The organism is Burkholderia sp. DN3021, assembly GCF_049805555.1.
Taxonomy (GTDB): Bacteria; Pseudomonadota; Gammaproteobacteria; order Burkholderiales; family Burkholderiaceae; genus Burkholderia; species Burkholderia pyrrocinia_C.
Genome location: NZ_JBNCAB010000047.1, coordinates 1 through 56,680 on the forward strand (window position 1 = coordinate 1; position 56,680 = coordinate 56,680).

Genomic DNA, 56,680 nt, shown 5'->3' on the forward strand with positions numbered 1-56,680 from the left:
CCCGCCGCCCAGGCCGCGCCCGACGCGCGCGCGGCGATCCGGCCCGCGCAGGCCGGCGCGCACAGCGAACGCCTGCTCGCCATCGACCGCGTGAATCTCGAATACCGGAGCGGCGCGCGGATCGTTCGCGCGACGCACCAGGTGAGCTTCGACGTGTACGGCAGCGACCGCTTCGTGCTGCTCGGCCCGTCGGGTTGCGGGAAGTCGACGCTGCTGAAGGCGATTGCCGGCTTCATCGAGCCCGTGTCGGGTTCGATCGCGCTCGACGGCCAGCCCGTGCGCGGGCCGGGGCCCGACCGCATCGTGGTGTTCCAGGAGTTCGACCAGTTGCCGCCGTGGAAGACGGTCGTCGAGAACGTCGCGTTTCCGTTGCGCGCCGCCGCGAAGCTGTCGCGTGTCGAAGCACGCGAACGCGCGCTGCACTATCTCGACAAGGTCGGGCTGGGCGCATTCGCCGAAGCGTATCCGCACACGCTGTCGGGCGGCATGAAGCAGCGCGTCGCGATCGCGCGCGCACTGGCGATGCAGCCGCGCGTGCTGCTGATGGACGAACCGTTCGCCGCGCTCGACGCGCTCACGCGCCGCAAGATGCAGCAGGAACTGCTGCGGCTGTGGGACGAGTTTCGCTTCACGCTGCTGTTCGTCACGCATTCGATCGAGGAAGCGCTCGTCGTCGGCAACCGGATCCTGCTGCTGTCGCCGCATCCGGGCCGCGTGCGCGCGGAACTCAACAGTCACGAGCATTCGCTCGACAGCGTCGACAGCGTCGACACCGGCGACTTCCGCGATAACGTCGCGCGGATCCATCGCCTGCTGTTCGATACCGATGCAACGAACGCGCCGACGACCGAGGAAGCCGCATCATGAGCACGATCGATCCGGTCCTGCCGCCGCTGCCGCCCGTTCGCGCCGAATACGAACGCACGCTCGACACGCTGCCCGACGCCGAACGCGCGGCGCCGGCCCCGCTGTTGCGCCGCATCGCCGGCGCGGGCTGGTTTCGCCGCAGCGTCATCGCGCTCGTGCTGATCGCCGCATGGGAGATCGTCGCGCGCATCGTCGCGAACGATCTGCTCGTGCCGACCTTCGGCGCGACGCTGGCCGCGTTCGTGCAGGGCATCGAGTCGGGCGAACTGCTCGTGAAGACGGGCATCTCGATGTCGGTGCTGCTGCGCGGCTACGCGCTGGGCGTGTTCTTCGCGTTCGCGCTGACGTCGCTCGCGGTATCGACGCGCATCGGCCGCGACCTGCTGACGATGCTCACGTCGATGTTCAATCCGCTGCCGTCGATCGCGTTGCTGCCGATCGCGCTGCTGTGGTTCGGGCTCGGCACCGGCAGCCTGCTGTTCGTGCTCGTGCACGCGGTGCTGTGGCCGCTCGCGCTCAGCATGTACACGGGTTTTGCCGGCGTGCCGGCCACACTGAGGATGGCCGGGCGCAACTACGGCCTCACGGGCCTGCGCCAGATCGCGCTGATCCTCGTGCCGGCCGCGCTGCCGTCGATCCTGTCGGGCCTGCGCGTCGGCTGGGCGTTCGCGTGGCGCACGCTGATCGCGGCCGAGCTCGTGTTCGGCGCGAGCGCGGGGCAGGGCGGGCTCGGCTGGTACATCTTCCAGAACCGCAACGAGCTGTATACCGACCGCGTGTTCGCGGGTCTCGCGGCCGTCATCGTGATCGGCCTGCTCGTCGAGAACCTCGTGTTCGACACGCTCGAACGCGCGACCGTGCGGCGCTGGGGCATCCAGCACTGACGCGATGGTGCGCCGCCATTCCCGGCGCGCGCATAACAAAAGCTGAAATCGGTTTTTCGCGCGCGTCGGGTGCGTCCCTATACTTTGCGGTGCCGCGCGTGCGCCGTGTCGCGAATGCCTCGACCACGCGACGCAGCGACGCTCCCGATCTTCTCGCATAAGGAACCGCCGAATGACTGCCCGTGATGCCGTCGACCCGCGCGACGCGTTGCGCGACGCGCTTGCCGCGCTGCCCGATCTCGCGAACGCGATCGGGCAGGATGCCGCGCAACGCGAGGCGCGTCGCGAACTGCCGTTCGAAGGCTTCGCGATCTTCCGGCGCTCGGCGCTGGGCGTGCTGCGGATTCCTGTGGCGCGCGGCGGCCTCGGCGGCACGCTGGTCGATCTGTTCGACACGATCGCGACGCTGGCCGCGGCCGATTCGAATCTCGCGCACGCGCTGCGCATCCACTACGACATGACCGAGACGCTGCGGCTGTCGCCGCGCACGCCGTTCAACGACGTGCAGCTCGAACGCGCGCTGGCCGGCGCGATCTTCGGCGGTGCGTCGACCGAGCGCGGCACGTCGCGGCCCGGCGAGAACACGACCGTACTGCGCCGGGACGGTGCTCACCATCGCGTGACGGGGCGCAAATATTATTCGACGGGCACCGCGTTTGCCGATTTCGCGCGCATCAACGTGGAGAACGAGCAGAGCGACGCGCTTGCCGTGATCATTCCGGTCGCGCGCGACGGCGTGCAGGTGCTCGACGACTGGGACGGGATGGGGCAGCGCATGACCGCGAGCGGCAGCCTGCTGCTCGACGACGTGCAGGTGTTCGCGGACGAAGTGGCCGCGCGCGACGGTGCGTCGCTCGTCGGCCGCCATTGCGGCGCGCTGCGGCAGCTTCATCTCGTCGCGACGGGTGCGGGCATCGTGCGCAACGTGGTCGCCGATGCGCGCCGCTACGTGCTCGCGCACGGCCGCCCGGCGCTGCACAGCCCGGCGCCGACCGCGCGCGACGATCATTTCATCCAGCAGATCGTCGGCGAACTGTCCGCGCACAGTCACGCGATCGATGGGCTCGTGCGCGAAAACGCGCGGGCGCTCGACCGCTCCGCCGACGCGATCGAGGCCGGCGACGCCGATGCGCATGCGCTCGTGCTCGACAGTGCGCTCGCGACCGCGCGCACGCAGTTGATCGTCAGCAAGCTCGCGCTGCATGCGGCCGAGCGGTTGTTCGAAGTCGGCGGCGCGTCGGCGACGGCGCGCGAACACAACCTCGACCGGCACTGGCGCAACCTGCGCACGATCTTCAGCCACAACCCGCTGCTGCACAAGGCGCGCGTGATCGGCGACTACGAACTGAACGGCGTGACGACGCACCTGACCGAAGGGCGCGTGTTCTGATCCTGCCGCGCGCGCGACGTTTCCGCCGCCTGACTTCAGCGCCGCAACCCGGCGTCGCGCAGCAGCGGCAGCACGCGCTCGCCGAAGAAGTCGAGATCGGGCTTGAAGTCGTAGAAGCTCAACTGGATCCCGTCGATGCCCGCGCGGTGCAGTCGCACGATGGTGTCGGCAACTTCCGCGGGCGAGCCCGTGATCGAGATATTGCCGCCGATCGCGCGTGCCGCTGCCTGCGAGCGCTGTTCGAAGCCGCCGCGCCACGCATGCGCGTCGCTGTCGAAGCGGTGGAAGCTGCCTTCGTCCGCATGCGCGACGATCGCGTCGCGGTACGCGCGCGCTTCGGCCGCCGTCTCGCGGCAGATCACGAGCGGATTGAGCAGCGTGCGGATCGTCCGGCCGCGTGCCGCGGCGGCCGCCTTCACGCGTGCGGTATGCGCAGGCAGCGCGTCGAGCGCGAGGGCAACGTCGGGGCCGGCCGGGCTCGTGACGAACACGATGTCCGAATAGCGCGCCGCGAAATCGATGCCGGAGTCGGAGCCGGTCGCGTTGATCAGCAGCGGGCGACCGTAGCGCGGCTTCGGCGTCACGAATGCGCCGCCCAGGCGCCAGCTCGACAGTGCGGGCGCGTAGCTGAAATTGTCCGGTTGCGCCCACAACTGCTGGACCGCGTCGAGGAATTCGGCGGCCATCTCGTAGCGCCGGTCGTGCTCGATCCGGTTCCAGCCGAACATCTCGTGCTCGATCGCGCGATGGCCGGTCACGACGTTGATGCCCCAGCGCCCGCGCGAGATGTGATCGAGCGTCGCGGTGAATTTCGCGAAATGCAGCGGATGCCACGGCCCGTAGAGCACATGGCTCGTCGCGACGAGGATGATCCGCTCGGTGCGTGCGGTCAGCGCGGCCAGCGTCATGAACGAGTCGAGTGCCTGGCCGTCGAACACGCCGCCGTAGCCGCCTTTCGGCAGCCACTGCGACAGCGCGAACACGAGATCGAAACCGAGCGCTTCGGCGCGTGCGACCAGGTCGGCGTTGTAGTCGAAGGTCCAGTCGGTCGAGCGCGGCAGCGTCGATGCGCTCCATCCGCCGGCCTGGATCGGCAGGAACAGCCCGAGCATCAGCGGCTGCGCGAGCGCGCGCGACACGGGGCTGTCGGGGAAGTCCGCCGGCGAGCGGACGTCGACGAACGGCGACGGTGCGACGGGCGCGGCGAGGGTGGTTTCGCTCATGACGGGTTCCTTGCGGGGTGTGTGCGCGCTGAAGCCGAACGAAGGCGATGCGCACGCGCTGCGGCGGTTCGCGCAGGAGCGATTGCGGATTGCACGGCGAGCGGATCGCGCCGCGTCATAACCGGCCCGGCCTCGGGTCGGGCACGAAGCCGTCGCGGTTCGGCATCTTCACGCGCGGCAGCGTGCGCGCATCGAGCCGCGCGTCATCGGGCACGATGCCGTTCAGGTGCAGCACGTATGCGGTGACCGCGTAGACGTCGTCCGCGCTCAGCGATTGCGGCGCGTTGTACGGCATCGCACGGCGGATGTAGTCGAACAGCGTGGTCGCATACGGCCAGTAGCTGCCGACGGTCTTTTTCGGTTTTGCACCCGCGAGCGAGCCGAGGCCGCCGACGAGCGGATCGCCGACGCCGCCTTCGCCGCCGGCGCCGTGGCACATCGCGCACTTGTCCGCGAACACATGGCCGCCGCGCGCAACCGTGCCCGAGCCGGGCGGCAGGCCGCTGCCGTCGGGCGCGACGTCGATGTCCCACGCGGCGAGCGCCGCGCGGTCGACCGGCTGCCCGAGGCCGAAGCCTGCGCCGAAGGCGTTCGACACGACCACGGACGCAGCGAGCAGGCAGGCGAGCGGCTTACGCATTGCGCACCTCGCCGTCCGTGCCGACGCGCCAGTTCTGGATGCCGTTGTAGTGATACTGCGAATTGAGCCCGCGCGCGGCGACGAGCGCGTCGCGGGTCGGCTGCACGTAGCCCGTGTCGTCGGTCGCGCGGCTTTGCAGGTCGGCCGGCTCGCCGTTCCAGACCCAGTCCGCCTCGAAGCGCGTCAATGCACGATCGCGCACGTCGCCGGCGAGCCGCGCGGGTCGCCATGTGCGGCCGCCGTCGGTCGATACGTCGACCGCGCGAATCCGGCCGCGGCCCGACCACGCATAGCCGCCGATCGGGTGATAGCCGTGCGCAGCGAGCCGATGGCCGGCCGACGGCCGCGTGATCACCGACTTCGCGTCCATCTCGAACACGAACTGGCGCGCGCAGCCGCCGGGCAGCAGGTTCGTGTATTTCGACGTTTCCTCGCGCGTCATCTCCGGTGCGCGAACCAGCTTCAGCCGCCGCAGCCACTTGATGTTCGTGTTGCCTTCGAAGCCCGGCACGATCAGCCGCACCGGGTAGCCGTTCTCGGGGCGCAGCCGCTCGCCGTTCTGCGCATAGACGACGAGCGCGCGCTCGAGGATCCGGTCGAGCGGCAGGCTGCGCGTCATCGCCGCGCCGTCGGCGCCTTCGGCGAGCAGCCAGCGCGCGGACGGGTCGATGCCGGTTTCGTCGAGCAGCGTCGACAGCCGGACGCCCGTCCATTCGCAACACGACAGCAGCCCGTGCGTGAACTGGACGGGCAGCCCGCTCGGGCCGTTCCATTCGCTGCCGGTGTTGCCCGAGCATTCGAGGAAGTGGATTCGTGATTCGGACGGGAAGCGCAGCAGGTCGTCGAGCGTGAACACGCGCGGCTCGCGCACGAGGCCGTGCACGACGACGCGATGGCGCTGCGCATCGATCTCGGGCACCCCGGCGTGATGACGTTCGTACACGAGGCCGTTCGGCGTGAGGTCGCCGAACAGGTCGGCGAGCGGCGTCATCGACGAGCCGGAGCCGGGCAGCACAGGCGTGCGGGCGCTGCGGCGGATCACGTCGCGTTCGTGCGGGCCCGGCACGCCGTACGGCGGCGACAGCAGCGGCGCGCCCGGCGAACGGGTCCACGGCGGCACGTCCAGCGGGGAGAGCGGCTGGCTTGCGAGCGCGCCGCCGGCAGGCAGCAGCGCGGCGGCCCATCCGCCGGCGAGCTGGCGCAGCGCCGCGCGCCGGCCGGGGCGCGGCGGGCGGGAAGGAACACGGGAATCGGTCATGGTCGAACGCGTATCGCGTGCGGCGGCCGCACGCGGGGAAACGGACATTCTCGGCAACCGGGCGCAACGCGGCAAACAACGATTCCCGCTTTGCTTATCGTGCTGATTGCGCCGCGCCCGATGCGCGTGCCGTCAGAACTTCACGCGCAGCCCGCTGACGATCGCGACCTGGCGGTTCGTCGACGACGCGCTGCCGATGTTCGAGATCACCGCGACCTTGCGATAGCCGCCCGACGTTGCCGTGCTCGGATCGCCGGCCGCGAGCTGGTAGATGCCGGACAGGTAGAGATCGGTGCGCTTCGACAACGCGTAGTCGAACCCGAGCGTGAACTGGTGCCAGCGCGGCTTCAGCGTCTGGCCGCCGGTGCCCGGCAAGCCGCTCGCGCGCCCGTCGGTGAACGTATAGACGCCGATCAGCGTGGCCGCCGGCGTGATCTGGTAACGCGCGTTCACGTCGTAGTTGTTGAACTTGCGCGACGAGCCGTCGACATAGTCGAGCTGCGTGTGGCTCCATGCGAAGCCGAGCGTCGCGCGGCCGAGCGCGTAGTTCGCGCCGACGGCGCCGATCTGCTGCCTGAGCACGCCGCCGTTCAGCCCGTAGAAGAACGCGCCGCTGTAGTCGTTGCCGGTGGCCGAGGTCGCGCCGCCCACCGCGCCGCTGGTATTCGACGTCGCGTTCGGATGATTGAGCCGCACGTAGCCGCCGCCGACCGACAGCGGGCCGTTCACGTAGTTCGCCGACACGCCCCACGCGTTGTTGTTCGAGAAACCGGTGCCCGCGCCGCCGTTCGCCTGGTTGCTGAACGCATAGAGCAGGTCGGCCGTGAAGCCGGCGATCGTGTCGCTGCGGAACTTCACCGCGTTGTTCAGCCGGAAGCTCTGGTTCAGGTTGTCGTTGTCGCCTACGTGCGTGGCCGGCGACCAGAAGCCGGACCCCGAGTACTGCGCGACGAGATCGGTGATCGGCTCGTACTGGCGGCCGAACGTCAGCGTGCCGAGCCCCTTCTTCGCGAGGCCCACGTACGCGGAGCGGCCGAACAGGCGGCCGCCCTGGCCGAGCCCGCCGTCGCTCGGCCGGAACCCGCTTTCGAGCGTGAAGACCGCCTGCAGGCCGCCGCCGAGATCCTCCGCGCCTTTCAGGCCCCAGCGGCTGCCGCTCAGCTTGCCGCTCGTCTGCTGGATGTTGCTCGCGCCGCCCTGGTTGTTCGTATAGGCGATACCGGCATCGACGACGCCGTACAACGTGACGGAACTCTGCGCATGCGCGCCGACCGAACCGATCGAAACCAAACCCAGGACTACCGATTTTTTGATCATGACCATCCTCTGTTTTTATGACTACATCTACGAGGATCACGATGCTATTGACGACGGGCGCCGCGCTGAACGGTCGATCCGTGGTTTGCAAATCGCTGCGCGGCGGATTTGCAATGTGCGTCGCCGCACGCTCGACACGTGCGTCGCGATCGCGTCCGGCGCACATGCTGCGGCGAACGCATCGCACCGACGGCGAACGTCGAGCGCTGCAAACGTGCGGCTGCCGTCATATCGATCGATGAAATCGTTCGATGTCCGCAATGCATGCGGTTCGGCTCGCGATGCTTTTATGCAACGCCGCCCTGTGCGGCGAATGGCCGATGCGCTATGCGCGGCCGCATATCGATTTCGCAAAACGTTGGTAGGGCAGTGCGATGCGTGACGGTAGAGTCGGGCATCCGGTCGCGGGCCGGCATGCTCCGGGAACACGAGGGCGCCGACGCGCGCGTTCATCCCGGTCGTACAACGAACACGGGAGCCGTTTGACATGAGTCGCGATGTGCTGTTTTTGCTGGAACCGGGCTTTAGCGATCCGAAGCATCCGGGCCGACGCTTCGTCTGTCCGCATGGACTGTCGATCGAAGGGCTGCTGGCGAGCGCGCCCGACCGCGCCGGCCGCATCGACGTGAAGCGAATCGGTTTCGAGCGGCCGCGGCACGCGGTGATCGACGCGCTCGACGACGCGCACCAGGGCCTGCCGGTGCTCGTGCTCGGCCGCGACCAGCCGGCGCCCGACGATGCGCAGACGCTCGGCGACGTGCGCTTCGTCACCGACGCACGGCGCATCCTCGAACTGCTGGCCGAACGCCACGGGTTTCCGGTGCTTCATTGATGCGGTGGTTTTCACTTCTTGTCCGATTCTGATCCGACTGACAGGAGCATCCGATGTCGTCAATTTCGGCGGCGCGCCGCCGCCTGCTGCTCGCCGGTGCCGCGGTCGTGTCGGCCCCGTGGGCCCCGTTTTCCGCAAGGGCCGTGTTCGCCGCGCCGGCCGTCAATGCCGATCTCGCCGGCACGACGCTGCGCGTCGCGACCTACAAGGGCGGCTGGCGCGCGCTGCTGCAGGCGGCCGGCCTCGGCGACACGCCGTACCGGATCGAATGGCGCGAGCTGAACAACGGCGTGCTGCACATCGAGGCGCTCAATGCGGATGCGCTCGATATCGGTTCGGGTAGCGAAATTCCGGCGGTGTTCGCCGCGCGCCAGAAGGCCAATGTGCGGTTCATCTCCCGCGCACGCGAAGACCTGAACAACCAGGTCACGCTCGCACGCAAGGACACGCCGATCCGCAGCATCGCGGAACTGAAGGGCAAGCGCGTCGGCTACGTGCGCGCGACGACGTCGCACTATTTCCTGTATCGCCAGCTGGCGGAGGCCGGCCTGAGCTTCGACGACATCCAGCCGATCAACCTGTCGCCGACGGATGGTCTGTCCGCATACGATCGCGGCGACATCGACGCGTGGGCGATCTACGGCTACAACGGCCAGCTCGCGCGCAATCGCTACGGCGCGCGCGTGCTGAAGACGGGGAAGGGTTATCTGTCGGGCAATTTTCCGGTCTACGCGAACCCGCGCACGCTCGACGATGCGCGCCGTCGTGCCGCGACGGGCGATCTGCTGCTGCGGTTCCGGCACGCGTATGCGTGGGCGAACGGGCATTTCCGCGACTATGCGCTCGTGCAGAACCGCGAGACGCGCGTGCCGGTTGCCGATCTCGTCGCGATGTTCGAGCAGCGCAGCGACGACTATGCGCTGCTGCCGGTGACGCCCGACGTGGTGGCGCGGCATCAGCAGGTCGCGGATGTGTTCGCGCGTATCGGCGTGCTGGACGGACCGGCGAATGTCGCGCCGTTCTGGGATACGTCGTTCAATTCGTTGGTTGCGGCGGGTTGACGCGGTGCAGCGGTAAGACGCCCATGTGACTTCATGGTTTCAAGCCCGACGTGGGCCTCGCCGGGCGACCCGGCGCGACCGGATCAGGAGAACGTCGTCGCGTTCGAATGAAATCGGCGCCCGGTTCGAGCATCTGAAACATAAAAGGTTCGTCACCGCGTTGCCGGTCGACGGCGGTATGTCGGAGACCATCGCATGATCGAACGATGCACCGCGCATCCGATGGCCGGTCACGCGCGCCCCATGATCCGGGTGCCGAGCGAGATGCCGAGTTCGGACAGCGACGCATTGGCGGCAAGCTGACGGGCTTCCCAGCGCGACAGCGCGGCGTCGAACGCAGGGCCGTGCACGACGCCGCGCAGCGCGTCGGCGAGACCGACCGCATTCTCCGCCGCTTTCGCGACGCCGGCGGCCGTATGCGGCCGGACGAGGCAGGCTGCGTCGCCGAGCAACACCGCGCGGCCGAAAGCCATGCGGTCGACCGCGAGATCCAGGATCGCCTGCGCGAACGGTGCTTGCGTTGCATCGACGAGCGCGGCGAGCGTCGGCGCAAGCATCCGGCGGCCGGCATCAACGAGTTCGAGCCGGTTGTCGTCCCGCATCGCGCCGGGCGGCAGCGATCCGTCGCGCTGCGTGCCGTCCTGCGCGAGGAACAGCGACGGCAGACGATCCGCGGCGAGCCGCCGGTACCAGACCCAGTTCACGCGCCGCTTGCCCGGTTCGATCGCGCCGTCGCGGCCGGGCACCAGATAGGTCAGGAACAGATGCGCGTCGCCTTGCTGAAACGTGAAGCGGTCGCGCAGCACCCGCAGCACCGTGTCGGGAAGCAGATGCTCGTCGACGAGCCCGCGCCACGCGACATAACCCGCGTATGCGGGCCGCACATCGGGAAGCAGTTGCGCGCGCACGTTCGAGCGGCCGCCGTCGGCGCCGACCAGCAGGTCGGCCTGCTCGACGCGGCCGTCCGCGAAATGCGCGATCACGCGGTCGCCTTCCTGCGCGAACCGCTCGAACGATACGCCGGCGTGCACGACGCCGGCCGGCAGCGCGCGCTTCAGGGCCGTGTAGATCACGTTCCACGCGGTCTGCGTTTGCGGCATGTGCAGGCGTTGCACGATCCGGTCGTGCTCGTCGAGATAGATCCGGTCGACCGAATCGACGCCCGCATCGCGCGGCACGGGCACGCCGCCGAACGTGAATGCGCGTTCGATCGGCGCTTGCAGCACGATGCCGCCGCCGCGGCTGTCGAGGTCGTTCGGCGATTGCTCGAAGACCTTGACGCGCCATCCGGCCGCGCGCAGCGCGGTAGCCGTGAAAAGCCCGCCCACCGATCCGCCGATGACGACCGCCAGCGGGCCCGAAACGTCGCTCATGGTTCCTTCCTCCCGATGATCCGTCGCGCGCGGCGGTTCAGCCTTCCCAGTGCTTCAGGAAGTCGAGCAGCAGCGCGTTCACGCGCTCCGGCTGCTCCTCCTGCGGCAGGTGGCCGCACTGCGCGATCGGCTCGGCACGCAGGTTCGTCGCCATGCTTTCCCACACGGATTTCATGTCGAACATCTTGCCGACCGCATAGAAATCCTCGCCCCAGATGGCCATGGTCGGGCATGCGATCCTGACGTTCGCATCGACGAGATCCTGCTTCACGTCTTCCGCGTTCGCGCGATAGTCGGCCAGTGCGCCGCGCACGGCGCCCGGACGCCGATACGCACGCACGTACGTGTCGAACGCGTCGCCGGAGATCGCGTGCGGGTTGTAGCACCAGTCGGAGAAGAAATAGCTCAGCCATTCGGCCTCTTTGCCGGCGATCAACGCTTCGGGCAAATCCGGCACCTGGTGGAACAGGAAGAACCAGTACGCGCGCGCCGTTTGCGCGGTCATGTTCTGCGCGACGATGCGCGTCGGCACGTTGTCCATCACGACGAGCCGCTCGACGCGCTCGGGGAAGTCTTTCGAGAAACGCGTCGCGACGCGCGCGCCGCGATCGTGCCCGACGAGCGCGATGCGGCCGATGCCGAGCGTGTCGAGCAGTTCGGCGAGGTCGCGCGCCATGTTGCGTTTGTCGTAACCGGCGGCCGGCTTGTCGGTTTCGCCGTAGCCGCGCAGGTCGGGCGCGATCACGCGGTAGCGCTGCGCCAGCGCGGGGATCTGGAAGCGCCACGCGAAGCTGGTTTCCGGGAAGCCGTGCAGCAGGACGACGACGGGCCCGCTACCGGCATCGATGTAGTGCTGGCGGATGCCGTTCGCGGTGACGGTGTGGTGGGTGATCGAAGGCGTGGCGATGGTCATGTGGCGGTCCCTGTTCGGTTCGTCCCGCGCGCAGCAGGCGTGGGCGCGAATGCCTGTCGAGGATAGGCGAAGCGCGCGATGCGCCGGATAAATTGTTCTGAATTCGTCTGGTGGCGCGCACGGCCGGCATCGACCGCTTCATCACGATCACGTCCTGGCCGGATGGCCGGTGTCCGCTGACCCTCGCGTGAATCGCGCCGCAAACGGCGGTCCGACGATCGGCACGACCCACGAAGGCGCCAGCGCGTAAAAATGCCGGATGCCAATTCGACCGTCGTCGAGCGTCGCGCCGCGATTGCACGCGATCCGAGCGCGATCCGAGCGCGATCGCCGGCCGCCGCCGCGTCACGCGCGCCGGCGGCGCCGGCCGGTCGCGCCCGACGCGAGCTGCTTCAGCGCGGCGGGCGTGCCGTGCAGGAATGCGTCGATCAGCCGTTCGATTTCGGTGTCGAGATCGTCGGGCACCGGCAGGCCGTAGACCCACTTGCGGACGCCGAAATAGAAGATGCTCGCGTGCAGGCTCCAGACCAGTTCGATTTCCGCATTGCGCTGGGCTTCCGTCGCCGGCGTGGCGATGTCGTATTCGTACCGCAGCTCGCGCAGCACCGGCAGGAATACGCGTTCGCGCAGCCGCGACAGGTAGCGCGTGTTGAACCCCTCGCGGCTGAGCCCCGCGAAGATGAAGGTGCGGATCCATTCGCGCCGCAGGATGGTTTGCGCGTACGCGCGGTAGAACGCGACGAGCCGCTCCTGCAGCGGGACCGCGCGATCGGAGATCAGCTTTTCCCAGTCGGGATCCCACGTGTAGATCTCGTCGTAGACACGATCGATCAGCGCTTCCTTGCTCGGAAAGTACCGGTACAGCAGCGGCTGGGTGACGCCGATCTGCCGCGCGAGCTCGCGCGTGCTGCCGGAAAAGCCGTGCGTCGCGAAGTGCTCGATCGCCTTCTCGACGATCTGACGCTCGCGCGCTTCCGGCGCGAGCCGGCGGCCCGGCGTGACGGCGTTGCCGTCGGTGTCGGTCCCGGGCTCGCGGGCCGGCGTGCTGCGTTTTCTTTCGGTCATTCCTCGGCTCCTGATGGCGCGCATGCCTAAACTATCGATCGAAAAATAGCACGATCGGGGCCGCGAATACGGTTTGCGGCGCGGCTTTTGTTGCGGCGCTGAATTCCTTGCGGGATCTCCCTGCGTCGAACCGGACCGGCGCCCCGTCCTGCGCTCGAGCCGGCGGATTCAGAAAATTTCAGGCCGCCGCCAAGACATTTAGGCCGGCCTTCACTACTCTAGCTTCCGAACCGCCGCATGGGCCGGATGCCAGTCGGCAAGCCGGACCAGTCGGCGAAACCGGAGCGGAACATGCTTTATCTGATCTCGTCGGGCGCCGGCATTGCGGGCGCCGGCGCAGTCGACACATTCCAGGAAACCGGCTCATGCCTTCGCAGCAAGTAACCGCGGGCGCCGCCGCCGCGCCCGATCACGTGCGCGGCGAGGACGTGTTTCTCGCGTCGATCGCCGGTTATGTCGACACGCTCGGCTTCGTCGCGCTGTTCGGCCTGTTCACCGCGCACGTCACCGGCAACTTCATCCTGATCGGTTCGGGGCTGGCGGGCGTCGGGCAAGGGCTCGTGATCAAGTGGCTCGCGTTTCCGGCCTTCATCGCCGGCATCGTCGGCGCGCGCGTGCTCGACCATCGGATGCGCGTGCTGGGCCATGGCGTGCGCGCACGTTCGCTGTATGCGCTGCAGGCCGTGCTGCTGGCCGGGTTCATGCTGGCCGGCGTGATGGCATCGCCGATCGCCGACGCCGACGCGCCGCGGACGATCCTGTGCGGCCTGCTCGGCGCCGCGGCGATGGGCGTCCAGAACGCGCACGGCCGGCTGACGGCCCGCTCGGTCGTCGCCAACACGGTGATGACGGGCAATGTCACGCAGGCGGTGATCGATGCGTTCGACTGGCTCGTGCCGCTCGCAGCTCCTGCCGAACGGGACGCCGCGCGGGCGCGGCTGCGGCGCACGCTGCCGCCGGTCGCGGGCTTTGCGCTCGGGGCCGGCGCGGGGGCGGCGGCTTATGTGTTCGCGGCCTTCTGGGCGCTGGCGCTGCCGCTCGCGGCGCTGTGCTTCCTCGCCTATCAATCCGGTCGGCCCGACGCGGGGCCGACGTCACGCTGAATGCGCGCGCAGCATACGGCTGCGCGTGCCACTTTCAAGGAGAATTCGATGATTGCACTGAAGTTGCGACAAGTATTGCGGATGACGGCCGCGTCGACGGCCGTGCTCGGCGCTTTGCTGGCGACCGCGCCGGCTCATGCCGACGAGACGCGTCTGCTCCAGTCCTCGTCCGCGCGTGTGCCGGCCGTCGCGGTCGGCCCGCAATACGACACGACGCACGTGTGCGTCGCGCCGGAAGATTTCGACCGCTTCACCGACAGCTTCGTCGCGACGTTCGGCGGCAAGAAGTCGCAGCAGGGCGTGTTCCAGGTCACGCCGACGCCGAGCCAGACGATGTCGCAGCTCGTGCTGACGCCGGTCGGCACGATCTCGGTGTTCGGCTTCAAGACGCCGATCCCGTATCCGTTCTGCGAGGAGCGCACCGGCTATCTCGTCACCGACATGGACGTCGCGGTGAAGTCGGCGCGCGCGCACGGCGCGGACGTGATCGTCGACACGTTCCCCGACCCGATCGGCCGCGACGCGATCGTCCGCTGGCCGGGCGGCGTGAACATGCAGCTTTACTGGCACACCCAGGCGCCGCACTACGACGCGCTGCAGACGGTGCCGGAAAACCGCGTGTACGTGTCGCCGGAAAGCGCGAGCAAGCTGGTGCACGACTTCGTCGCGTTCTCGCGCGGCAAGGTCGTGTCCGACGTGCGCAAGGCGCCGGGCATCGAGATCGGCCGGCCGAACGACACGTATCGCCGTATCCGCATCGAGTCGGGCTTCGGCAAGATGACCGTGCTGGCCACGGACGGCCATCTGCCTTACCCGTTCGGCCGCGAGATGACCGGCTACGAAGTGCAGGATCTGGCCGCGACGCTGAAGCAGGCGCAGGCAGCGGGCGTGACCGTGCTGGTGCCGACCTTCACGTCGGACGGGCGCGATGCGGCGCTCGTGCAGTTCCCGGGCGGCTACGTCGCCGAGATCCACGCGCGGTCGAAATGATGGACCGCCGGCCGATGAGACGGGCGTGGCGGGGCGTGCTGCCGGCCGCCGTGCTGGCGGGCGGCGTCGCGACGTACGCCGGGACGGCGGCCGGCGCCGAGGAAGCCGCGGCGGCCGATGCCGCGGCGCCGGCCTCGACCGCCGGCGCGACGTGCACCGCAAAGCGCCCCACGTTGCTGTTCAATCGCTGGCAGGAAGACTGGTCGGTACTCGCGGATCCGTGCGTGCCGCGCAAGCCGCTCGATGCGCTGAAGTACATCCCGCTGGGCGCCGACCCGTCGACCTACCTGTCGCTCGGCGCGAACCTGCGCGAGCGCTTCGAGCTGAACAACGCGCCGCTGTTCGGGCTCGGCGCCGCGCATGACGACAATTACGTGATCCAGCGCGCGACGGTGCACGCGGATCTGCGTTATGCCGGGCATTTCCAGGCGTTCGTCCAGTTCGTCGATGCGCGGCCGTTCGGCAAGGATACGGTCGGCCCCGTCGACAAGGATCAGCTCGATATCGAGCAGGCGTTCGTCGCGTATGTCGACCAGGTGGGCGGCGGCACGCTCAAGACCCGCATCGGCCGGCAGGAGATGGCGTTCGACTTGCAGCGGTTCGTGTCGGTGCGCGACGGGCCGAACGTGCGCCAGGCGTTCGACGCGCTGTGGGCGAACTACGAAATCGGCAAATGGCGGCTGATCGGCTATGTCACGCGCCCGGTGCAATATCGCAACGACGCGGTGTTCGACGACGTGTCGAACCGGCACCTGAGATTCGACGGCGTGCGCGTCGAGCGCAGCGGCACGGGCCCCGGCGACCTGTCGGCCTACTGGTCGCGCTATACGCGCGACAACGCACGTTATCTCGCCGGAGCCGGCACCGAGCGGCGCGACGTGTTCGACATGCGCTACGCGGGCAAATCCGGCCGGCTCGACTGGGACGTCGAGGCGATGCTCCAGACGGGGCACATCGGACAGGACACGATCGGTGCGTGGGCGTTCGGCGCGCTGGGCGGCTACACGTTCACGAAGACGGCGGGCACGCCGCGCATCGGCATCCAGGTCGACGGCGCGTCGGGCGACAAGCATCCCGGCGACGGGCGCATGGGCACCTTCAACCCGCTGTTTCCGAACGGCTATTACTTCACGCTCGCCGGCTACACCGGCTACAGCAACCTGATTCACGTGAAGCCTTCGCTGACGTTCAAGCCGGCCAGCACCGTGACGGTGCTGACCGCGGTCGGTTTCCAGTGGCGCGAGACGACGGCCGACGCGATCTACGGGCAAGGGATGTCGGCGGTGCCGGGCACGGCCGGCAAGGGCGGTTCGTGGACGGGCATGTATGCGCAGGCCCGTGTGGACTGGCTCGTCAATGCGAACGTGGCGCTGGCCGTCGAGGCCGTGCACTTCCAGGTCGCCAACTCGATTCGCGCGCTCGGTGCGCGCAATGCCGACTATGTCGGCATGGAAGCGAAGTTCGGCTGGTAATGCGGCACGGCGCGCCGCCGGCTCACTGCTGCGTGCGCGCCAGCGCCTCGACAAAATCGATGAACGCCGTGACGCGCTTCGAGCCGCGCTGATTCGGCAGGTAGAGTGCGGTGACGACCGAGCGCGCCGCATCGGGCGTGACGTCGTACTGTTCGAAGAGCCTGCGCAGGCGGCCCGACTGGACGTCGGCGTCGACCAGCCAGTCGGGCAGCAGCGCGATGCCGGCGCCGTCGAGCACGGCATCGCGCAACACCTCGCTGTGATTCGACTTCAGGCGCCCGGCGACCAGCACTTTCGTCGTGCCGTGCGCATCGGCAAACGTCCACGCCTGCTGGTCGCCGCCGAAGTGAAAGCGCAGGCACCCGTGATCGACCAGCTCGCCCGGCGCCGACGGCGTGCCGTGCGCATCGAGGTAGTCGTGGCTCGCGACGACATAGCGCTGGAACGTGCCGAGCTGCCGCGCGACGACTTCCGCGGACGGCGCCGCTTCGCCGAGCCGGATCGCGACGTCGATCCGGCCGGCGACGAGATCGACGCGTTCGTCGGTGAGCTGCAGGTCGAGGTCGAGCTTCGGATAGCGCGCGAGAAATGCCGCGACGTGCGGCGCGATGCGGCGCACGCCGTACGCGACCGGCACCGACACGCGCAGCGGTCCGGACGGCTCGTCGCCGCGATCGGAAACCAGCGCGTCGGCTTCCGCGAGTTCCTCGAGCAGCCGCTTCGCGCGTGCGTAGTACACGGAGCCGGCATCGGACAGCGTGACCTGTCGCGTCGTGCGGTTCAGCAGCACGGTGCCGAGCGACGCCTCGAGCGCATCCACCGCGCGCACCACCGACGACGCCGCGAGCTCGAGGCGCCGTCCCGCGCTCGAGAAGCCGCCGGCTTCCGCTACTTCCACGAACGCGCGCAGCGCGGAGAATTTGTCCATGTCGTCGCCTTTGTGTCTTCGTGTCTTCGTGTCTTTGTGCGTATCGCAACGATGCATTGCGTGCCGTTCGCATTCTATCGTCGGCCCGCACGCGCTATCTTCCGGACTGCAATGTACAGGAAGGAGCCTGCGATGAAACCCCTCGAAGTAACGGTGACCTACGACCTCATCTGCCCGTGGTGCTGGATCGCGGAGCACCGGCTCGCGGAGGCGCTTGACGAAGCCGGCCTGGCCGGCCACGTGAGCGTCCGGTTCGTGCCGTTCGAACTGAACCCGTCGATGCCGGCCGGCGGCATGGACCGCAAGGCGTACCGGAGCGCGAAGTTCGGCAGCTGGGCGCGCTCGCAGGCACTCGACGCGCATGTGGCCGAAGCCGGCCGGGCGGCCGGCCTCGTGTTCGATCATGCGCGGATCGCACGCACGCCGAACACGCGGCTTGCCCACCGGCTCGTCTGGTTCGCTCAACAACGCGGCAGTGCGGTCGCGCTCGTCGACGCGCTGTTTGCCGCGTATTTCCGCGACGGCCGCGATATCGGCGACGCGGACGTGCTGGTCGAGATAGCGGCCGGCGCCGGTTTGCCGGGCGACGCGGTGCGTGCGTTCCTGGCGTCCGGCGAAGGGCTCGATGCGGTGGTCGCGCTCGAAGCGCAGGCGGTGCGCGAAGGCGTCGCGTCGGTGCCGTCGACGCGCATCGGGCTGTCGGTCGTCAGCGGCGCGCAGCCGGCCGCCGTCTTTCGCGATGCGTTGATTGCCGCGCAGCACGCGCGTGACCGGGCCGCCTGAATCCGGGCCGGCGCCGCCGAGGCCCGGCCTTCAGAACGATTCATGTCCCGCTCAGGATTATTGCGAATCCGGCCGGTAAGCTCGGTGTCGCGCGCATCTACGCCGGCCGGACCGGCAAGCCGGCGCGCGCAACGTCGATACGCAACCGGGGAACGGACATGAAGAACTTGAACTGGCGCACGCGCGCGGCGCGCTCGGGCCGCATGCTGCTCATCGCGTGGTGCGTCGGCATCGTCGCATCGGTCGCGTTCGCCGGCGAGCCGGGCGGCGGCAACCAGGCCCCCGGCTTCTATCGGCAGAAGCTCGGCAACCTTCGGATCGTCGCGCTGTCCGACGGCACGCATCCGTTTCCGGTCGATACGGTCTTCCGCGATGTGTCGAAGGACGACATCCGGCGCGATCTCGATCGCGAGTTTCTGGAGCCGCCCGTCCAGGGTTCGATCAACGCGTTCCTGGTCGATACGGGAACGAAGCGGATTCTCGTCGATACGGGCGCCGGCGTGCTGTATGGCGACTGCTGCGGCAAGCTGCTCGCGAACCTGCGCGCGGCAGGCTATGCGCCGGAGCAGATCGACGAAGTGTTGCTCACGCACCTGCACAAGGATCACGTCGGCGGCATTGTGTCGAACGGCAGGATGACCTTTCCGAATGCGGTCGTTCGCGTAAACGAGATCGAAGCGAATTACTGGCTCGATCCGGACAACAAGGCACAGGCGCCGGCGTTCCTGGCGTCGTTTTTCGATGCGGCGGCCGCGTCGGTCGCGCCGTACGTCGCGGCCGGACGCTTCAAGACGTTTCGCGGCGAAGCGACGCTCGCCCCCGGCATTCGCGCGGTGCCGATGCCCGGCCATACGCCGGGCCATACGGCCTATCTGATCGAGAGCGGCGACGCCGGGCTGCTCGCGTGGGGCGACATCGTGCACGTCGCGGCGATCCAGTTGCAGGATCCGGACGCGACCGTCCAGTACGACAGCGATGCCGACGCGGCGCGCCGCACCCGGCGCGATACGCTGAAGCGCGTCGCGGACAAGCGTTATCTGGTCGGTGCCGCGCACATCGCGTTTCCCGGGCTCGGGCATCTGCGCAGGGACGGGGAGCAGTACGACTGGGTGCCGGTCAACTACGACGCGACGCCGCTTCAATGACGAGCATGGTGCGCGCGCGGCGGCCGTTTCAGCGCGACAGTTCGCGCCGCCATGCGCCCGGCGGATGGCCGACGATGCGCACGAACACGCGGTTCAGGTGGCTCTGGTCCGCGAAGCCGCAGGCGGCCGCGATTTCCGCGAGCGTCATGTCGGTCGTCTCGATCAGTTGCCGGGCGCGGATCACGCGCTGTTCGAGCAGCCATTGATGCGGCGTGCGTCCCGTCGTGCGCGAGAACGCGCGGATGAAATAGCCGCGCGACAGATCGCATTCGTTGGCCACTTCCTCGATCGATACGCCGAGGTTCGCCTTTTCCATCAGAAGTTCCTTGGCGAGCGCCGCCTTGGCCGGCGACAGCAGGCCCTTGCGCTGCAGGTCGCGCGCGTGTGCATTGCCGTAGCGGCATGCGAGATGCGTGCCGATCGCGAGCCCCATCTGCTCGACGAACAGCGTGTTCAGCGCGCCCGCCGCGTCGAGGCTGTTGGCGACGGCGTGCGCGAGATGGCCCAGCACCGCGTCCTGCACGTCGGGCGCGCAGGTCAGGCCGCCGATTGCCGTTCCGCCGTGCTCGCGGCCGAGGCGCTCGAGGTAGCTGCGCGACAGCTCGACGAGCAGGAAGTCGAACTCGCCGTACAGGTCGGCGCGGAAATTCCGGGAAAAGTCGCGAATGTAGATCGAGTTGTGCTGAAACCGCCGCTCGGATTTGCCGGCCCCGCCGTAGATCGTGCGCCGGTGCCCGCCGTTCAGCGACACGCCGATCAGGAAGCCGCGATCGCTGGCCGCCATCTCGATGCGCTCGAATTGCTCGTCGCGCATGCATTTGCGGTGGAGCGTCAGGCCGCCGACCGACCTTTCAATATCCTTGGATAGCAGGCTCGAGATGCATCCGAGCGTGTCTTTCGGCGGGGGCGCCGGTGGCGCGGCGAGAGGGGCTGGCATGGTGGAACGATCCTTCGATTGGGGGCGGTGCGCGAGCATCCTGGTTGCGTGCAGTGTATAGCACGCCCGACAGGCCCAAGATAACTTGAATAAATGTCCGCTGGCTGACGGAATGCTTGATGCGGCCGATCCATGCCGCGCCAGGCCCGGCCGGCAAGCGAAGGCGCGATTCCGATCGATGTTGCCCCATTCGTAATCGCGCGCCGCGGGTTCGGCGGCGTGCCTTTATGCACGGTGCCAGTGCATTTTTCTTCAAGATTTTTGTTTAACCCGTGTTTACACTCGGCCCACATTTTGAGATTTTGCGCCCGGCCTGCAACGCAGGCCGGATGCGGACTCCCGCCCCGGTGAACCGCGCGTTCACATGGCGGTCATCGTGGGGAACCTGGAGGCGGCCATGATCCAGATCGGGAATTTGTCGGTGGATTTCGAGCAGCGCGACATTCGCGATCGCGGCGCGTCGCTGCGTATCGGCGCACGCGCGCTCGACATCCTTGAAGTACTGCATCGCGCGAACGGTTCCGTCGTGTCGAAGGACGACATCATGGATGCCGTCTGGCCGGGCCTGATCGTCGAGGAAAACCGGCTGCAGGTCCATGTCGCGACGTTGCGCAAGGCACTGGGCGCGCATCGCGACCTGATCAAGACGGTGCCGGGCCGCGGCTACCTGCTGATCGCGCAGCCGCCGGTCGCGCACTCGGCGGCGCCGCGCGCGGCCGAATGTCCGCCCGAGGTTGCCGCTGCCTTTCATCCGGTTCCGCTGGTCGGACGTCAGGCCGAGATCGAGCAGATCGTCGACATGATCGGACGTGCGCCGGTCGTCACGCTCGTCGGTGCGGGCGGCATCGGCAAGACCAGCCTGGCCAACCGCGTCGCGCACGAGCTGCGCAGCCGGTCCGGCGAGCGTGGCCTGTTCGTGGAGCTGGCCAGGGCCGCGACGCGCGACGACGTGCTGCTCGCGATTGCCGCGGAACTGGGGCTCGAGACGGACGGCGTGCCTGCCGCCGATCGCATCGGCGACGCATGCGCCGCGTCGCGCGGCCTGCTCGTGCTCGACAACGCGGAGCACGTCGTCGACCTGGTGGCCGACCTCGTCGAAACGCTGACGTCGCGCGCCGCGCCGCTGCGCGTGCTGGTGACGAGTCGCGAGCCGCTTCATATCTCGGTCGAAGCCGTGTTTCGCGTGGCTCCGCTGGCGGTGCCGGACGGCAGTGAGTCGGTCGACGAGATCGTGCGCCATTCGGCCGTCGAGCTGTTTCTGGCGCGGATTCGCGCCGCCACGCCCGATTGCGAGGTCGACGCGGCCGGCGTCAGGCTGATCGGCGACATCTGCCGGCGCCTCGACGGGCTGCCGCTGGCGATCGAACTGGCCGCCGCGCGCGTCGCGACGCTCGGGCTCGAGGTCGTCGCGTCGCGTCTCGACGACCGGCTGAACCTGCTGACGGGCGGGCTGCGCTCGGCGCTGCCGCGCCACCAGACGCTGCGGGCGACGTTCGACTGGAGCTACGTGCTGCTGGATGCGGCGGCCCGGTCGCTGTTTCGTCGCATGGCGTGCTTCATCGGCCCGTTTACGTTCGATGCCGCCCGCGAGGTGGCGATGGATCCCGGCATGTCGGCCGCCGCGATGATCGCGGTGCTCGGCGAACTGGTCGCGAAGTCGCTGGTGACCGTCGAGTTCGACGGCGCGCAGGCGCGCTACCGGTTGACGGAATCGACGCGCGCGTATGCGCTCGAGAAGCTGCACAACGAGGGCGAATTCGAAGCCGTCGCCGAGCGTCATGCGCGCTACGAACGCGAGCAGGGGGAAGCGCGGATGCTGACGCACGCACAAGCCGCGGACCTCGCGAGCCTGCGTCTCGCCGCGGGCGAGCCGGCGCCGCGCGAACCCGCGGCGGCCGAGCCGCACGCGCTGGAAGTGGACGCGCTGGCGCTCGCGTTGCGGGAGCCGGCGCGGATGCGCGAATGTTCGATCCCGGCGAGGCGAGCGCTCGACGCAATCGAGGCCGGGGCGGCCGAGGGCATCGATGCGGCGCGCGAAATGCGCTTGCGCGCGGCCTATGCGGCGGCGCTGCTGCATACCGATGGCGATACGCACACGGCCGCGGCGATGTGGGACCGGACGCTCGGTCTCGCGGGCCGGATCGGCGACGAGGCGTTCGATGCGCGCGCGCTGGTCGGGCTGTGGAACACGATGCTGACGCGCTCCGACATCCACGAATCGCTGCGCTACGCGACGCGCTTCGAGCGCGCCGCGGAGCGGCGGGGCGACCGGTCGCAGCGGCTGCTGGCGAACGCGATGGTCGCGACCTCGCTGCATTACTTCGGCGAGCATGCGCAGGCGCGCGAGCGGCTGGAGGCGGCGATGGCCGAACTGGCCGAGGTCGGCGAACCGTCCTGTGCAGAGGCGGCGCTGGGGATCGACGTCGCGACGCTCGGCCGGACGATGCTGACGCGGCTCGTGTGGATGCAGGGCGACCCGGAATATGCGATGCGACTGGCGGCGCAGGCGGTCGAATGCGCGCGCCGCGCAGGGTCGGCGCCGGCGCTGTGCGTCGTGCTCGGCGCCGCGGCCGTGCCGATTGCATTGCGCTATGGCGATCACGACGTGATTTCCGATTATCTCGGGACGCTGCGATCGACCGCAGAGGCGAACGGGTTCGACATCTGGCTCAGCCACGCGGAATGCCTTGCCGGGCACTTCGACATGCAGACCGGGCACCCCGGTGCCGGTCTCGCGCGGCTCGAGCCCGCGCTGCGGCGCATCGAAGCGAGCGGTTTTCAGCGCGCGCTCGCGCCGCTGATCGTCGCGTACGCGGAAGGACTGACGCGCACGGGCCGCGCGGCCGAGGCATGCACGAAGCTCGACGCGACGCTCGCGCGCTGCCGCATGCACGGCGAGCATCTGTTCGTGCCCGAGCTGCTGCGCGCCAGGGGGCTCGCGATGCTCGAGCAGGCACGCACCGCCGATGCGGACCTCGCGATCTCCTGCGAAGCCGACGGGCACCGTCATCTGCTGATGGGGATTCATACCGCGAACGGGCAAGGGGCAGCCATGTGGGCGCTGCGCGGCACGCTCGATCTCGCCGATCACCTGATCGAGCGCGGGCGGACCGGGCAGGCTTCGTCGCTGCTGGCCGGTCTGTCAGGGTATTTCGATCCGCAATCGCGTGCGCTCGACGTGCGCCGGCTGGCGCGCGTGCAGAACTTCGTCCGGCCGGAGACGACGCCGTCGACGGGCCGTACGCGGATGCGGCATGAGGCGGCGGATGCGATGCAGCAGGTGGCGTAACGGCGCGCCCGGCCCGCGCAGGACGCAGCCGCGCCATCGCGCCGCAGCCTGCCGGTCCGATCGATCAACGTTCAAGGGGAAGTGGATGGTCCGTGTATCGTCAATCCGGGTGCATGCCGCGTGCGGCCGTATGCCGGCTTTCGGCGCAAACAGGAGGCCGGACGGTGCTTAAGGCGACGGAATCCGCCGAAACGGCGGACCTCATCGTATGCAACGGCAAGATCGCGACGCAGGACGACCGGCAGTCGTTCGTGACCGCGCTCGCGGTGAAGGACGGCCGGATCCTCGCGACCGGCAGCGGGCGCGAGGTGATGCGCCATGCGCGCGCCGACACGCTGCGCATCGACCTGAACGGCCGCACCGTGATCCCGGGGCTGAACGATTCGCACCTGCACGTGATCCGCGGCGGCCTGAACTTCAACCTGGAACTGCGCTGGGACGGCGTGCCGACGCTCGCCGATGCGCTCTGCATGCTGCGTCGCCAGGTGCTGCGCACGCCTGCGCCGCAGTGGGTGCGCGTCGTCGGCGGCTGGACCGAATTCCAGTTCGCGGAAAAGCGTGGGCCGACGGCGGCCGAACTCAACGCGATCGCGCCCGACACGCCGGTCTTCATCATGCACCTGGGCGATAGCGCGCTGCTGAACGCGGCCGCGCTGCGCGCGATCGGCTATGGCCGCGATACGGCCGATCCGCCCGGCGGCGAGATCCAGCGCGATCGCCTCGGCAGGCCGACCGGCATGCTGATCGCGCGCCCGGACATGGGCATCCTGCATGCGGCGCTCGAGAAGGCCCCGAAGCTCGGCCACGACGAGCAGATGAATTCGATGCGGCACTTCCTGCGCGAACTGAACCGCCTCGGCGTGACGAGCGCGATCGACGCGGGCGGCGATTTCCAGGCCTATCCGGACGACTATGGCGCGATCATGGCGCTCGCGAAGCGCGGCGAGCTGACGGTGCGCATCGCGTACAGCCTGTTCGTGCAGCATGCCGGACAGGAGCTCGACGACTGCGCGCGATGGGTGACGCTGGCGCAGCCCGGCGATGGCGACGGGTTCCTGCGGATGAACGGCGCCGGCGAACTGCTGGTGTATTCGGCAGCCGATTTCGGGAATTTTCTCGAACCGCGCCCCGATCTGCCCGCAGCGCTCGAGGCCGAACTGGCCGCGGTGGTCCGGCTGCTGGTGCGGCACCGCTGGCCGTTCCGGCTGCACGCGACCTACGACGAATCGATCGGCCGTTTCCTGAACGTGCTCGAAGCCGTGAACCGCGACATCCCGTTCGACGGGCTGCGCTGGTTCTTCGATCACTGCGAGACGATTTCGGATGCGAACATCGCGCGCATCGCCGCGCTCGGCGGCGGCGTGACGGTCCAGCACCGGATGGCGTTCCAGGGCGAGTACTTCATTGCACGCTACGGCGCGGAAGCGGCCGCGCGCACGCCGCCGATCCGCGCGATGCTGGCGGCCGGGCTGCCGGTCGGCGCGGGCACCGATGCGACGCGCATCGCGAGCTACAACCCGTTCGTGTCGCTGTACTGGATGGTGTCCGGGCGCACCGTCGGCGGCACGGCGCTTTATCCCGAACGCAACCGGCTCAGCCGGATGGAAGCGCTGCGCCGCTATACGGTCGGCAGCGCATGGTTCTCGAACGAGGACGACCGCAAGGGCGCGCTGGTGCCCGGCCAGTACGCGGATTTCGCGGTGCTGACGGACGACTACTTCACGATCGACGACGCGCAGATCAAATCCTTGTCGTCGGTGCTGACGGTCGTCGGCGGCAAGGTCGTGCATGCGGACGACGAGTTCGCGCCGCTTGCGCCGCCGCCGCTGGCGGTCCGCCCCGCGTGGTCGCCGGTGGCCGAATTCGGCGGTGTCGGCGGATTCGGCCAGCGTCGTCCTGCCGCGCCGGCACAGCCGCGTGCGGCGGCCGACGCTGGCCAGGGTGCCGGTTCCGTGCGCGGCTACGGGCGTCGTTTCGCGCAGTGCCTGCATGCGGCCGCGACAGAGTCCGTCAAGCCGTGCGAAGCATTCGGTCAACCCGGTGTCGTCTTTTAGGATGGCGTCGCTCAGCGGGCAGGCCGGCGACCCCGGCGCGTGCCGCGCGATGAATGGACAATTTCCCGCCCCGGCGCGGGGCAGAAGGAGACGAGATGAATTCTGCGCACACGTGCGCATCGGCCCATGACGAAGTCGCCGGCGTCCGCATTCCCCGGACGCCGATGGCGATCGAAGCCGCCGAAGCGGCATGCGCGTCGCTGCCGCGGGTGATTACCGACCACGCGCGCCGGGTGTTCGTCCTCGCGTCGCTTGCCGCGCGACGTGCAAGCGAGACCTGCGATGCCGATACGCTGTACGTGGCCGCGATGTACGCGAACATGGGACTGAGCACCGCGTATTGCCGCTCGACCGAGCGCTACGAGATCGACAGCGCCGATGCCGCGCAGGCGTTCCTGCTGCGCCATCGGACGCCGCAGCGCATGCGCGACGACGTGTGGCACGCGATCGCGCTGCATACGTCGCCCGGTGTGGCCGCGCGCGTGTCGCCGCTCGCGCGCGTGCTGGCGTCCGCCATATCGACCGACCTGATGGCAACCGGCGTCGATGCGTATTCGGTCGACGAGCGGCGGGCGCTGCTCGCCGCGTACCCGCGCGGCGACGGGTTCGGCGATGCGTTCCTCGATGCGATCGCCCGCGGGGTCGCGCACCGGCCGGCGTCGACGTTCGGCACGTGGAGCGCCGACGTGCTCGAGCGCGCCGATCCGGATTTTCACCGGCCGAATTTCTGCGGACGCGTGCTGGGCGCGCGCTGGAACGACGCGTGAGCGGGTCAGCACGACGGGTTCGACCAAGGTCGGCGACGGCCTGAGCGAGGTTGCATCGGGCCGCCGCCGGAGCGGGGCTCAGGCCGCCCGGCTGGCCGCGTCGTGACGCGCATAGTCGACGTATCCCGTGCGGTCGCCGCCATACCAGCCGACCGGCTTCGGCGCGGCGAGCGGCGCATTCGCCGCGATGCGCTCGACGAGATCGGGGTTCGCGATATACGCGCGCGCAAACGCGACGAGATCGGCGTCGCCGGCATCGATCAGCGCGTTCGCGGCGTCCGGCGCGATGCCGCCGTTGACGATCAGCGTGCCGCCGAAGGTCTTGCGCGTGTTCTCGACGATGCGCGGCAGGTCGGGCTCGCCGCTCCAGCCGTTGGTGTCGGCCGCGTGCAGATAGGCGACGCCGGCTTCGTCGAGCATGCGGCCGACGTACGCGTACGTCGCGTCCGGATCCGCGTCGCGCACGTTGTTGTACTTCGCGTACGGCGAGATGCGCACGCCCACGCGGTCGAGCGGCATCACGCCGCCGACCGCGTCGACGATTTCCTCGAGGAAGCGCGCGCGGTTCGCGACCGAGCCGCCGTAACGGTCGTCGCGGCGGTTCAGCGTCGACGACAGGAACTGGTGCGGCAGGTAGCCGTTGGCCGCGTGGATCTCGACGCCGTCGAAGCCGGCCCCCATCGCGCGGATCGCCGCGTGGCGGAATTCGTCGACCGTCCCGGCGACTTCGTCCGTCGTCATCGCGCGCGACGGCGTCGCGTGAATCTTCGTGTAATAGCCGTTCTGCAACTGCGCCCACACCTGCAGCTGCTCGAGATCGTCGTTGACGCCGGACGGCGACAGCGGCGCATCGCCGCCGAGCAGCGTCAGCGAGCTGACCCGGCCGCCGTGCCACAGCTGCGCGAAGATCCGGCCGCCGTTCGCATGGACCGCGTCCGTGATCTGCTTCCAGCCGGCCGCCTGTTCGTCGGTGACGAGCCCCGGCGTCAGTTCGAACGACGCGGAGGCCGGGCTGACGTTGGTCGCTTCGGTCACGATCAGGCCGGCGGACGCGCGCTGTGCGTAGTACTCGGCCATGAGCTCGGTCGGCTGGCCGCGCGACGGCGCGCGCGAACGCGTCATCGGCCCCATCACGATACGGTTGGGAAGCGGCAGGCCGCGCAGGTCGTAGTGGCTGAGCAGGGAAGACATGATGGATTCCTTGTGCGTGGAGCAGGGCGGCGCCGCTTGTCGTGCGATAGCGTCCGGTTGCAACCGGCGCAACGGCGGGCCCTGCGGAAAGTTCGGGAGTGACGCGGGTGACGTGCCGGCAGCGTTCCGGCGCGCGAACGGCCCGGGCGGGATTCGCGCGTGAACCGGTGCCGGCGCCGGTTCAGGTCCGTGCGTGGCGTTCCGCGTGCGGACGCCCGATCATGAGGTAGTGTGCGAGCGCGACGATCGGGAACACGCCGGCGACGGCGGCGACGAGCGGCCAGCCGCCATGCTCGTACAGCGGGCTCGCGAGCGCGGAGCCGATGGCGCCGCCGACGAAGATGCTCGTCATGTACAGCGCGTTCAGGCGGTTGCGGCTCGCCGCGTGCAGCGCGTAGATCTCGCGCTGGCCGAGCACCATGTTCATCTGCACCGCGAAATCGAGCACGATGCCCGTGACGACCAGGCCATACAGGCCGGCGCCGTGGATCAGCGCGACCGCGTACGACAGGGCGCCGGCGACCAGCGCGATCAGCGTCGCCCGCACGGTATGGCCGGCATCCGCGAGGCGGCCCGCGACCGGTGCCGACGTCGCGCCGATCGCGCCGACGAGCGCGAACAGGCCGATGGCCGATTGCGACAGCCCGTAGTGACGCGTCAGCTCGACCGGCACGGCGGTCCAGAACAGGCTGAACGACGCGAACATCAGGCCCTGGTAGAACGCGCGATGGCGCAGCACCGGCATCGTGCGGACCAGATGCAGCAGCGAGCCGATCAGCTCGAAATAGGTCGCGCGATGATCGGGCTGGCGCGACGGAATCGTCAGCGCGAGCACGGCCGTCACGAGCGTCATCAGCACGGCGGCGGCCGCGAACACGAAGCGCCAGCCGAACGCGTCGGCCACCACGCTCGACAGCGGGCGCGCGAGCAGGATGCCGAGCAGCAGCCCGCTCATGATCGTGCCGACCACGCGGCCGCGCGAATGATCCGGCGCGAGGTGCGCGGCGAGCGGCACCAGGATCTGCACGGCGACCGAGCTGAAGCCGACCAGCAGCGAAATCGCGAGAAACAGCCCGGGCGTCTGGACGACCGCGGCCGCCGCGAGGCTCGCGATCGACACGACGGCCGTGACGATCATCAGCTTGCGGTTCTCGAGCAGGTCGCCGAGCGGCACGATGAAGAACAGGCCTAGCGCGTAGCCGATCTGCGTCAGCGATACGATGAGGCTCGCGGTTGCGCCGGACATGTGCAGGCTCGGCGCGATGAGTTCGGTGATCGGTTGCGCGTAGTACAGGTTCGCGACGATCGCGCCGCAACTGAACGCGAACAGCAGGATGAGGCCCTGCGTAAGCTTGGCCGCGTGCCCGTGGGGCGCGAGCGGGGTGGATTCTGCTGACATGGTCGACTCCTTGGAAAGAGATGTCGGGTGCCCGTTCGTCGGGCGGGCGTTGCGATTGCCGTCGCGGCGAAACGGAAGCCGCCGCATTGCCGTCAAGATTATTGATCGATCGATAACAAGGGAATACGTCCGGGGCGCAATCGAGCATTGCGCGCCACGCAAAGGGGGCGGATCGTGCGTGGGTTCATGCGCGGGCGCCGGTGCCGGGATCGGTCGCGAAGCGCATGCCGGCGTCGGCGAGGCCTCCGGCGCGGATGTCGCGGATCGCGAAGCCCGATGAGGCCAGTTTGGATCGACAGGACGGAATAGTCCTGAACGCCGTCTTAAATCATGTGATTCATGCTGTGCGCGCGGCGGCGCGGACGATCAGTTGCAACTGCGGGTTTCAACAGCGGCGGGTTTCAACAGCGCTTGCCCTGCAGCGTCGGAATCTCCGCGAACAGCCCCGCGAGCCAGTCGACGAAGACCTTGAGCTTGACGGGCGTATGCCGATTGGGCGGATACAGGATCGAGATCGGCCGGGGCGGCGTGTTGAAATCGGTCAGCACCTCGCGCAGGCGCCCCGATTTCAGATACGGCTCGACCAGGTACAGCGAGGTCTTGATCAGGCCGATCCCCGCGACGCCGCACTCGATGTAGGTGTCGGCGTCGTTGACCGCGACCGTGCCGCACATCTGCACGATGCGCGTTTCGCCGTCGACGACGTAGTCCCAGGGGCGCGGGCGGCCCGTATCGGCCGAGATGTGGCTGATCGCGACGTGCTGGGCGAGATCGTCCACCGTGTCGGGCGCGCCGCATCGGTCGAGATACGTGGGGGACGCGCAGGTGCAGGTCGTCAGGCTGCCGATCCGTTTCGCGACCATCCCCGAATCGTCGAGCGCGCCGATCCGCACCACGCAGTCGACGCCTTCGCCGACGAGGTCGATCTGGCGATCGGTCACGCCGAGCTCGACCATGATGCCCGGATGGGCGGCGAGAAATTCGGGCAGCGCGGGCACCATGATCTGCTTCGCCATGGCCGGCGGCAGGTTCACTTTCAGACGGCCGCGCGGCACGTTGCGCGCTTGCGATACCGATGCCTCCATGTCGTCGATCTCGCGCAGCACCGCGACCGAGCGTTCGTAGTACGCCTGCCCGTCCTCGGTGAGCGAGATCCGGCGCGTGGTGCGGTTCAGCAGCCGGCAGCCGAGATGCTGTTCGAGCGCGCTCAGCAGCGCGGACACGCGCGGCGTCGTGAGACCGGTGGTGTCGGACGCGCGCGTGAAGCTGCCTGTCTCGACGATGCGCGTAAACACGCGCATTGAAAGCAAGGTATCCATCGTTCCGAAATCTCCAGCCTGTTTGTTGTCCGCGCCGGTTCATGCCGGCGCGATGTGTCGTGTCGTGCCGCTAGGCGTCGATGCGTTTCCTGAGCGCGTCGCCCGCAAACGGCATTTCGCGCAGGCGCTGGCCGGTCGCGTCGAAGATCGCGTTGGCGAGCGCGCCGGCGGTCGGTCCCATCGACGCCTCGGCCGCGCCGAGGAACGGGGCGCCGGGACGATTGATCAGATTGACCCGCACGCTTTGCGGCGCCGCCGAGAAGCGCAGGATCGGATAGCTGCTCCAGTCGAAGCTGCGCACGCGCTGCGTATCGTATTTCAGCGCCTCGTACAGCGTCCAGCTCGCGGACTGGATGATACCGCCCTCGATCTGGTTGCGAATGCCGTCCGGCGACACGATCTGGCCCGCGTCGACGGCCGCTTCCGCATGTTCCAGCGTCACCTGGCCGGTTTCAGGCACGACCGACACCTCGACCGCGATCGCGACGTAGGCCATCAGGTTCTTGTATTTGCCGAATGCGAAGCCGACGCCGCGGTTGCGTTCGCGCGGCGGCCGCGGCCAGCCGAATTTCGTCGCGGCGAGCTTGATCACCTGGCGCGCGCGGTGATCCTGCATGTGACGCAGCCTGAATTCGACGGGATCGACGGCGGCCGCGTGCGCGAGCTCGTCCATGAAGCTTTCGATCGACCAGACGTTCGTATGCGCGCCGAGCGAGCGCATCGCGGATGTCTGCAGCGGCATCGTCGGCGAGAAGTTGTTGACGATGTGCATGTTCGGCAGCGCGTACAGCGGGATAGCGTTGCGGTCGCCGCCGCCCTCGGGCTGCAGCATCGGCGTCGACGGCGCGGGCACGAACGGCGGCTCGAGCATGCGCGCGGGCAGCAGCCGGCCGGCGTTGACGATCCGCTCGTTGTGCGAACTGCTCCACAGCGCGTAGTTCCAGTCGACGATGCGGCCGCTCGCGTCGAGCGATGCGCTGAGCTCGGTGACCATCGCCGGCGTGAAGTGGTCCCACGTATGTTCCTGTTCGCGCATCCACTGGACGCGGATCGGCTTGCCGGGCATCGCGGCCGCGATCAGCGCCGCATGCGCGGCCGCGTCGTCCGCGCCGTTGTGCCCGTAGCAGCCGGAGCCCTCGGTGTGAATGCAGCGGACGCTCGCCTTCGGCATCGACAGCATCTCGGCGAGCGCGTCGCGCAGCGGGTAGACGCCTTGCGAGTGGGTCCACACGGTCAGCATGCCGTTCTCGAGATGCGCGACCGAGCAGGACGGCCCGATCGAGCCGTGCAGCAGGTAGTTCTTCAGGAACGTGGCGGACAGCGTTTTCGTCGCCGGCGCGGTTTGCGCATGCGTATTGGCGATCTCGATGCGCTGCGTCGAGATTCGTTTCAGGTCCTCGTGAACCGTGTTGCGATCGGGCAGCGCCCGGCCGGGCGACCAGCGGCAGCCGGCGGCCAGCGCGCGCTGCGCGACGACCGCCTGCCATTCGCCCTGCGCGACCACCGCGAGCATGCTGCCGTTGCGCACGATCCGCACGACGCCCGGCATCTTCAGGATCGCGGCTTCGTCGAACGACAGCAGCTTCGCGTCGTACACCGGCGGCATCACGACGCGCGCATGCAGCATGCCGGGCAGCGTCATGTCCTGCACGTAGCTGACGCCGCCCGTGACCTTGTTCGGAATGTCGACGCGCGGCAGCGACGTGCCGATCACGGCGAACGTGGCCGGACTCTTCAACGGCGACGTCGGCGTCGCGCGGCGATGCAGGTCGACGGTGCGGACCGCGTCGCCGTAGCGCATCGTGCGGCCGTCCGGCGCCTTGATGACCGCGTCGGCGACGGTGAGCAGGCGCGCCTCGACGCCGAACTGCTTCGCCGCGCCGTCGACCAGCAGCCCGCGCACCTGCGCGGCGGCGTTCAGCAGCGCGGAGCCGCTGTCCGCCATCGTGTGGCTGCCGGCCGTCAAGCCCTCGTCCGGCGACGCGCCGGTATCGGCGGTCAGGAACGTGATCAGCGAGGGCTTCATGTTCAGCTCCTCGGCGGCCACCTGCAGCAACGCAGTGCGCACGCCGGTGCCGAGCTCGACCTTGCCCGTGAACACGGTGACCTTGCCGTCGGGCGTGATCTTGATCCACGCGTCCAGCAGCGGGTTGGTCTTCAGGCTGCCGGCCAGCGTTTCGGTGGCCCCGGACACGTGGACGGCCGCGCCTTCGTCCGCGATCACGACCTCGGCGGCGGCGCGCGCGGCCGGTGCGAGGCTGAACGCGACGAAGAGCGCGCCGGAAACCATGAAGTGCCGGCGGCCTTCGTCGATATCGTCGGGTGGGTTCATCAGAGTCCCTTGCTGATCGTGACGGGAGCGGCGGCCGGTTCCGGGTCCGGCAGGCCCGCGACCTGGCGCACGGCCGCCAGGATCCGCATGTGCGTGCCGCAACGGCACAGATTCGGTTCCATGTGCGTGCGCAGCTCGTGTTCGGTGGGTTTCGGCTTGCGTTCCAGCAGTGCCTGCGCGCGCATGATCATGCCCGCGATGCAATAACCGCACTGCGCCGCCTGATGTTCGATGAACGCTTGCTGAAGCTTGCCCGGATGCTCGGCGGTGCCGAGGCTCTCGAGGGTCCTGACGCGACGCTCCCCGACCGCGGCGACCGGAATCAGGCACGAGAACATCGGCTTGTCGTCGACGATCACGGTGCACGCGCCGCATTGTCCGAGGCCGCAGCCGAACTTCGCGCCGTGCAGGTGCAGGTCGTTGCGCAGCGCGTAAAGGAGCGGCGTGGACGGATCGATGTCGAGCGTGTGCCGCACGCCATTCACGGTGAGGGTGATCATCGCGCGCTGTCCTCCTTTCTGAGTTTCGCGGCCAGGGTGTCGATGCCGCTCCACGCGGGGCGATCGGTGTACGTTTCGCGAAGGTACGCGGCGAGGTCCGCGATCTGCGCGTCGTCGTACTGGTCGAGGTAAGACGGCATGTAGTTCAGCGTGTCCTCGCCGTGCCAGCCGATCCCGTTGAACATCATCTGGATCGCGTTGCGCGGCGTGTCGGCGGCGACCGCCGTGCTGAACGCGAGCGTCGGCCGTTCGCCGATCGACTGCATCGGCGATGCAGGCCCGTGGCACTGCGCGCACGATGCCTGGAACAGCACCGCGCCGCGTTGGCCGGCAGGCGTCGTCGCATGGCGTTCGGCGGCGCTCGTCGCAGGCCGCGGGGCGGCCGGTTTCTGGATCGACAGGATGTAGGCCGCGATGGCCTCGACATCCTCGACCGGCACCGTCGCGAGATCGCGCGTGACGGGCAGCATCGGTCCGGCGGCCGCGCCGTGCTCGCTCGCGCGGCCGGTGCGCAGGTACGTGACGAGTTGCGCCTGCGTCCACGGCCGCACCGCGTTGCCGAGCGTATTGAGCGGCGGTGCTTCCCAGCCGTCGACGATGCCGCCGTCGAACGCCTTGCCCGACTGTTCGCCGCCGATCGCATTCAGCGGTGAATGGCAGGACGCGCAGTGGCCGAGGCCGTCGACGAGCGCCTTGCCGCGATTCCATTGCGCGGATTGCGACGGGTCCGGCCGGTATGCGCCCTCGCGCAGGAACAGCACGTTCCAGAACGCGACCAGCGGCCGGAAGTTGAGCGGGAAGATCAGGTCGTTCGCCGGCGTCTTCGTTCGAACCGGCTCGCGGGTCATCAGGTACGCGTACGCAGCTGCGATGTCGTCGTCGGACATCCGCGTGAAGTGAATGTATGGAAACGCCGGGTAGAGCGGGTGGCCGTCGCGGGCGATGCCGCTGCGCAGCGCGCGCGCGAACGCGTCACGCGACCAGCGGCCGATGCCGGTGTCGGCATCTGGCGTGATGTTGGTCGCGTAGATCGTGCCGAACGGCGTCGCGAGCGGCAGCCCGCCCGCGAACGGCTTGCCGTCCTTCGCGGTGTGGCAGACGACGCAATCGCCGAGCGCGACCACGCGCGCGCCGGCCCGAATCAGTTGCGGATCGAACGATGCGCGGGCAGGCGGATCGATCGGCGCGATCGACGGCCGAACCATGATGCCGATCGCGACCGCCAGGCCGGCGATCGCGATGCCTGCCGCACCGAACCAGAGTCGTTTGTGCTTCATGCGCGCTCCACGCGAACCGGTTCGCCCGGCGTCATTCGACTGGCGGGGCAATGGACAGCGCGTCGGACGCGCGTGTCCGCATGACGATCGCGCGCGGCACCGCCGATCCGGTTGGCGTGACAGGCGGACCGGCTGGTGCGGCCCGGCTTGCGCGTGCTCGCGACGGACGTTCGGCGGCACGGCATCGCCGATCGATTCGGCGATGACAAGCCTGCCCGGCGGCAGCGATTCGCGGCGGAGATCATGTCGTTACTCCATGGGTGGGGACCGCGCGCGGACGGTTTGCCTGCGCGGTGGGGGATGGGGGGCAGTCTACGCGGGCGCCGACGCCATTTCCTGAAGCTGCGCTGAAACGTTCTGAACGCCCGCATGCTGCATTCCGGCGCCAGCGCACATGCGTCAGCGCGGCGTGCCGAGGCCGAACGACGCGGCAAGTTGCGGACCCTTGTCGAGCAACGAGGTCACTTCCTCTCGCCGCCGGGCCGACCATGACGCCAGGCGCTCGACGACATCGGTCGCGTCCGCCGGCAGCGCTTCGGCGAGCGACACGGCATCGCTCGCCGCCTTCGACGTGCCGGATGCCGTATGGGGGCGCACGGTGCAGGCCGCGTCGCCGATCAGCGCGACGCGGCCGTCGACGAAAGCGGGACTCAACGCATCGAAAATCGCCTGGTTGAATGGCGCGCGCGTCGCGAGCACCAGTTGCGACAGGGAAGCAGGCAAGCGTTCGCAGGCGAGTTGCCGCAGCGTCGCGACGGTGTCGTCGGAAAGCTGCCCCGGATGCACGGACGCGTGGTGGACGTGGCCGGCCCGATCGGTCAGGTGACGGCGCAGCGCATCCTGATCGGCTTCGTTGCGATACCACAGCCAGTTGAACCGGCGCGTGCCCGGCACGAGCGAGCCGTCGAGCGCGGGAATCAGGAACGCCATGAACAGCTCGCCCGGCGCCTTGTGAAGCGTCATGTTCTCGACCAGCGATGCGATCGACGCGGCGTCGAATTCGGCTTCGTCGACGATGCCGCGCCATGCGAGGTAGCCGGCAAACGACGGCGTATAGCCGGGGAAGAGGTGTGCGCGCAGGTTCGAGCCGGAGCCGTCGGCTGCAATCAGCACATCCGCGCGGATGCGTTCGTCTGCGAGGTAGACGTCGACGCCGTCCGCGTCCTGGTCGAAGCCGGTGACCGTGCGGCCGTAATGGATGCGCCCGCGCGGCAGCGTCTCGCACAGCGAGCGGTAGACGGCGTCCCACGACGAAAACGGCAGCATTTCGGGTTCGTCCCGCGTGACGACGCCGTCGCGATCGATCCAGCGCCGCCGATGCGTCGGCACGCTGATCGTCTGGCGGCAATGCCGGCCATGCCGTTCGAGAAACGCCATCATCCGGCGCAACACGGCCACGCCGCCGCCCTGGCCGCGCAGCGGCGTCGGCGAGCGCTCGCAGACCGTGACGTCGTGTCCGATGCAATCGAGCGTCAGCGCGGCCGCGAGACCCGCGATCGATCCGCCTGCAATGACTATCTTCATCGTGCGTGATTCCCGTGTTCGGCCGGCCGCGTGCGTCGCCGGCCGGCCGTCGTGATGCGTGGCGTTGCATGCCGGCCCGCACCGGTTCGCCGGATGATGCCAGGTCCGGCAACGGCCTGCGCCGACGGTGCAGGCGTGGGTCGAAAGTTTCCATATGCCTGCTTGCCCGCTAGATCCCGAGCAGCTTGCCCGCATTGCCGCCGAGTATCATCGAACGCTGTTCCGCCGTCAGGTCGAGCCGGTCGAGAAAGCGGACCGGCTGCTCGTAGCCCATGTCGAAGCAGTAGTCGCTGCCGAGTACGAGCCGGTCCACCCCGACGTTCTCCATCAGGAACTTCAGCACGGGCCCCGAATGGGACACCGTGTCGTAGCTGAAGCGCCGCAGATAGCTGCTGGGCTTGTGCGCGAGCCGGCGCGTTTCGGGGCGCACGGTCCAGCCCGCGTCCAGGCGCCCGACGAGGATCGGCAGCGCGCCGCCCGCATGCGGCAACGTGACGAGCAGGTTCGGGTGGCGGTCGAGCACGCCGCCCAGGATCAGGTGCGAGCCCGCGATCGCCGTATCGAACGGATTGCCGAGCAGGTTGCTCAGGTAGAAATCGCCGAGCCGCGCGCCGCCGACGGTTTGCTGCGGATGCAGGAACACGGGCAGGCCCAGTTGCTCGATGCGTGCGAATACCGGCGCGAACAGCGGATCGTCGAGATCGCGGTTGTCGATGTTGGTGCCCATGTACACGCCGCGCACGCCCGGCAGTTGCGCCGCGCGCTCGAGTTCGTCGATCGCATCGGTCGCGTTCAGCATCGGCAGCGTCGCGAGGACGACGAACCGCGTCGGGTGCCGCCGGTAGACGCGCGACGCGGCCGAATTCCAGTCGCGCGCGAGCTTCGCGTTGAACGGCCGGTCGCCCCAGTACGCCATCGGCACGCTGAGCGACAGCGCCTGGACGTCGACGCCGGATGCATCCATGTCCTTGAGCCGCGCGTCGACGTCGATGAACTTCATCGGCAGCGGCCCGAGGCCGCCGGCGGGCGTCCGGAACGTGAACGACGCCTCGTCGCACGCGAACGAGCCGCCAAAGCGCTTGCCTTCGCCGCCGACCAGATCGCAAAAGCTTTCAGGGTAGTAGTGTGCGTGGATGTCGATCGAGCGCGGCCGGTGCCGCGGCACGGCGGTCGAGGCGGCCGGTGCGCTCGCGGTGTCGGCCGCCGATGCGGGGTGCCCGGCGACGGCCGTGCCGGCGAGCGCGGCCAACGCGCCGAGCAGGCGGCGCCGTGCCGGCGACATGCAGCAGGTGCAGTTCAACATGGTGTCTCCCACGGGATATCGATTTTTTCGGGGCGTGCGGCTCAGCCGCGTGGCGTCATGCCCATTTCGCAGGCGACGAGCTGCGTGTCGAACTGATCGCGTTCCCGTTGCGCACGGGCCGAGCGGTCGGTGACGGAGAACAGGACGACGCCGGCGAATGCCGCCGCCATCGAGAACAGCGCCGGATATTCGTACGGATAGACCGCATGCGCATGACCGAGCACCTGCACCCAGACGGTCGGGCTCAGCACGGTGAGCGTCACGGCGGTGGCGAGCCCGGTCAGGCCGCCCAGTACCGCGCCGCGCGTCGTCAGGCCGCGCCAGTAGATCGAGAGCAGCAGCACGGGAAAGTTCGAGCTTGCCGCGATCGAGAACGTGAGGCTGACGATGAACGCGATGTTCTGCTTTTCGAATGCGATGCCGAGCAGGATCGCGAGCACGCCGAGCACCACGGTCGTCCCGCGCGCCACGCGCATTTCCTCTTGATCCGAAGCGCGGCCGCGACGCAGCACGTTCGCATACAGGTCGTGCGAGATCGCCGACGAACCCGCGAGCGTCAGTCCGGCGACCACGGCCAGGATGGTCGAGAATGCGACCGCGCAGATGAAGCCGAGGAACACGTCGCCGCCGACCGCATGCGCGAGATGGACCGCGACCATGTTCGCGCCGCCCGCGATGGCGCCGGATGCGTCGCGGTACTGCGGGTCCGACGCGACGAGCGCGATGGTGCCGAAGCCGATGATGACGATCAGCACATAGCCGGCGCCGACGATGCCGGTTGCATAGAGGATGCTCTTGCGGGCCGCGTTGACGTCGCCGACCGTGAAGAAGCGCATCAGGATGTGCGGCAGGCCTGCCGTGCCGAAGATCAGCGCGAGACCGAGCGACACGGCCGAGACCGGATCGGATACCAGGCCGCCGGGGCGCATGATTGCCGCATGTTTCGGATGCACGAGAATCGCCTGCGCGAACAGCGCATCGAGGCTGAAGCCGAAACGGCCCAGCACCATGATCGCCATGAAGGCCGCGCCGGCGAGCAGCAGCACGGCCTTGATGATCTGGATCCAGGTCGTCGCCAGCATCCCGCCGAAGAACACGTAGACGACCATCAGCACGCCGACGATCAGCACCGCGACCGTGTAGTTCAGGCCGAACAGCAGCTCGACCAGCTTGCCCGCGCCGACCATCTGCGACACGAGGTACAGCAGCACGATGACGATCGAGCTCGACGCCGCGAACGCACGGATCGGCCGTTGCCGGAGGCGATAGGACACGACGTCGGCGAGCGTGTACCTGCCGAGGTTGCGCAGCGGCTCGGCGATCAGGAACAGGATGATCGGCCAGCTCGCGAGAAAGCCGACCGAATAGATCAGGCCGTCGTAGCCGCTCGTGAACACCAGCGCGGAGATGCCGAGCAGCGACGCCGCCGACATGTAGTCGCCGGCAATCGCCCAGCCGTTCTGGAACGCGGTGATCTTGCCGCCCGCGGCGTAGTGGTCGGCCACGCTGTGGTTCTTGCGCGCTGCCCAGCGCGTGATGAAAAGCGTCGACGCGACGAACAGCAGGAACATGCCGATCGCGACCGGATTGTGCCCGTGCGCCAGCGCCGCGGGGCCGGCCGCGAATGCCGGTGCCGGGCCGACGGCGGCGATCGATGCGATGAGCAGGCGTTTCATTGATCGCCTCCGTGACGAATCGACGCGACGATCGTGTCGTGCACCGAATTGGCCCGATACACGTAAAGCGCGACCAGCGCGAACGTGACGACGAACATGCCGAAACCGACCGGGATGCCCCACGGGGTAGGCCGGCCCTGCACGATCGGCTGCCCGAGCAGCGTCGGCGAAAACGCCAGCATGAGGATGAACGCGAAATAGAGGGCGAGCATGACGAGCGTCAGCGACCAGGCGAACAGCCTTCTGCGCCTGACGAGATCGCGAAAGCGGGCATCGCGCAGCAGCGGATGCGTGGCCTGTGCCGGCGCGTCCAGGTCGGATGCGGTGCCGGCGGCAGCCGGAATCGGGTGGTTCACGGTGTCTCCTTCTGGTTTGGGTATCCGGGCCGGGCAGCGGGCGCCGCGCGTCTCGCACGCGGCGCCCGTCCGCGCTCAGAAATGCGGCGGAACGGCGGTTTCCCGCATCACGACTTCCGGCGTGCGATAGCGCTCGGCCATTGCGCGCTCGGTGTCGTCTTTCAGTTGCGCCTGCATGTAGGCGCCGAGATGGCGTGCGTGCTGCACGATCGCGGCGCCGAACGCGGTGCGCGTTTCGCTGTATTCGCACAGTGCGTCGAGCGGGTCGGTGCGCGCGGCGAGTGCGGTGACGAGCGCGAGCGCATCGCCGGCGGCTTTCGTGACGCCCATCCCGCAATGCGGCCGCGCGACGAACGCGGCGTCGCCGAGCAGCGCGATCCGGCCGAACGCCATGTTCGGCACTTCGAGGTCGTAGATCGGCTGGAACAGCGGTTGCGTCGCACGCGCCACGACCTCGGCGAACTGCGGCGCAAGCAGCGCGTGCGCCGCGTCTTCCATGTCGTCGAGGACGTCGCGGCGGATCAGCGTCGGCGGAATGCCACCCGCCCACAGCTTGCCGGTCTCGTCGGTCAGCAGGTTCGGCAGGTCGGTGTCTTCGCGGGTCGCGCGATACCAGACGAAGTTGTAGCGGCGCTCGCCGGGCTTCGTGCTGTTGCCCTGGCCGGCGACCGGATAGCCGAGGATCTGCTCGTGCGGCGGCAGCCCGAACGCGAATTTTCCGAACAGCGTCGCGTGGGTCGCGTCCGACAGGCCGGCTTCGTCGACCAGCCCGCGCCAGGCGACGTAGCCCGCGTACTGCAACCGTGCGTCCGGCAGGAATTTCTCGCGGATCGCGGAGCGGAATCCGTCGGCCGCGATCACGAGATCGGCGTGCACGACCGAGCCGTCGGACAGCGTGACCGATGCGCGATCCGCTCCGTCCGCGACATCGGCGACGACGGCGCCCGAGTGGTAATGCTGGTCGGGCAGTGCCGCGCGCAGCACGTGGTACATCTTGCTCCACGCGGTCAGCGTCTGCGGCAGCCCGCGTTCCGACGCCACGGTGCCGTCCCTGGCCAGCGTGATGCGCGATTCGACCTTCACGCCGATCGATTCGTCGATGCGCACGCCCGCCGCGAGCATCACGTCGAACAGTTCCGGGTGCGTGACGATGCCGGCGCCGCGGCCCGAAAGCGCCTCGGGCACGCGTTCGAACACGTCCACGTCCCAGCCGTTGCGCAGCAGGAGATTCGCGGCAAACAGGCCGCCCAGCGAGCCGCCGATGATGGCGGCCTTGCGGTTCGTCGAAGTGCTGTCGTTCATGTCAGTCTCCGTGGGGGGCGCCGGCCGATCCGGCCGCGGCGGGAAGCGCCAGGCCGGCGACCTCGGCGGCAGGGTAGTTGAGCTCGATCGTCACGCCGGACGGATCCTCGATGAAGACCTGGTGCAGCCCGAGGCTCGGCACCGTGCGGTCGCGCCACGCGATGCCTTGCTCGCGCAGCGTGTTCCACATCGCTTCGACGCCGGTTGCGAGGAACGCGATGTGATCGACGGTGCCGGTGCCCGTCGTGGGCAGGTCCTTGTCGCCGAGATAGGCCGCGAGCCCGTCGGGGTTGGCCGGATCGACGCCGATGATGTGGACCGTGCCGTAATCGGCTTCGTCGCCGCCCTGGTAGAGCCACGCGCCGGGAAAGTCGAACGGCGGCCGGTAGCCGCGCTTGAAGCCGAGCACACGTTCGTAGAAGCGGCACGATTGCTCGAGATCGAGCGTGCGGATCGAGTAGTGCGCGAGTCTGGATACGGGCATGGGAGACTCCTTGTTTATCGAAAGATAAGTTATCGTTCGATAAACTATAGCCGAAAAGATCGGCATGACAAAGGCGCGATCGAACGGTGTTAACCCGCGGTCCGGAAAGGTGCCGGATCGATGTGACAGGTGGGGGCGACGGGCGGCTCGTCGTGGGACACGGGCGCGCGCGGGCGCCGGATCCCGGCGCGCGGCGCGCGGCGCGCGGCGCGTTACGACGCGATCTCGCCGGCCATGACGTCGTCCGCATAACACCAGACCCAGCGCTCGCCGGGTTCGATCGAACGCGCGAGCGGGTGGCCGGTTTCGTGAAAATGCCGGCTGGCGTGGCGATTCGGCGACGAGTCGCAACAGCCGACGTGCCCGCATGTCAGGCACAGGCGCAAATGCACCCACTGGCTGCCGGACTTCACGCATTCCTCGCAGTAGTCCTTGTCGGTGGTCAGGATGCGCGCTTCGCCGAGATGGGTGCAGGTCGTGGTCATCTTCCGCTCCGATGCCGGCGCCGGAGATCGCTCGCAGCGCGGCCGGCGCGAAGCTGCGAGCGGGGTTGGATACGGTGCATTGTGGACGGCCGTGTCGCGCGCGGACCTTAATTCTTATTAAGCATGTCAACCCGGGCGGCAGGGGGACGTACAGTCGCAAGTGCGCCCGGCGCGAGGTCCGGGCGAGATCCGACACGACGGCCACCGGGAGGCGCTCATGACTCAGCCGCAGCATGTCAAGGTAATCGGTTTGCCGAACAGCAAGGAGGCCTACGCAATCCGCGACTTCCTGAAGCGCGGCGTGATCGAGTACGAATGGTGCGAACTGACGTCCGACACCGATTGCGCGCGCGAGCTGGGCATCGCGCCGCTGCGCGATATCCGGCTGCCGGTCGTCATCTTCCCGGACGGTTCGCGCATCTACCAGCCGACGCTGCCGGAGATTGCCGCGAAGCTCGGCTGGGTCGCCCGGCCTCGCTTCATCGAGTACGACGTATCGATTTACGGCGCCGGTCCCGCCGGCCTGTCGGCGGCCGTCTACGCGGCGTCGGAAGGGCTGCGCGCCGTCGTGATCGAACGCGATGCGATCGGCGGGCAGGCGGGAACGAGTTCGCTGATCGAGAATTACATGGGGTTCCCGGAGGGCATTCCGGGCGCCGAGCTGGCCGAGCGCGCGCGCCGGCAGGCGGTGAAGTTCGGCGTCGAGCTACTGATGATGCGCGAGGGCGTGCACGCGACGTTCGTCGACGGCAAGATTCGCGTCGACCTGGCCGACGGCTCGATCCTGACCGCGCGCTCGAACATCTGCGCGACCGGGATCGAATACCGCAGTCTCGGCCTGCCCGACGAACGGAAGTTTCTCAACGCCGGCCTGTTCTACGGCGCGGGATCGAGCGAAGCGCCGATGTGCGAAGGCAAGCACGTGTTCATCGTCGGCGGCGGCAATTCGGCCGGCCAGGCCGCGATGAACTTCGCGCGGCACGCGCGCGAAGTCACGATGATCGTCAGGGGCGCGTCGCTGGCGGCGACGCTGTCGCGCTACCTGATCGACCGGATCGAGCGCACGCCGAACGTGACGGTGCGGTACGGCTCGACCGTCGACGCGCTGCACGGCGACGGCCGGCTCGAAGCGATCGTGCTGCGTTCGGAAGACGGCGCGCGCGACGTGCTGCCGGCCACGCACCTGTTCGTCTGCATCGGCGGTGCGCCGAACACCGAATGGGCCCGGGATACGAACATCATCCGCAATCCGGGCGGTTATCTGGTGACCGGCAGCGATCTGTACGACTGCCCGGCATTCGAGCGCGTGTGGCCGCTCGAGCGCCGACCCTACTATCTGGAAACGAGCGTGCCCGGCTCGTTCGCGGCGGGCGACGTGCGGTCGGGTTCGGTCAAGCGGGTGGCGTCGGCGGTCGGCGAAGGGGCGATGGCCGTGACGTTCGTGCACCGGTTCCTCGGCGAAGACGCGCATCGGCCGAGCGGCACCTGAGCCTGAGCCGAGCCCGAGCCGCGCGCCGGTTCCGCCGCGCGCTCGGCCCATGCGTCAGCGTGCCGTCGAAATCGGCAGCCGGAACGTCAGTACGGTGCCGCTCTCGTCGCGCGGCGCGACTTCGAGCGTGCCGCCATGCGCTTCGACGATCGAGCGGCAGATCGCGAGGCCCATCCCCATGCCGTGCGATTTCGTCGTGAAGAACGGATCGAAGATCCGGTTCGCGATATCGGCATCGATGCCGGCGCCGCGGTCGGCAATGGAGACGACCGCGTAATCGTCGCCGACATGCGACGCGATCTCGAGTTCGCGCGACGTGGCCAGTCCGTCCATCGCGTCGAGCGCGTTGGTGACCAGGTTCAGGATCACCTGCTGGATCTGCGTGCGATCCGCCATCACGCGGATGTCGCTGCAATGCAGGTCGACGCACAGCGCGACCTGCTTCGCGTCGATTTCGGTTGCGGTGAGGTGCAGCATGTCGCGAATCAGGTCGTCGATCGCGAGCGGCGCCAGCGCGGGCGGTGCCTGGCGTGCGAGCGATCGCAACGCGCGGACGATGTCGGCCGCCCGCACGCCGGACGCACGGATGTCCTCGAGGCTCGCGAGCGCTTCGCCGAGATCGGGCTGCGCGCCGCGCAGCCAGCGCATGCACGCGCCGACGCTCGACACGATGCTCGTCAGCGGCTGATTGATCTCGTGCGCGATCGACGCGGCCAGTTCGCCCATCACCGTCATGTGCGCGGTGCGCGCGAGCTCGGTCCGTGCATGCCGCAGCGCGGCCTCGGTCTCGAGCCGGCGCGTGTTTTCGTCGATCAGTTCCGCGTAGAGCCGCGCTGATTCGAGCGCATTGGCGGCCTGCGGCGCGAGCACTTCCAGCATCGCGATGCGCCGCGGCGAAAACACGCCGTTGGACAATGCATTCTCGAGATACAGCACGCCGATCAGCGCACCCTGCTTCAACAGCGGCAGGCAGAACAGCGAGCGCGTCGGGTGCGCGCGCAGGCTGTCGGCGTGGTCGGGAACGCCTTCACGCTGCGCGTTCGCGAGCACGACTGGCTTGCGGGTCCGGGCGACGGTGTTCAGGATCGACAGCGGGACATCCTGCTCGGTGGGTTCGCTGCGGGCAATGTCGACGATCACGTCGCTGCCGACGGTCCGCGCGGCGGCCTCGATCGTCAGCCGGTCGTGCCGGACGAGCAGCAGCAGGCCATAACGCGCGCCGGCATACACGATCATGTTGCGCATCAGCGTCTGGATCAGGCGCTCCAGCACGATTTCCTCGGACAGCGAATGGGCCGCGCGCATCGCGAGCGAGAAATCCAGATCTTCGCGCGCGGGCATGGCCGGGCCGCCCGGCGACGGGTCCATCACGAGGAACGGATGCTGCGCTTCCAGCGCCTGCGTCTTGCCGGCCGCACCCCAGCGCCGGTAGCACGCATGGGCGAGCCGCAACTGATGGCGGGCGGGGCCGGCGAGCCCGAGCGACGTGGCGTGATGCGCGGCCAGTTCGTGCGCGAGCGCCTGTTCGTGCACGAAACCGCGTTCCGCCGCGAGGCTGGCCGAGACCTCGTACTGCTGCATCGCGACGATATGTTCGCCGCGCACGCGTGCGAATTCGGCATCGATCAGCGCGAGCTTGTTGCGGAACGTGCCCGGATTGCGCTCGCTCCACGCTGCGAAGCGCGCGCGTTGCGGCGCATGGCGTTCGAGCAGCCGCTCGGGCGGCGTGGCGCCGCGGTCGCTCGCGATGCCGGCCAGCACGCCGAACAGGTGGAAGTCGGACAGCATGATGTGCGCGGGTGTCGACCACGCGCTCGATGCGGCCGCGTCGAGCGACGCGCGCGCCGCGTCCGCGTCGCCGAAAATGAAGGCCGCCTGGCCGGCGAGCACGTCGGTCCAGAACTGCAGGACCGACATCGGCGTCTTCGTCGACGCACGGGTACGCCAGGTGCCGACCGGCCGGTGGTAGCCGAGCTGCAGCGCGTCGACGAATTCCGACTGGGTGGAAACGAGGTCGACGATGTCGTCGTAACGCGCACCGCGTGCGATCTGCAGCAGCGGATCGATCTCGTCGCGGATCGTCGGCAGTGCTTCGCCCATCGCGAGCAGATCGCTGACGATGTGGTTGCAGCTGTAGCACATCCAGCGCAGCTCGGCGCTCGCATTGCCCGCCGCTTTCGCATCGCGCGCGCGCTCGAGCGCGTACGACAGCGGCCGGGTCCAGACGCTCACCTGGTCGAGCGCGATCAGCGTTGCGGAGCGGTAGCGCTCGAAGCCGTGGCGATCGACCAGCGCGAGCGCGACCTTCGCGAATTCGAGGCCGTCCTCATACGCGTCGTGATGCCCGGCAATGCTGACGCCGTACCACGCGAGCCCCTGCACCGACGCGGCGGTGACGCCGTGGCGCAGGGTCAGCCGGACCATCGTCGCGAAATGCAGCAACATCAGCCCGCCGCTCGGATAGAACATCGCGGCTTCGAGCGCGGTCAGCAGCGCCATCGCGGCTTCGACGCGCGTGTCCGTCATCACGGGCAGGTCGACGAGTTCGCCGATGGCGCGGCCATCGAGCGCATCGCGCACGGCGTCGCACGCCGCCGCGAGATCGGCCTCGACCGGCTCGGCCGGCAGTACGACGCCGAGCAGCGCGAGCCCGGCCAGCGCGACGTCGACGGCCTGCCGGTAGCGCGACTCCACCGTGAGCTGCGCGGCCTTCAGCCGGTGGGCCTCGGCGCGATCGGCCGGCGTGCGCGTCCGCGCCATGAGCTCGTCGATCGCATCGGATGCCTGCGCGGTTTCGCCGGTCGCGAGCAGCAGGCCGCTGCGCAGGATGCCGATCCGGCTCGCGAGACCGTAGTGTTGCGACCATGCGTGAGGACCGAGCAGCGAATGCGCGGTCGCGAGAAACGACAGCGCGCGATCGCGCGCGGCAACGATCGCCGCGGCCGCGGCGGCCGCGACCAGGGCATCCGCGAATGCGAGTGCCAGCGCGCCGTCGAGCGGTGCGGTTTTCGCCTGCTCGATCTGGGCGGCGAGTTCCAGCAGGGATTCGGTCGACTGCGCGTCCGCGCGCCCGAGCATCGCGGCGGCGATCCGGGCATGGCACTGCGCGCGCTCCGCCCGCCCGATGACCGCGTAGACGGCCTCGAGGATGCGGTCGTGAACGAAGCGCCAGCGGTTGCCGGAGAGCGACACGAGGCCCGCCTGGCGCGCGGGGTCCAGCCAGAAGCGGAGTTCGGCCCACGTCTTGCCGGCGGCGGCGCAGAACAGCGCGTCGTCGGCATCGGTGCCGATGCAGGCCAGCAGCGACAGCAGCGTTCTCGATTCATGCGGCAGCCGCTGCATCCGGATCGCGAGCAGGCTCACGACATTCTCGGTCGGGCGGCGCGCGTCGATGTCGGCCGCATCCCATTGCCACGTTTGTCGCGCCGGGTCGTAGCCGAGGAGCCGCTCGTCGATCAGCGTGCGCAGCAACTGCTGGATGTGGAACGGATTGCCGCCCGTCCTGCGGTGAACGATGTCGCCGAGCCCGGACAGCCGGTCCGGCGCCTCCCCGAGCAGGCCGGCCAGCATGCGCGTGACGTCGGGTGCGTCGAGCGGCGCCAGCGTCAGGGCCGACAGGCGGGTGGGGTCGAGCTGCTGCAGGAAGCGGCGGAATGCCGGCGGGTGGTCGTGCTGCGGCCCGCTTCGATAACCGGCAACGACGCAGACATTGGCCGGCGGATCGACAGCGATCGACGCGAGAAACGCGAGCGTCGCGTCGTCGGCCCACTGGATGTCGTCCAGCACCATGACGAGCGGTTCGGCCGGCGCCGCGAATGCGCGGAAGGCATTCACGACGATCTGGCATAGGTGAAATTCCGGAATCGCATCGGTATGGTCGAACGCGACGGGCTCGACATCGAGCAACCACGCGATCTCCGGGAAGATGCCTGACAGCAGGTTGGCCTGACGGCCCACGCAGTCGCGCAGCCGCGCGGAGATCGCCGCGATTTCGTCGTCGCGCCTGGCCAGCGCGCTGCCGAACAGCGCGCGCAGGGCCTGCAGCACGGGCGCGTAGGGCCGCGCGGGCTGGAACTGATCGACCTTCGCCGACGTGCACCAGGCCGTGCGCGACGCCGCCCGCGCATGGCGCATGAAGTCCTCGGCCAGCGCGGTCTTGCCGACGCCGGCCGGCCCGTCGATCAGCACGATGGCCGTCTTGCCGGTTTGCGATACGGCCGCCAGCACCGCCTCGAGCCGGCGGGATTCGGCTTCACGGCCGACCAGCAGGTCGGGCGCGTGCAATCCGGCGAGCGGATCGCTGCCGCCGAGCGCGAACGGCTCGACGCGGCCTGCCGCCAGCCAGTCGCGCCGGATACGTTCGAGATCGTGCTGCACCGCTTCGCAGGACGGGTAGCGATCGGCGGGCTCCTTGGCGATCAGTTTCAGGATCAGGTCGTTCAGGATCGCAGGCAGGTCGTCGCGAAAGGTCGTGGCCGGCGACGGCTGCATCGCGACGTGCGCGTGGACCCATTCGGACGTCGACGTGGCCTTGTAAGGCATCGCGCCCGTCAGCAGGCGGAACAGCGTGATGCCGAACGCATACAGGTCGGAGCGCTCGTCGACGCATGAGCCTTCGGATACTTCGGGCGCCGCGTAGGCGGCGAAATCCGTGCGCATCGTACTCGCCGCGGCGCGTTCCGTCCGACGATTCCACGCATGGGCGAACGAGCGGAGCATGACCGTACCGTCCGGCGCGACGGCGAAACTGGCCGGTTGCAGATCGCCATGCAGCCAGCCGCGCCGATGAAGCTGCCCGAGCGTGCGCGCGGCCTGGATCGCGGCGTCGAGAAAGACGTCGAGCGGCAGCCGCCCGTCCGCCAGCGTGTCGAACGCACGCACGTCCGGGCGAGGATAGACGAGCACCGGGCCGTCCGCGGCGCGGATCAGCGCAACCGGCATGATCGCCCACGCCGGTTCCAGCGCTTCGTTCAATGCGTATTCGTGCTCGAATTGCCGGCAGCGCTGGTCGGATTCCCACCCGGTCTGGCATGCGGACCATACGCGCGTCGTCCAGGCGTCGGTGAGGTCGAACCACAGCACGTCGCCCGAACGGACCGCATTCGACATGCGGGCGCGCGCCAGCCAGTCGGCATCCATTCGGTTCGTGTCGTCCGGGTCTCTCAAGGGTTGGTTCACGGTGAGGGCAGGCTGGGTGGAGCAGGGCGAAACCGGCGCGTAAAACGGGGGCGGCCGGGCTGGGTTGCGCGCGTCTGGGCAGCGCCGTGCATTGTCCGCCAGCCTGAGGAAATTTGCAGCACCCCCGGCACACGCCGTTCCCGACGACCGGGCTGGCCGGTACCCGACTAAACCTATAGATAATGGTCGGCGCGCCTGTCGCGCCATACCATGGGTTCAGGCCTTCCGACACGCATCGCTGCGACTGGGCGGCCGGAACAGAGGGCGTCGCCTCGCGAGGCGGCGCAAGGTGCGGAGCAGCATAAGCGAGTGCGGATCATGTACACGTTCGGGCGGGTGACGGTTTCCCTTGAGTGCCGCGAAGTCTGCGTCGACGGGCAGCCCCGGTATATCGGCGCCCGGGCATTCGAGATTCTCGAGCTGCTGGTGAAGGCGGCCGGCAGGCTCGTGTCGAAGGACGAGATCATGCAAGCCGTGTGGCCGAACACGATCGTGGTCGAGAACAACATCCAGGTGCACATCTCGACGCTGCGCAAGCTGTTCGGCGGCAAGCACGGGTGGATACGGACCGAATCGGGCCGCGGCTATCGGCTCGCTCCGCCGGTCGACCCGGACCACGCCGAGCGCCTGCCGGCCGGGTTCGAGCCGGCAGGCGGCGTTCGTGCGGGCGCGGTGCCGCGCAAATGTCCGCTGATCGGCCGGGAGCAGGAAGCGGCCGAGTTGCACGCGCTGCTCGAGCGAGAGGCGCTCGTCACGCTGGTCGGCCCCGGCGGCGTCGGCAAGACGCATCTCGCGCTGGACGTCGCCACGGCCTGGTCGGCGGTGCGCGGCATCGAGATGGTCCGGATCGATCTCGCCGGCTGGCAGGGCGACGCGACGCTGGCGTCGGCGGTGCTGGACGCGCTCGACCTGCCGGGCAGCCGCGGCGCCGAACCTGCCGACGTCGTGCGTGCGATCGGCGAGCAGCGCGTCATGCTGGTGCTCGACAATGCCGAGCAGCACATCGACGATCTGGCGGACCTCTGCGAAGCGATCGCGGAGGCGAATGCCGGCGCGACACTCGTCGTGACTAGCCGCGAACCCCTGCGGGTCGCGGGCGAACGCGTTTATCGCGTCGGCCCGCTGCCGGCGCCGCCGGCCGGCGCGAACGACGGCGAGATCGTCGCGTGCGGCGCCGTCCGCATGTTTCTGGCGCGGGCTCGCGCGATGGGCACCGACATTCCGGCGGACACGAAGACGCTGGACGCGATCGCGACCATCTGCCGCCGCCTGAGCGGCCTGCCGCTCGCGCTCGAGCTCGGCGCGGCCCGGGTCGCGTTGCTCGGGATCCAGGGGCTGGCAGCCGATCTCGACAAGTCCGTCCTGTCGTTGTCCGGCGGCCTGCGTACGGCCCATCCGCGCCAGCAGACCCTCAGGGCCACGATCGAATGGAGCTATCGGCTGCTCGACGATGCGGAGCGCACCGTGCTGTGCCGCATCGCGGTGTTTCCGGATGCGTTCCGGCTCGATGCGGCGTGCGCGGTGGCAGCCTGCGACGAACTGGGCGCCGCCCGGGTGCTCGACTGCCTGGCCAGTCTTGCATCGAAATCGCTGCTGGTCGTTCATTCGGTCGGGCTCTCGAAGCGCTATTCGCTGCTGGAGGTCGTGCGCGCGTATGCGCTCGAGAAGCTGGCGGAATCGGGCGAGGCCGGCCGCGTCCATGCCCGGTGTGCGTCCTTCGTCGGCGAGGAACGCGCGGATACACTGCCGCCGACGCCGGCAGCGCCCGCGCAACCGCTGCTGGTGGCAGGACCGTGGGCATGACACACGGGTTGTGCGGGCGTCGCGCGCGGCGGTGACGCCCGTCGATGCGGCGCAAGCCGCGTCGCGATGTTCTGGATTGACAAAATTCTCAGGTTCTCATTTCATGGCCATTGTTTGCATCATCGATGACGATGCGTCGGTCCGTAAGAGTCTTGCCAGCTTGCTGAAATCGGCTGGTCATACCGCACTGCCATTCGCGTCGGGCGAGGAATTCCTCGCGGCCGGCCCGCTGGACGGCGCGGCTTGCGTGCTGGTCGATCTGAAGATGAAGGGTATGAGCGGTCTCGACGTTCAACGCCTGCTGGTTCAGCGCAAGGCGACGCTTCCGGTCATCTTGATGTCGGCGCACGGCGACGACGAGTCGGTGCGCCGCGCGCTCGCGCAAGGCGCGGTCGCGTTCCTGCGCAAGCCGTTTCCATCGGACGATATGCTCAACCTGATCGATCAGGTCGCATCCGGCGCGCCTCCCGCGTGAGCGGCAGCGCGTCGACCGGCCGCGCCGCGTGAGGCGTGGCGGTTCCGCTCGGCTTTTTCTTAGTTTATCATTCGATAATGAAGCGGATGCATACACAGGGAATTCAATGACGAGCACGCTGGACATGACGTCGACCGGCAACCGGGGCGCGGGCGATCCCGCGCCGATCGTCTATGTGGTCGACGACGACGAAACGCTGCGGCGCGCGTTGAGCGCACTGTTGCGTTCGGCGGGGTTTCGCGTCGAGACGTTCGCGTCGTCGCGGGCGTTTCTCGCGTTCGAGCGGCCCGACGTGCCGAGCTGCCTGATCCTCGACGTGCGTCTTGTCGACGAGAGCGGGCTGGCCGTTCAGGAGGAAGCGGTGCGTGCGGGCCTGAACGTGCCGATCCTGTTCATGACCGGTTACGGCGACGTGGCCACGACGGTCAAGGCGATGAAGGGCGGCGCGCTCGACTTCCTGACGAAGCCGTTCGACGACGAAGCGATGCTCGATGCCGTCGGCCATGCGCTGGCCCGCGACGGCGAGCGCCTCGCGCGCGAGCGCGCGCTGGACGCGGTGCGCCAGGCCTATGCGTCGTTGACGCCGCGCGAACGCGAAGTGATGAGCCAGGTGGTCGCGGGCCTGATGAACAAGCAGATCGCGGCGAATCTCGGCCTGCAGGAAATCACGGTGAAGGTGCATCGGGCCCAGGTGATGAAGAAGATGCTGGTTCGCACGCTGCCGGATCTCGTGCGGCAAGCCGAAGCGCTGGGCGTGCGCCCGGCCGGCGCACGCGACTGAACGAGCGTGCCGGCGCGGTCGACGTAACGGCGCCGGCTTCGGCGGGCGGGGCCCGATGACGCGGGCGACGGCGTTCATGCGGCCACTTCGCTGTCGGCATCCGCGGCGTGCGTGACGACGTGCGCGTCGCGCCGCGCTGCCGGCCGCGCGTCGGGGCTGCCGTCGAACGCGGCGACGAGATGTTCGGCGAGCGTTCTGATGCGCACGGGCAGGTTCCGGCGCGAGTGATAGAGCAGCGACGCGCCGAGGTCGCCGACCTGCCAGTCGGGCAGCAGGCGAACGAGTTCGCCGTCGCGCTCGAGCGGCCGCGCGAGATGCTCCGGAAGCACGGCGAAGCCGGTGCCGCGCGTCGTCGCGAGAATCAGCGTATCGAGGCAGTTCGAGCGGATCGCGCCGGCCAGCCGTATCTCGGCGGTCGCGCCGGTACGCCGGTGCCGCAGCGGCCATGCCGAACCGCCGCTACCCGGTTTGCTGCCGTGCGCATCCATGCGTTCGAGCGCCTGCGGCGTGTCCGCTGCGCCGCCTGCGGCCCGATACCGCGGGCTTGCGTAAAGGCCCATCGGGATGCGCCCGAGGCCCCGCTCGACGCACGTCAGACTCGACGTTCGTTCGGTGACGATCGACAGATCCGTTGCGCCGCTCAGGGCCGCGCTCGGGTGATCGACCCAGTCGACGCGGATTCGCACGAGCGGGTGCTGCCGATTGAACTCGGCCAGGACGGGCACCAGGCGATCTACGCTGAACAGGTTCGAGACCTCGATCGAGATGTCGCCTTGCATCTCGCTTGCATTGGCGTGACAGCATACGGAAAAGCGCTCGTACTGCTGCAGCAACGCGAGCGCCTGCTCGAGCACGTCCTGACCCACGCGCGTCAGCGTCACTTTGCGCGTCGTGCGGTGAAACAGCAGCACGCCGAGCGACGTCTCGAGGCACCGGATCGCGCGGCTGATACAGGGGACGCCGAGCCGGTGGGCCTCGGCGGCTTTCGTGAAGCTGCCTTGTTCGGCAACCGTCTTGAGTATCTCGAGTGTTTTCAGGCGATCCATGACAGGTCTCGCTTCGGTGGATTCGTATGTGACCAATCTATGCGGCACACCGGTACCGGGCAACACAAAAAACGTTAGGTAAGCTTAAGAGCGATATGAAAATACGTGAGGCCGTTTGAACGGAGGCCGAGGGCGCGTCGATGTTTTTTTCAGAACCGGTCCGCGCGATTCGCGACGTCCGCCGGTCTCGCCGCAGGCGGCGTCCACCCGCCGCCCAGCGCGCGCACGAGATTGACCGTCGCGATCGCGAGTGCCTGGCGGCTATGAATCAGCTGGCGTCGCGCATTCAGTGCGTCCCGGTCCGCATCGATGACCTCGAGATAACTGACGTAGCCGTGCCCGTAACGGCTCAGCGACAATCGCGCCGCCGCTTCGGTGGCGCGCGCCGCGCTGTCGTAGCGAACGATCCGCTCTTTCTGCGCGGCGATGTCGTTGAGTGCGTCCTGAACCTCGCGCAGCGCGCCCAGCGCGGTCGCGCGATAGTTCGCGTCGGCGAGTTCCGCGCCTGCCTTCGCGGCGGCCACCGCGGCTTCGCGCTTGCCGCCGTCGAACACCGTTTCGGCCACGCTCGCGCCGAGGCCCCACAGCGAACTGTTGCGGTCGAGAAACGTGCCGAGGTCGCGGCTGGCGAACCCGCCCTGGGCGGTCAGCGTCAAGGTCGGAAGCCACGCGGTGCGGGCGACGCCGATTTCGAGCGATGCCGCGTCGACGCGGCGCGCCGCCGCATAGACGTCCGGCCGTTGCGCGAGCAGCGCGGACGGCAGGCCGGGCGGCACCTCCGGCACGCGCATGGCGGAGGCGGTCGGCGCGATCGAGAATGCGCTCGGGGAGACGCCGGTCAGCACGGCGAGCGCGTCGACGAGGTTTTCGCGCAGCCGCCGGCTGTCCGCGAGATCGGCGCGAGCCGTATCGAGATCGGCCGCCGCGCGCAGCGCGTCGAGATCGCTTGCCGCGCCGGCCCGCACGCGTGCGGCGATCACGTCGAGTGCGGTGCGTCGCAGCTCGATCGCGCGGGCCAGCGTCGCGAGATCCTGCTCGACGAAATGGAGCGTCAGGTAATCGCTCGCGACGTCGGTCGCGACGCGCAGGCGAACGGCCGCACGATCCGCGTCTGCCTGCAGCACGTTCTGCCGGCCGATCTCCGCATCGCCGCGCAGGCGCCCCCACAGATCGACTTCATAGCTGGCGTTGAACGGCACCGACCAGTTGTGCATCGTGCGTTTCGGCAACGCGTTGTCGACCGTGCCGGATACGCGCGAGCGGCTGAACGACGGATCGACGCCGACGGTCGGCGCCAGTGCGGCTTCGCGCACGCCGAGCAGCGCCTGCGCCTGGTCGACGCGCGCCGCGGCGGCGCGGATGTCGTGGTTGCCGGCGAGCGCGGCATCGACGAGCGCGACGAGCGGCGGAGCGCCGAACGATGCGGGCCATTCGACGAGCGACGGGGCGGGTTCGTCGGGCCCATCCGCATGGCGGAACCGGTCGGTTCCGACCGCGACTGGGGCGAGCGGCTGCGGCGCGATCGTGCACGCGCTCAGCAGGCCGGCGGCGAGCAGGGCGGCGATGCGGGTCATGGCTGCTCGCGGGTGCGTTGCAGCGAGACGACGGCCGACAGGCCGGGCCGAATGCGCGGTTCGGCCGAGGCCGGGCCGTCCAGCAGGATCTTGACCGGCACCCGCTGCGTGACCTTCGTGAAATTGCCGGTCGCGTTGTCGGGCGGCAACAGCGCAAATTGCCCGCCGGTCGCGGGCGACAGGCTGTCGACGTGCCCGCTGAAGGTCCGGTCCGGCAGCGCGTCGAAGCGCAACTGCACGACGTCGCCGGCGCGGACGTGCCGGAGCTGGGTTTCGCGGAAGTTCGCGACCACCCACGGATGCGGTTCGACGAGCGTGAGCAGCGCCTGGCCGGGCGCGACATGCTCGCCGGTCTCGACGGTCTTCTTGCCGACGTAGCCGTCCGACGGCGCCACGACGGTCGTGTACTGGCGCTGGAGCTCCGCATCGCGCAACTCGGCGTCGTTCTGGTTCGACACGGCATCGGCGGCCTGCTGCGCGGCCTGCGCGCTGCGCCGCTGCGCGTCGGCCGCCTCGATGCGTGCGCGGGCGGACTTGCGCGCCGCGTTGGCGGCGTCGAATTCCTGCTGCGACAATCCGCGCGGGGTTTCGCGGGTCAGTTCGCGTGCCCGTGCGTAGTCGAGCTCGGCCTTCTCGGCGTCGGCATGCGCCGACACGAGCGTCGCTTCCGCTTGCTCGACCAGCGCCTTCGCGCGGCTCGCATCGGAGCGCGCCTGCGCGACGCGGGCCCGCTGCAGCGCGACGCGCACGTCGAAATCGCGCGGGTCGAGCCGCACGAGCGGGTCGCCCGCGTGCACGAACTGGTTGTCGTTCACCAGCACGCGCTCGACCGTGCCGGCCACGCGCGGCGAGATCACGTGCAGGTGGCCCGTCACGTACGCGTCGTCGGTGCCGCGATCATGCGCGTCGAATTCATAGACCAGCAGCGCGACGAGCAACAGCGCGCATCCGGCGATCGATACGACCGGCCATTTGCGCGAGCGCGCGGCGGAAGTGGGCGGCGTGTCCGGCGGGTTCGTGGTCACGATCGGGATACTCCATCGAAAAGACAGGGTTTGTCGCATCGCGCTATGCTTGCGCGAGCTTTTTGTGCGGGAGCCGCTCGACGATGAACACCACGTTCGCCCCCGGTGGCGCGACACCGGGGCCGGCCGCAGCGCCGGCCTCCGACATACCGACGTTTCGTTCGATCGCCGCGATCGCGGCCGTGCTGCTCGGCGCGATCATCGCGACCTTGACGTCGCGCATCACGTCGCTCGGGCTCGCCGACATACGCGGTGCGCTTGGCGTCGGGTTCGACGAGGGCGCATGGATCAACACCGCGTTCATCGCGTCGCAGATGTTCGTCGGGCCGCTCGCGATCGCGGCGGCCTTCGTGTTCGGCACGCGTCGCGTGCTGCTGGCGGGCGCCGCGGTATTTCTGGTCGTCGAAAGCGTGCTGCCGCTGTGCACGAACTTCGGCGCGTTCATCGTGTTCCAGAGCCTGGCCGGTTTCGCGTCCGGCGTGTTCGTGCCGCTGACCGTCGGGTTCGTCGTCCGCACGCTGCCGCCGCGGCTGATTCCGTTCGGCATCGCCGCGTATGCGATGAACCTCGAGATGTCGCTCAACCTGTCGGCGACGCTCGAAGGGTGGTACAGCGAACACCTGAGCTGGCGCTGGCTGTTCTGGCAGAACGCATTGCTGACCGTGCCGTTCATCGTCTGCCTGATGCTGTCGCTGTCCACCGAGCCGATCAAGCGCATCGCGTCCGGTATCGATACGCGCGGCATGCTGCTCGGCGCCGGCGGGTTCGCGTGCCTGTGCATCGCGCTCGATCAGGGCGAGCGGCTGTTCTGGTTCCAGTCGCCGCTGATCGTCGCGCTGCTGTGCATCGGCATCGTGATGGTGGCCGCGTTCCTGATCCACGAACTGACGTCGCGACGGGCCGGGCTCGATCTCGGCTACCTCGCGCTGCCCAACGTCGCGTTGCTGATCCTGCTCGTCGGCCTCGTGCGCTTTACCGTGCTCAACACGAGCTTCATTCCGTCGGCGTTTCTCGCGAGCACCTACGGGCTTCGCCCGCTGCAGATCGGCGATACGCTGCGCTGGATCGCGATGCCGCAGCTGCTGTTCGCGCCGTGCGTGGCGTGGCTGCTGCAACGCGTCGATCCGCGCCGGCTGATCGTGGCCGGCTTCGCGATGGTGGCGGTCGCGTTCGCGCTCGGCGCGCGCCTCACGCCCGTCTGGGCCGAACCCGACTTCATCCCGTCGCAGCTGCTGCAGGCGCTGGGTCAGACGATGGCACTCACGTCGGTCGTGTTCTTTTTCGGCAAGCACGCGACGGCCGAGCATGTACTGACGTTCGGCGCCGTCGTGCAGACGACGCGCCTGCTGAGCGGGCAGCTCGGCACGACGTCGATCGCGGTGGTCCAGCGCATCATGGAGGCTACCCATTCGAATCTCGTCGGTCTGCATGTCACGCTGTCGGATCCGCAAACGCTGGAGCGCCTGCGGGCCGGCGCGGCGTTGCTCGTGTCGCACGGCGCGACCTTCGCGACCGGCGACCAGGCGGCTTATGCGCTGCTCGACCGGGCGGTTCGCATCCAGGCGACCACGCTCGCGCTGGCCGACAATTTCCGTGTCGCGACGGCTTTCGCGGTCGCGGGGGTGTTGATCGGCTTGCTGCTCAGGCCGGCGCGTGCGCCGTGAGCGCGCGGCGCCGGATCGGCGGATATGCCGCATCGACGATCCTGGCGATCGCGCCCGCCGCAACGCAATGGCGGCGACCTGAAAAATCCTGAAACGTACTGAAGGGGGGGCCCGCCCCCCCCCCCCGCCCCCCCCCCCCGGCGCCATGTTGCCGCGCCCGCTCAGGCCACCTTGTCGGCGATCCGGTAACGCTCGAGCCAGTGCGC

45 protein-coding genes are annotated in these 56,680 nt (G+C 68.9%); 19 read left to right on the forward strand and 26 right to left on the reverse strand.

Annotated features, from left to right (window positions below):
• The 3 genes from ACPUER_RS22095 to ACPUER_RS22105 all read left to right on the forward strand — a co-directional run.
• Positions 1 to 867 (forward strand): ABC transporter ATP-binding protein (locus ACPUER_RS22095; RefSeq protein ID WP_425132111.1); only part of this gene is annotated, 867 nt, incomplete at its 5' end.
• Positions 864 to 1,751 carry an ABC transporter permease gene (locus tag ACPUER_RS22100; protein WP_175961694.1) on the forward strand — a complete coding sequence of 296 codons (888 nt, stop codon included), beginning with the start codon at positions 864 to 866 and terminating at the stop codon, positions 1,749 to 1,751. The genes ACPUER_RS22095 and ACPUER_RS22100, both read left to right, overlap by 4 nt.
• 172 nt (positions 1,752 to 1,923) lie before the next feature.
• Complete coding sequence (locus tag ACPUER_RS22105) at positions 1,924 to 3,141, forward strand: acyl-CoA dehydrogenase family protein (RefSeq protein WP_425132112.1); 1,218 nt, start codon at positions 1,924 to 1,926, stop codon at positions 3,139 to 3,141.
• A 35-nt stretch (positions 3,142 to 3,176) separates the two neighbouring features.
• Here ACPUER_RS22105 and ACPUER_RS22110 read toward each other — a convergent pair whose 3' ends face one another.
• From ACPUER_RS22110 to ACPUER_RS22125, 4 genes are all read right to left on the reverse strand, one after another.
• Positions 3,177 to 4,364 carry an LLM class flavin-dependent oxidoreductase gene (locus tag ACPUER_RS22110; RefSeq protein WP_425132113.1) on the reverse strand — a complete coding sequence of 396 codons (1,188 nt, stop codon included), beginning with the start codon at positions 4,362 to 4,364 and terminating at the stop codon, positions 3,177 to 3,179.
• Between the two features lie 115 nt (positions 4,365 to 4,479).
• On the reverse strand, positions 4,480 to 5,004 hold the full coding sequence (locus ACPUER_RS22115; RefSeq protein ID WP_425132114.1) for a c-type cytochrome: 525 nt from the start codon (positions 5,002 to 5,004) through the stop codon (positions 4,480 to 4,482).
• Complete coding sequence (soxC, locus tag ACPUER_RS22120; RefSeq protein ID WP_425132115.1) at positions 4,997 to 6,262, reverse strand: sulfite dehydrogenase; 1,266 nt, start codon at positions 6,260 to 6,262, stop codon at positions 4,997 to 4,999. The genes ACPUER_RS22115 and soxC overlap by 8 nt, the downstream gene beginning before the upstream one ends.
• 132 nt (positions 6,263 to 6,394) lie before the next feature.
• The gene (locus ACPUER_RS22125; protein WP_425132116.1) at positions 6,395 to 7,579 is read right to left on the reverse strand and encodes a porin; all 1,185 of its coding nucleotides are present in this window, start codon (positions 7,577 to 7,579) and stop codon (positions 6,395 to 6,397) included.
• Here ACPUER_RS22125 and ACPUER_RS22130 point away from each other — a divergent pair.
• The 3 genes from ACPUER_RS22130 (at position 7,578) to ACPUER_RS22140 (ending at position 9,472) form a co-directional block, all read left to right on the forward strand.
• Entirely contained in the window at positions 7,578 to 7,961 is a 384-nt protein-coding gene (locus ACPUER_RS22130) for a hypothetical protein (protein WP_425132117.1), read from the forward strand. The genes ACPUER_RS22125 and ACPUER_RS22130 overlap by 2 nt on opposite strands.
• Positions 7,962 to 8,066: 105 nt before the next feature.
• Entirely contained in the window at positions 8,067 to 8,411 is a 345-nt protein-coding gene (locus ACPUER_RS22135) for a DUF3088 domain-containing protein (RefSeq protein ID WP_072437935.1), read from the forward strand.
• Positions 8,412 to 8,464: 53 nt separating this feature from the next.
• The gene (locus tag ACPUER_RS22140) at positions 8,465 to 9,472 is read left to right on the forward strand and encodes an ABC transporter substrate-binding protein (RefSeq protein WP_425132118.1); all 1,008 of its coding nucleotides are present in this window, start codon (positions 8,465 to 8,467) and stop codon (positions 9,470 to 9,472) included.
• Between the two features lie 230 nt (positions 9,473 to 9,702).
• Here ACPUER_RS22140 and ACPUER_RS22145 read toward each other — a convergent pair whose 3' ends face one another.
• The 3 genes from ACPUER_RS22145 to ACPUER_RS22155 all read right to left on the reverse strand — a co-directional run bounded on the left by ACPUER_RS22145 (position 9,703) and on the right by ACPUER_RS22155 (position 12,823).
• Positions 9,703 to 10,845 (reverse strand): FAD binding domain-containing protein, encoded by a 1,143-nt coding sequence (locus tag ACPUER_RS22145; protein WP_425132119.1) that lies wholly within the window; start codon positions 10,843 to 10,845, stop codon positions 9,703 to 9,705.
• 37 nt (positions 10,846 to 10,882) lie between these two features.
• The gene (locus ACPUER_RS22150; RefSeq protein WP_425132120.1) at positions 10,883 to 11,758 is read right to left on the reverse strand and encodes an alpha/beta fold hydrolase; all 876 of its coding nucleotides are present in this window, start codon (positions 11,756 to 11,758) and stop codon (positions 10,883 to 10,885) included.
• Positions 11,759 to 12,103: 345 nt separating this feature from the next.
• The gene (locus tag ACPUER_RS22155; protein WP_175961683.1) at positions 12,104 to 12,823 is read right to left on the reverse strand and encodes a TetR/AcrR family transcriptional regulator; all 720 of its coding nucleotides are present in this window, start codon (positions 12,821 to 12,823) and stop codon (positions 12,104 to 12,106) included.
• A 365-nt stretch (positions 12,824 to 13,188) separates the two neighbouring features.
• Here ACPUER_RS22155 and ACPUER_RS22160 point away from each other — a divergent pair, with 365 nt between their 5' ends.
• The 3 genes from ACPUER_RS22160 to ACPUER_RS22170 are packed head-to-tail and all read left to right on the forward strand — an operon-like array spanning position 13,189 to position 16,388.
• Positions 13,189 to 13,926 (forward strand): YoaK family protein, encoded by a 738-nt coding sequence (locus tag ACPUER_RS22160; protein WP_425132121.1) that lies wholly within the window; start codon positions 13,189 to 13,191, stop codon positions 13,924 to 13,926.
• Between the two features lie 48 nt (positions 13,927 to 13,974).
• Positions 13,975 to 14,916 (forward strand): glyoxalase, encoded by a 942-nt coding sequence (locus ACPUER_RS22165; protein ID WP_175961681.1) that lies wholly within the window; start codon positions 13,975 to 13,977, stop codon positions 14,914 to 14,916.
• Between the two features lie 14 nt (positions 14,917 to 14,930).
• On the forward strand, positions 14,931 to 16,388 hold the full coding sequence (locus ACPUER_RS22170; protein WP_072438000.1) for an alginate export family protein: 1,458 nt from the start codon (positions 14,931 to 14,933) through the stop codon (positions 16,386 to 16,388).
• Positions 16,389 to 16,410: 22 nt separating this feature from the next.
• On the opposite strand, the gene ACPUER_RS22175 is transcribed toward ACPUER_RS22170, so the two are convergent.
• A complete protein-coding gene (locus ACPUER_RS22175; RefSeq protein ID WP_425132122.1) occupies positions 16,411 to 17,316 on the reverse strand; it encodes a LysR family transcriptional regulator in 906 nt (301 codons plus the stop codon).
• Positions 17,317 to 17,448: 132 nt separating this feature from the next.
• On the opposite strand from ACPUER_RS22175, the gene ACPUER_RS22180 reads away from it, so the two are divergent.
• Positions 17,449 to 18,099 carry a DsbA family oxidoreductase gene (locus ACPUER_RS22180; protein ID WP_310134010.1) on the forward strand — a complete coding sequence of 217 codons (651 nt, stop codon included), beginning with the start codon at positions 17,449 to 17,451 and terminating at the stop codon, positions 18,097 to 18,099.
• Between the two features lie 158 nt (positions 18,100 to 18,257).
• Positions 18,258 to 19,244: an MBL fold metallo-hydrolase gene (locus ACPUER_RS22185; RefSeq protein WP_310134013.1), complete on the forward strand. Its 987-nt coding sequence runs from the start codon at positions 18,258 to 18,260 to the stop codon at positions 19,242 to 19,244.
• Positions 19,245 to 19,272: 28 nt separating this feature from the next.
• Here ACPUER_RS22185 and ACPUER_RS22190 read toward each other — a convergent pair whose 3' ends face one another.
• Positions 19,273 to 20,181 carry a helix-turn-helix domain-containing protein gene (locus ACPUER_RS22190; RefSeq protein ID WP_425132123.1) on the reverse strand — a complete coding sequence of 303 codons (909 nt, stop codon included), beginning with the start codon at positions 20,179 to 20,181 and terminating at the stop codon, positions 19,273 to 19,275.
• 397 nt (positions 20,182 to 20,578) lie between these two features.
• Here ACPUER_RS22190 and ACPUER_RS22195 point away from each other — a divergent pair, with 397 nt between their 5' ends.
• The 3 genes from ACPUER_RS22195 to ACPUER_RS22205 all read left to right on the forward strand — a co-directional run bounded on the left by ACPUER_RS22195 (position 20,579) and on the right by ACPUER_RS22205 (position 26,291).
• Positions 20,579 to 23,470 carry an ATP-binding protein gene (locus tag ACPUER_RS22195; protein WP_425132124.1) on the forward strand — a complete coding sequence of 964 codons (2,892 nt, stop codon included), beginning with the start codon at positions 20,579 to 20,581 and terminating at the stop codon, positions 23,468 to 23,470.
• A gap of 164 nt (positions 23,471 to 23,634) precedes the next feature.
• Positions 23,635 to 25,524, forward strand: coding sequence for an amidohydrolase (locus tag ACPUER_RS22200; protein ID WP_425132125.1), 1,890 nt, complete (start codon positions 23,635 to 23,637; stop codon positions 25,522 to 25,524).
• Between the two features lie 95 nt (positions 25,525 to 25,619).
• On the forward strand, positions 25,620 to 26,291 hold the full coding sequence (locus tag ACPUER_RS22205; protein ID WP_175961675.1) for a phosphohydrolase: 672 nt from the start codon (positions 25,620 to 25,622) through the stop codon (positions 26,289 to 26,291).
• A 78-nt stretch (positions 26,292 to 26,369) separates the two neighbouring features.
• Here ACPUER_RS22205 and ACPUER_RS22210 read toward each other — a convergent pair whose 3' ends face one another.
• From ACPUER_RS22210 to ACPUER_RS22270, 13 genes are all read right to left on the reverse strand, one after another.
• Positions 26,370 to 27,482, reverse strand: a complete 1,113-nt coding sequence (locus ACPUER_RS22210) for an alkene reductase (RefSeq protein ID WP_425132126.1) — start codon at positions 27,480 to 27,482, stop codon at positions 26,370 to 26,372.
• A gap of 181 nt (positions 27,483 to 27,663) precedes the next feature.
• A complete protein-coding gene (locus tag ACPUER_RS22215) occupies positions 27,664 to 28,881 on the reverse strand; it encodes an MFS transporter (RefSeq protein ID WP_425132127.1) in 1,218 nt (405 codons plus the stop codon).
• Positions 28,882 to 29,282: 401 nt separating this feature from the next.
• Positions 29,283 to 30,200 (reverse strand): LysR family transcriptional regulator, encoded by a 918-nt coding sequence (locus ACPUER_RS22220; RefSeq protein WP_072437947.1) that lies wholly within the window; start codon positions 30,198 to 30,200, stop codon positions 29,283 to 29,285.
• 70 nt (positions 30,201 to 30,270) lie between these two features.
• Positions 30,271 to 32,532, reverse strand: a complete 2,262-nt coding sequence (locus ACPUER_RS22225; protein ID WP_425132128.1) for a molybdopterin cofactor-binding domain-containing protein — start codon at positions 32,530 to 32,532, stop codon at positions 30,271 to 30,273.
• Positions 32,532 to 33,032 carry a (2Fe-2S)-binding protein gene (locus tag ACPUER_RS22230; protein ID WP_105392436.1) on the reverse strand — a complete coding sequence of 167 codons (501 nt, stop codon included), beginning with the start codon at positions 33,030 to 33,032 and terminating at the stop codon, positions 32,532 to 32,534. The genes ACPUER_RS22225 and ACPUER_RS22230 overlap by 1 nt, the downstream gene beginning before the upstream one ends.
• The gene (locus tag ACPUER_RS22235) at positions 33,029 to 34,309 is read right to left on the reverse strand and encodes a c-type cytochrome (RefSeq protein ID WP_425132129.1); all 1,281 of its coding nucleotides are present in this window, start codon (positions 34,307 to 34,309) and stop codon (positions 33,029 to 33,031) included. The genes ACPUER_RS22230 and ACPUER_RS22235 overlap by 4 nt, the downstream gene beginning before the upstream one ends.
• A 399-nt stretch (positions 34,310 to 34,708) precedes the next feature.
• Positions 34,709 to 35,833 carry an FAD binding domain-containing protein gene (locus ACPUER_RS22240; protein WP_425132130.1) on the reverse strand — a complete coding sequence of 375 codons (1,125 nt, stop codon included), beginning with the start codon at positions 35,831 to 35,833 and terminating at the stop codon, positions 34,709 to 34,711.
• Between the two features lie 169 nt (positions 35,834 to 36,002).
• Entirely contained in the window at positions 36,003 to 37,136 is a 1,134-nt protein-coding gene (locus ACPUER_RS22245) for an amidohydrolase family protein (RefSeq protein WP_425132131.1), read from the reverse strand.
• A 41-nt stretch (positions 37,137 to 37,177) separates the two neighbouring features.
• Positions 37,178 to 38,812 carry a cation acetate symporter gene (locus ACPUER_RS22250; RefSeq protein ID WP_425132132.1) on the reverse strand — a complete coding sequence of 545 codons (1,635 nt, stop codon included), beginning with the start codon at positions 38,810 to 38,812 and terminating at the stop codon, positions 37,178 to 37,180.
• Positions 38,809 to 39,168 (reverse strand): DUF485 domain-containing protein, encoded by a 360-nt coding sequence (locus tag ACPUER_RS22255; protein WP_425132133.1) that lies wholly within the window; start codon positions 39,166 to 39,168, stop codon positions 38,809 to 38,811. The genes ACPUER_RS22250 and ACPUER_RS22255 overlap by 4 nt, the downstream gene beginning before the upstream one ends.
• A 75-nt stretch (positions 39,169 to 39,243) precedes the next feature.
• Positions 39,244 to 40,470, reverse strand: a complete 1,227-nt coding sequence (locus ACPUER_RS22260; protein WP_310134048.1) for an FAD binding domain-containing protein — start codon at positions 40,468 to 40,470, stop codon at positions 39,244 to 39,246.
• Position 40,471: 1 nt separating this feature from the next.
• Positions 40,472 to 40,954, reverse strand: coding sequence for a VOC family protein (locus ACPUER_RS22265; RefSeq protein WP_425132134.1), 483 nt, complete (start codon positions 40,952 to 40,954; stop codon positions 40,472 to 40,474).
• A 212-nt stretch (positions 40,955 to 41,166) separates the two neighbouring features.
• The gene (locus ACPUER_RS22270; RefSeq protein ID WP_034184373.1) at positions 41,167 to 41,439 is read right to left on the reverse strand and encodes a ubiquitin carboxyl-terminal hydrolase 14; all 273 of its coding nucleotides are present in this window, start codon (positions 41,437 to 41,439) and stop codon (positions 41,167 to 41,169) included.
• Between the two features lie 217 nt (positions 41,440 to 41,656).
• Between ACPUER_RS22270 and ACPUER_RS22275 the strand changes: the two genes are divergently transcribed.
• Entirely contained in the window at positions 41,657 to 42,928 is a 1,272-nt protein-coding gene (locus tag ACPUER_RS22275; RefSeq protein ID WP_175961664.1) for an NAD(P)/FAD-dependent oxidoreductase, read from the forward strand.
• A 54-nt stretch (positions 42,929 to 42,982) separates the two neighbouring features.
• On the opposite strand, the gene ACPUER_RS22280 is transcribed toward ACPUER_RS22275, so the two are convergent.
• Positions 42,983 to 48,313 (reverse strand): trifunctional serine/threonine-protein kinase/ATP-binding protein/sensor histidine kinase, encoded by a 5,331-nt coding sequence (locus ACPUER_RS22280; protein WP_425132135.1) that lies wholly within the window; start codon positions 48,311 to 48,313, stop codon positions 42,983 to 42,985.
• 111 nt (positions 48,314 to 48,424) lie between these two features.
• Here ACPUER_RS22280 and ACPUER_RS22285 point away from each other — a divergent pair, with 111 nt between their 5' ends.
• The 3 genes from ACPUER_RS22285 to ACPUER_RS22295 all read left to right on the forward strand — a co-directional run bounded on the left by ACPUER_RS22285 (position 48,425) and on the right by ACPUER_RS22295 (position 51,165).
• Entirely contained in the window at positions 48,425 to 49,909 is a 1,485-nt protein-coding gene (locus ACPUER_RS22285; protein WP_310134059.1) for a winged helix-turn-helix domain-containing protein, read from the forward strand.
• 31 nt (positions 49,910 to 49,940) lie between these two features.
• Positions 49,941 to 50,384 carry a response regulator transcription factor gene (locus tag ACPUER_RS22290; protein WP_244130771.1) on the forward strand — a complete coding sequence of 148 codons (444 nt, stop codon included), beginning with the start codon at positions 49,941 to 49,943 and terminating at the stop codon, positions 50,382 to 50,384.
• A 106-nt stretch (positions 50,385 to 50,490) separates the two neighbouring features.
• Positions 50,491 to 51,165 (forward strand): response regulator transcription factor, encoded by a 675-nt coding sequence (locus tag ACPUER_RS22295; RefSeq protein ID WP_175961661.1) that lies wholly within the window; start codon positions 50,491 to 50,493, stop codon positions 51,163 to 51,165.
• Positions 51,166 to 51,239: 74 nt separating this feature from the next.
• Here the strand turns inward: ACPUER_RS22295 and ACPUER_RS22300 are convergent, their stop codons facing one another.
• From ACPUER_RS22300 to ACPUER_RS22310, 3 genes are all read right to left on the reverse strand, one after another.
• Positions 51,240 to 52,274 carry a LysR family transcriptional regulator gene (locus tag ACPUER_RS22300; RefSeq protein WP_425132136.1) on the reverse strand — a complete coding sequence of 345 codons (1,035 nt, stop codon included), beginning with the start codon at positions 52,272 to 52,274 and terminating at the stop codon, positions 51,240 to 51,242.
• An 86-nt stretch (positions 52,275 to 52,360) separates the two neighbouring features.
• On the reverse strand, positions 52,361 to 53,785 hold the full coding sequence (locus tag ACPUER_RS22305) for an efflux transporter outer membrane subunit (RefSeq protein WP_425132137.1): 1,425 nt from the start codon (positions 53,783 to 53,785) through the stop codon (positions 52,361 to 52,363).
• Positions 53,782 to 54,849, reverse strand: a complete 1,068-nt coding sequence (locus ACPUER_RS22310) for an HlyD family secretion protein (protein WP_425132138.1) — start codon at positions 54,847 to 54,849, stop codon at positions 53,782 to 53,784. The genes ACPUER_RS22305 and ACPUER_RS22310 overlap by 4 nt, the downstream gene beginning before the upstream one ends.
• Positions 54,850 to 54,893: 44 nt before the next feature.
• On the opposite strand from ACPUER_RS22310, the gene ACPUER_RS22315 reads away from it, so the two are divergent.
• The gene (locus tag ACPUER_RS22315) at positions 54,894 to 56,474 is read left to right on the forward strand and encodes an MFS transporter (RefSeq protein WP_175961657.1); all 1,581 of its coding nucleotides are present in this window, start codon (positions 54,894 to 54,896) and stop codon (positions 56,472 to 56,474) included.
• Positions 56,475 to 56,680 lie beyond the last annotated feature (206 nt).

Coding starts and splice junctions, on each gene's coding strand:
- ACPUER_RS22275 (WP_175961664.1), top strand. CDS start 41,657: ATGACTCAGCCGCAGCATGTCAAGGTAATCGGTTTGCCGAACAGCAAG.
- ACPUER_RS22145 (WP_425132119.1), bottom strand. CDS start 10,845: ATGAGCGACGTTTCGGGCCCGCTGGCGGTCGTCATCGGCGGATCGGTG.
- ACPUER_RS22155 (WP_175961683.1), bottom strand. CDS start 12,823: ATGACCGAAAGAAAACGCAGCACGCCGGCCCGCGAGCCCGGGACCGAC.
- ACPUER_RS22130 (WP_425132117.1), top strand. CDS start 7,578: ATGACCATCCTCTGTTTTTATGACTACATCTACGAGGATCACGATGCT.
- ACPUER_RS22310 (WP_425132138.1), bottom strand. CDS start 54,849: ATGCGACAAACCCTGTCTTTTCGATGGAGTATCCCGATCGTGACCACG.
- ACPUER_RS22285 (WP_310134059.1), top strand. CDS start 48,425: ATGTACACGTTCGGGCGGGTGACGGTTTCCCTTGAGTGCCGCGAAGTC.
- ACPUER_RS22165 (WP_175961681.1), top strand. CDS start 13,975: ATGATTGCACTGAAGTTGCGACAAGTATTGCGGATGACGGCCGCGTCG.
- ACPUER_RS22265 (WP_425132134.1), bottom strand. CDS start 40,954: ATGCCCGTATCCAGACTCGCGCACTACTCGATCCGCACGCTCGATCTC.
- ACPUER_RS22245 (WP_425132131.1), bottom strand. CDS start 37,136: ATGTTGAACTGCACCTGCTGCATGTCGCCGGCACGGCGCCGCCTGCTC.
- ACPUER_RS22280 (WP_425132135.1), bottom strand. CDS start 48,313: ATGGCGCGACAGGCGCGCCGACCATTATCTATAGGTTTAGTCGGGTAC.
- ACPUER_RS22110 (WP_425132113.1), bottom strand. CDS start 4,364: ATGAGCGAAACCACCCTCGCCGCGCCCGTCGCACCGTCGCCGTTCGTC.
- ACPUER_RS22235 (WP_425132129.1), bottom strand. CDS start 34,309: ATGAAGCACAAACGACTCTGGTTCGGTGCGGCAGGCATCGCGATCGCC.
- ACPUER_RS22210 (WP_425132126.1), bottom strand. CDS start 27,482: ATGTCTTCCCTGCTCAGCCACTACGACCTGCGCGGCCTGCCGCTTCCC.
- ACPUER_RS22305 (WP_425132137.1), bottom strand. CDS start 53,785: ATGACCCGCATCGCCGCCCTGCTCGCCGCCGGCCTGCTGAGCGCGTGC.
- ACPUER_RS22190 (WP_425132123.1), bottom strand. CDS start 20,181: ATGCCAGCCCCTCTCGCCGCGCCACCGGCGCCCCCGCCGAAAGACACG.
- ACPUER_RS22230 (WP_105392436.1), bottom strand. CDS start 33,032: ATGATCACCCTCACCGTGAATGGCGTGCGGCACACGCTCGACATCGAT.
- ACPUER_RS22175 (WP_425132122.1), bottom strand. CDS start 17,316: ATGGACAAATTCTCCGCGCTGCGCGCGTTCGTGGAAGTAGCGGAAGCC.
- ACPUER_RS22315 (WP_175961657.1), top strand. CDS start 54,894: ATGAACACCACGTTCGCCCCCGGTGGCGCGACACCGGGGCCGGCCGCA.
- ACPUER_RS22270 (WP_034184373.1), bottom strand. CDS start 41,439: ATGACCACGACCTGCACCCATCTCGGCGAAGCGCGCATCCTGACCACC.
- ACPUER_RS22195 (WP_425132124.1), top strand. CDS start 20,579: ATGATCCAGATCGGGAATTTGTCGGTGGATTTCGAGCAGCGCGACATT.
- ACPUER_RS22125 (WP_425132116.1), bottom strand. CDS start 7,579: ATGATCAAAAAATCGGTAGTCCTGGGTTTGGTTTCGATCGGTTCGGTC.
- ACPUER_RS22205 (WP_175961675.1), top strand. CDS start 25,620: ATGAATTCTGCGCACACGTGCGCATCGGCCCATGACGAAGTCGCCGGC.
- ACPUER_RS22170 (WP_072438000.1), top strand. CDS start 14,931: ATGAGACGGGCGTGGCGGGGCGTGCTGCCGGCCGCCGTGCTGGCGGGC.
- ACPUER_RS22135 (WP_072437935.1), top strand. CDS start 8,067: ATGAGTCGCGATGTGCTGTTTTTGCTGGAACCGGGCTTTAGCGATCCG.
- ACPUER_RS22240 (WP_425132130.1), bottom strand. CDS start 35,833: ATGAAGATAGTCATTGCAGGCGGATCGATCGCGGGTCTCGCGGCCGCG.
- ACPUER_RS22225 (WP_425132128.1), bottom strand. CDS start 32,532: ATGAACCCACCCGACGATATCGACGAAGGCCGCCGGCACTTCATGGTT.
- ACPUER_RS22115 (WP_425132114.1), bottom strand. CDS start 5,004: ATGCGTAAGCCGCTCGCCTGCCTGCTCGCTGCGTCCGTGGTCGTGTCG.
- ACPUER_RS22150 (WP_425132120.1), bottom strand. CDS start 11,758: ATGACCATCGCCACGCCTTCGATCACCCACCACACCGTCACCGCGAAC.
- ACPUER_RS22160 (WP_425132121.1), top strand. CDS start 13,189: ATGCCTTCGCAGCAAGTAACCGCGGGCGCCGCCGCCGCGCCCGATCAC.
- ACPUER_RS22215 (WP_425132127.1), bottom strand. CDS start 28,881: ATGTCAGCAGAATCCACCCCGCTCGCGCCCCACGGGCACGCGGCCAAG.
- ACPUER_RS22140 (WP_425132118.1), top strand. CDS start 8,465: ATGTCGTCAATTTCGGCGGCGCGCCGCCGCCTGCTGCTCGCCGGTGCC.
- soxC (WP_425132115.1), bottom strand. CDS start 6,262: ATGACCGATTCCCGTGTTCCTTCCCGCCCGCCGCGCCCCGGCCGGCGC.
- ACPUER_RS22260 (WP_310134048.1), bottom strand. CDS start 40,470: ATGAACGACAGCACTTCGACGAACCGCAAGGCCGCCATCATCGGCGGC.
- ACPUER_RS22295 (WP_175961661.1), top strand. CDS start 50,491: ATGACGAGCACGCTGGACATGACGTCGACCGGCAACCGGGGCGCGGGC.
- ACPUER_RS22180 (WP_310134010.1), top strand. CDS start 17,449: ATGAAACCCCTCGAAGTAACGGTGACCTACGACCTCATCTGCCCGTGG.
- ACPUER_RS22220 (WP_072437947.1), bottom strand. CDS start 30,200: ATGGATACCTTGCTTTCAATGCGCGTGTTTACGCGCATCGTCGAGACA.
- ACPUER_RS22250 (WP_425132132.1), bottom strand. CDS start 38,812: ATGAAACGCCTGCTCATCGCATCGATCGCCGCCGTCGGCCCGGCACCG.
- ACPUER_RS22105 (WP_425132112.1), top strand. CDS start 1,924: ATGACTGCCCGTGATGCCGTCGACCCGCGCGACGCGTTGCGCGACGCG.
- ACPUER_RS22185 (WP_310134013.1), top strand. CDS start 18,258: ATGAAGAACTTGAACTGGCGCACGCGCGCGGCGCGCTCGGGCCGCATG.
- ACPUER_RS22100 (WP_175961694.1), top strand. CDS start 864: ATGAGCACGATCGATCCGGTCCTGCCGCCGCTGCCGCCCGTTCGCGCC.